The organism is Trujillonella endophytica, assembly GCF_900110555.1.
Taxonomy (GTDB): domain Bacteria; phylum Actinomycetota; class Actinomycetes; order Mycobacteriales; family Geodermatophilaceae; genus Trujillonella; species Trujillonella endophytica.
Map to the genome: position 1 here is coordinate 1 of NZ_FOEE01000004.1, position 57066 is coordinate 57066.

Annotated in this window: 52 protein-coding genes and 1 other RNA gene (1 of these 53 only partly in view); 14 read left to right on the forward strand and 39 right to left on the reverse strand. The window is 73.8% G+C overall.

Translation table 11 applies throughout. From position 1 onward, the window contains the following. Window positions 1-254, forward strand: a 254-nt coding sequence (locus tag BMY88_RS07370) for a hypothetical protein (RefSeq protein ID WP_428978310.1), incomplete at its 5' end; no start/stop codon positions are given. 86 nt (window positions 255-340) lie between these two features. Here BMY88_RS07370 and BMY88_RS07375 read toward each other — a convergent pair. Continuing rightward, complete coding sequence (locus tag BMY88_RS07375) at window positions 341-1192, reverse strand: patatin-like phospholipase family protein (protein ID WP_091941757.1); 852 nt, start codon at window positions 1190-1192, stop codon at window positions 341-343. An 83-nt stretch (window positions 1193-1275) separates the two neighbouring features. On the opposite strand from BMY88_RS07375, the gene BMY88_RS07380 reads away from it, so the two are divergent. Both BMY88_RS07380 and BMY88_RS07385 read left to right on the forward strand, forming a co-directional pair. Then, a complete protein-coding gene (locus BMY88_RS07380; protein WP_091941759.1) occupies window positions 1276-3003 on the forward strand; it encodes a class I adenylate-forming enzyme family protein in 1728 nt (575 codons plus the stop codon). An 89-nt stretch (window positions 3004-3092) separates the two neighbouring features. Further along, the gene (locus BMY88_RS07385; protein WP_091941761.1) at window positions 3093-4124 is read left to right on the forward strand and encodes a potassium channel family protein; all 1032 of its coding nucleotides are present in this window, start codon (window positions 3093-3095) and stop codon (window positions 4122-4124) included. Here the strand turns inward: BMY88_RS07385 and BMY88_RS07390 are convergent. The 3 genes from BMY88_RS07390 to BMY88_RS07395 form a co-directional block, all read right to left on the reverse strand. Continuing rightward, on the reverse strand, window positions 4121-5635 hold the full coding sequence (locus BMY88_RS07390; protein ID WP_211435543.1) for an adenylate/guanylate cyclase domain-containing protein: 1515 nt from the start codon (window positions 5633-5635) through the stop codon (window positions 4121-4123). The genes BMY88_RS07385 and BMY88_RS07390 overlap by 4 nt on opposite strands. Window positions 5636-5747: 112 nt before the next feature. Next, window positions 5748-5921 (reverse strand): hypothetical protein, encoded by a 174-nt coding sequence (locus BMY88_RS23765; protein WP_170861003.1) that lies wholly within the window; start codon window positions 5919-5921, stop codon window positions 5748-5750. A 319-nt stretch (window positions 5922-6240) separates the two neighbouring features. Further along, window positions 6241-6918, reverse strand: coding sequence for a winged helix-turn-helix transcriptional regulator (locus BMY88_RS07395; protein ID WP_091941763.1), 678 nt, complete (start codon window positions 6916-6918; stop codon window positions 6241-6243). A 71-nt stretch (window positions 6919-6989) separates the two neighbouring features. Here BMY88_RS07395 and BMY88_RS07400 point away from each other — a divergent pair, with 71 nt between their 5' ends. Next, a complete protein-coding gene (locus tag BMY88_RS07400) occupies window positions 6990-8132 on the forward strand; it encodes an acyl-CoA dehydrogenase family protein (RefSeq protein WP_091941764.1) in 1143 nt (380 codons plus the stop codon). Window positions 8133-8233: 101 nt separating this feature from the next. Here the strand turns inward: BMY88_RS07400 and BMY88_RS07405 are convergent, their stop codons facing one another. The 5 genes from BMY88_RS07405 to BMY88_RS07425 form a co-directional block, all read right to left on the reverse strand. Beyond that, entirely contained in the window at window positions 8234-8929 is a 696-nt protein-coding gene (locus BMY88_RS07405; protein ID WP_091942336.1) for a dienelactone hydrolase family protein, read from the reverse strand. Between the two features lie 56 nt (window positions 8930-8985). Next, window positions 8986-10221, reverse strand: coding sequence for a CoA transferase (locus BMY88_RS07410; RefSeq protein ID WP_091941765.1), 1236 nt, complete (start codon window positions 10219-10221; stop codon window positions 8986-8988). Window positions 10222-10287: 66 nt separating this feature from the next. Beyond that, on the reverse strand, window positions 10288-11277 hold the full coding sequence (locus BMY88_RS07415) for a MaoC family dehydratase (protein WP_211435544.1): 990 nt from the start codon (window positions 11275-11277) through the stop codon (window positions 10288-10290). Continuing rightward, the gene (locus tag BMY88_RS07420) at window positions 11274-12170 is read right to left on the reverse strand and encodes an HpcH/HpaI aldolase/citrate lyase family protein (RefSeq protein WP_211435545.1); all 897 of its coding nucleotides are present in this window, start codon (window positions 12168-12170) and stop codon (window positions 11274-11276) included. Before BMY88_RS07420 ends, BMY88_RS07415 begins: the two co-directional genes overlap by 4 nt. Before the next feature lie 114 nt (window positions 12171-12284). Continuing rightward, window positions 12285-12965 carry a DUF4386 domain-containing protein gene (locus BMY88_RS07425; RefSeq protein ID WP_091941766.1) on the reverse strand — a complete coding sequence of 227 codons (681 nt, stop codon included), beginning with the start codon at window positions 12963-12965 and terminating at the stop codon, window positions 12285-12287. A gap of 97 nt (window positions 12966-13062) precedes the next feature. Between BMY88_RS07425 and BMY88_RS07430 the strand changes: the two genes are divergently transcribed. Then, entirely contained in the window at window positions 13063-13791 is a 729-nt protein-coding gene (locus BMY88_RS07430) for a TetR/AcrR family transcriptional regulator (protein ID WP_091941767.1), read from the forward strand. Window positions 13792-13880: 89 nt separating this feature from the next. Then, window positions 13881-14648: an alpha/beta hydrolase gene (locus BMY88_RS07435; protein WP_091941769.1), complete on the forward strand. Its 768-nt coding sequence runs from the start codon at window positions 13881-13883 to the stop codon at window positions 14646-14648. On the opposite strand, the gene BMY88_RS07440 is transcribed toward BMY88_RS07435, so the two are convergent. The 4 genes from BMY88_RS07440 to BMY88_RS24610 form a co-directional block, all read right to left on the reverse strand. Further along, window positions 14645-15649 (reverse strand): alpha/beta hydrolase, encoded by a 1005-nt coding sequence (locus BMY88_RS07440; protein WP_091941771.1) that lies wholly within the window; start codon window positions 15647-15649, stop codon window positions 14645-14647. The two genes, BMY88_RS07435 and BMY88_RS07440, sit on opposite strands and share 4 nt — an antisense overlap. Window positions 15650-15708: 59 nt before the next feature. Continuing rightward, the gene (locus tag BMY88_RS07445) at window positions 15709-16572 is read right to left on the reverse strand and encodes an alpha/beta fold hydrolase (protein WP_091941773.1); all 864 of its coding nucleotides are present in this window, start codon (window positions 16570-16572) and stop codon (window positions 15709-15711) included. A gap of 63 nt (window positions 16573-16635) precedes the next feature. Further along, window positions 16636-18201: an FAD-dependent oxidoreductase gene (locus BMY88_RS07450; RefSeq protein WP_091941775.1), complete on the reverse strand. Its 1566-nt coding sequence runs from the start codon at window positions 18199-18201 to the stop codon at window positions 16636-16638. 92 nt (window positions 18202-18293) lie between these two features. Then, window positions 18294-21065 carry an ATP-binding protein gene (locus BMY88_RS24610; RefSeq protein ID WP_091941777.1) on the reverse strand — a complete coding sequence of 924 codons (2772 nt, stop codon included), beginning with the start codon at window positions 21063-21065 and terminating at the stop codon, window positions 18294-18296. A gap of 118 nt (window positions 21066-21183) precedes the next feature. On the opposite strand from BMY88_RS24610, the gene BMY88_RS07460 reads away from it, so the two are divergent. Continuing rightward, window positions 21184-21768: a hypothetical protein gene (locus BMY88_RS07460; protein WP_139220423.1), complete on the forward strand. Its 585-nt coding sequence runs from the start codon at window positions 21184-21186 to the stop codon at window positions 21766-21768. A 98-nt stretch (window positions 21769-21866) separates the two neighbouring features. Here the strand turns inward: BMY88_RS07460 and ssrA are convergent. The 15 genes from ssrA to BMY88_RS07535 all read right to left on the reverse strand — a co-directional run bounded on the left by ssrA (window position 21867) and on the right by BMY88_RS07535 (window position 35965). Beyond that, window positions 21867-22242, reverse strand: a transfer-messenger RNA (tmRNA) gene (ssrA, locus tag BMY88_RS07465). Window positions 22243-22397: 155 nt separating this feature from the next. After that, the gene (gene corA / locus BMY88_RS07470; protein ID WP_091941781.1) at window positions 22398-23540 is read right to left on the reverse strand and encodes a magnesium/cobalt transporter CorA; all 1143 of its coding nucleotides are present in this window, start codon (window positions 23538-23540) and stop codon (window positions 22398-22400) included. A 257-nt stretch (window positions 23541-23797) separates the two neighbouring features. Continuing rightward, complete coding sequence (locus BMY88_RS07475; protein WP_170861004.1) at window positions 23798-25408, reverse strand: SLC13 family permease; 1611 nt, start codon at window positions 25406-25408, stop codon at window positions 23798-23800. Window positions 25409-25466: 58 nt separating this feature from the next. Further along, window positions 25467-26363 (reverse strand): SCO6745 family protein, encoded by an 897-nt coding sequence (locus tag BMY88_RS07480; protein ID WP_170861005.1) that lies wholly within the window; start codon window positions 26361-26363, stop codon window positions 25467-25469. A gap of 54 nt (window positions 26364-26417) precedes the next feature. Continuing rightward, complete coding sequence (locus tag BMY88_RS07485) at window positions 26418-26798, reverse strand: VOC family protein (protein ID WP_091941783.1); 381 nt, start codon at window positions 26796-26798, stop codon at window positions 26418-26420. Next, complete coding sequence (locus tag BMY88_RS07490; RefSeq protein WP_091941785.1) at window positions 26795-27688, reverse strand: amidohydrolase family protein; 894 nt, start codon at window positions 27686-27688, stop codon at window positions 26795-26797. Before BMY88_RS07490 ends, BMY88_RS07485 begins: the two co-directional genes overlap by 4 nt. Further along, window positions 27685-28608 (reverse strand): NADP-dependent oxidoreductase, encoded by a 924-nt coding sequence (locus tag BMY88_RS07495; protein WP_091942341.1) that lies wholly within the window; start codon window positions 28606-28608, stop codon window positions 27685-27687. The genes BMY88_RS07490 and BMY88_RS07495 overlap by 4 nt, the downstream gene beginning before the upstream one ends. Window positions 28609-28730: 122 nt before the next feature. Next, entirely contained in the window at window positions 28731-29207 is a 477-nt protein-coding gene (gene smpB, locus BMY88_RS07500) for an SsrA-binding protein SmpB (RefSeq protein WP_091941787.1), read from the reverse strand. A gap of 9 nt (window positions 29208-29216) precedes the next feature. Next, on the reverse strand, window positions 29217-30206 hold the full coding sequence (locus BMY88_RS07505) for a hypothetical protein (protein ID WP_091941789.1): 990 nt from the start codon (window positions 30204-30206) through the stop codon (window positions 29217-29219). Between the two features lie 32 nt (window positions 30207-30238). Next, window positions 30239-31132: a permease-like cell division protein FtsX gene (gene ftsX / locus BMY88_RS07510; RefSeq protein WP_091941791.1), complete on the reverse strand. Its 894-nt coding sequence runs from the start codon at window positions 31130-31132 to the stop codon at window positions 30239-30241. A 41-nt stretch (window positions 31133-31173) separates the two neighbouring features. Continuing rightward, window positions 31174-31863, reverse strand: a complete 690-nt coding sequence (ftsE, locus tag BMY88_RS07515; RefSeq protein ID WP_091941793.1) for a cell division ATP-binding protein FtsE — start codon at window positions 31861-31863, stop codon at window positions 31174-31176. Between the two features lie 175 nt (window positions 31864-32038). Continuing rightward, the gene (prfB, locus tag BMY88_RS07520; protein WP_091941795.1) at window positions 32039-33151 is read right to left on the reverse strand and encodes a peptide chain release factor 2; all 1113 of its coding nucleotides are present in this window, start codon (window positions 33149-33151) and stop codon (window positions 32039-32041) included. Between the two features lie 90 nt (window positions 33152-33241). Continuing rightward, complete coding sequence (locus BMY88_RS07525) at window positions 33242-34975, reverse strand: putative bifunctional diguanylate cyclase/phosphodiesterase (RefSeq protein ID WP_244524521.1); 1734 nt, start codon at window positions 34973-34975, stop codon at window positions 33242-33244. Window positions 34976-35048: 73 nt separating this feature from the next. Then, window positions 35049-35405 carry a divalent-cation tolerance protein CutA gene (cutA, locus tag BMY88_RS07530; RefSeq protein WP_091941799.1) on the reverse strand — a complete coding sequence of 119 codons (357 nt, stop codon included), beginning with the start codon at window positions 35403-35405 and terminating at the stop codon, window positions 35049-35051. Between the two features lie 134 nt (window positions 35406-35539). Beyond that, complete coding sequence (locus BMY88_RS07535; RefSeq protein WP_091941801.1) at window positions 35540-35965, reverse strand: hypothetical protein; 426 nt, start codon at window positions 35963-35965, stop codon at window positions 35540-35542. A gap of 83 nt (window positions 35966-36048) precedes the next feature. Between BMY88_RS07535 and BMY88_RS07540 the strand changes: the two genes are divergently transcribed. The 3 genes from BMY88_RS07540 (at window position 36049) to BMY88_RS07550 (ending at window position 40196) form a co-directional block, all read left to right on the forward strand. After that, window positions 36049-37308, forward strand: a complete 1260-nt coding sequence (locus BMY88_RS07540; protein WP_091941803.1) for a hypothetical protein — start codon at window positions 36049-36051, stop codon at window positions 37306-37308. A 72-nt stretch (window positions 37309-37380) separates the two neighbouring features. Further along, complete coding sequence (locus BMY88_RS24125) at window positions 37381-39114, forward strand: serine/threonine-protein kinase (RefSeq protein ID WP_211435547.1); 1734 nt, start codon at window positions 37381-37383, stop codon at window positions 39112-39114. Window positions 39115-39275: 161 nt separating this feature from the next. Beyond that, window positions 39276-40196 (forward strand): hypothetical protein, encoded by a 921-nt coding sequence (locus BMY88_RS07550; RefSeq protein WP_091941805.1) that lies wholly within the window; start codon window positions 39276-39278, stop codon window positions 40194-40196. A gap of 30 nt (window positions 40197-40226) precedes the next feature. Here the strand turns inward: BMY88_RS07550 and BMY88_RS23310 are convergent, their stop codons facing one another. Then, the gene (locus BMY88_RS23310) at window positions 40227-40406 is read right to left on the reverse strand and encodes a hypothetical protein (protein ID WP_139220424.1); all 180 of its coding nucleotides are present in this window, start codon (window positions 40404-40406) and stop codon (window positions 40227-40229) included. 373 nt (window positions 40407-40779) lie between these two features. Between BMY88_RS23310 and BMY88_RS07555 the strand changes: the two genes are divergently transcribed. Both BMY88_RS07555 and BMY88_RS07560 read left to right on the forward strand, forming a co-directional pair. After that, window positions 40780-41427: a DUF4230 domain-containing protein gene (locus tag BMY88_RS07555; protein WP_244524522.1), complete on the forward strand. Its 648-nt coding sequence runs from the start codon at window positions 40780-40782 to the stop codon at window positions 41425-41427. A gap of 172 nt (window positions 41428-41599) precedes the next feature. After that, a complete protein-coding gene (locus BMY88_RS07560; protein ID WP_211435548.1) occupies window positions 41600-42826 on the forward strand; it encodes a YncE family protein in 1227 nt (408 codons plus the stop codon). A gap of 10 nt (window positions 42827-42836) precedes the next feature. Here the strand turns inward: BMY88_RS07560 and BMY88_RS07565 are convergent, their stop codons facing one another. Next, window positions 42837-43973 (reverse strand): glycoside hydrolase family protein, encoded by a 1137-nt coding sequence (locus BMY88_RS07565; RefSeq protein ID WP_091941809.1) that lies wholly within the window; start codon window positions 43971-43973, stop codon window positions 42837-42839. A gap of 332 nt (window positions 43974-44305) precedes the next feature. On the opposite strand from BMY88_RS07565, the gene BMY88_RS07570 reads away from it, so the two are divergent. Beyond that, window positions 44306-45097, forward strand: coding sequence for a class I SAM-dependent methyltransferase (locus tag BMY88_RS07570; protein ID WP_091941811.1), 792 nt, complete (start codon window positions 44306-44308; stop codon window positions 45095-45097). A gap of 233 nt (window positions 45098-45330) precedes the next feature. After that, window positions 45331-45942: a DUF4352 domain-containing protein gene (locus BMY88_RS07575; protein ID WP_091941813.1), complete on the forward strand. Its 612-nt coding sequence runs from the start codon at window positions 45331-45333 to the stop codon at window positions 45940-45942. 121 nt (window positions 45943-46063) lie between these two features. Here BMY88_RS07575 and BMY88_RS07580 read toward each other — a convergent pair whose 3' ends face one another. The 9 genes from BMY88_RS07580 to BMY88_RS07620 form a co-directional block, all read right to left on the reverse strand. Continuing rightward, complete coding sequence (locus BMY88_RS07580; protein WP_170861006.1) at window positions 46064-46534, reverse strand: hypothetical protein; 471 nt, start codon at window positions 46532-46534, stop codon at window positions 46064-46066. Beyond that, on the reverse strand, window positions 46531-46989 hold the full coding sequence (locus BMY88_RS07585; protein ID WP_091941815.1) for a TadE/TadG family type IV pilus assembly protein: 459 nt from the start codon (window positions 46987-46989) through the stop codon (window positions 46531-46533). The genes BMY88_RS07580 and BMY88_RS07585 overlap by 4 nt, the downstream gene beginning before the upstream one ends. Next, window positions 46982-47188 carry a hypothetical protein gene (locus BMY88_RS07590; protein WP_091941817.1) on the reverse strand — a complete coding sequence of 69 codons (207 nt, stop codon included), beginning with the start codon at window positions 47186-47188 and terminating at the stop codon, window positions 46982-46984. Before BMY88_RS07590 ends, BMY88_RS07585 begins: the two co-directional genes overlap by 8 nt. 28 nt (window positions 47189-47216) lie before the next feature. After that, the gene (locus tag BMY88_RS07595) at window positions 47217-48137 is read right to left on the reverse strand and encodes a type II secretion system F family protein (protein WP_091942344.1); all 921 of its coding nucleotides are present in this window, start codon (window positions 48135-48137) and stop codon (window positions 47217-47219) included. 8 nt (window positions 48138-48145) lie between these two features. Further along, window positions 48146-49003, reverse strand: a complete 858-nt coding sequence (locus BMY88_RS07600; RefSeq protein ID WP_091942345.1) for a type II secretion system F family protein — start codon at window positions 49001-49003, stop codon at window positions 48146-48148. Then, the gene (locus tag BMY88_RS07605; RefSeq protein WP_244524523.1) at window positions 49000-49773 is read right to left on the reverse strand and encodes a TadA family conjugal transfer-associated ATPase; all 774 of its coding nucleotides are present in this window, start codon (window positions 49771-49773) and stop codon (window positions 49000-49002) included. The genes BMY88_RS07600 and BMY88_RS07605 overlap by 4 nt, the downstream gene beginning before the upstream one ends. 51 nt (window positions 49774-49824) lie before the next feature. Next, the gene (locus BMY88_RS07610; RefSeq protein ID WP_091941819.1) at window positions 49825-50934 is read right to left on the reverse strand and encodes a tyrosine-type recombinase/integrase; all 1110 of its coding nucleotides are present in this window, start codon (window positions 50932-50934) and stop codon (window positions 49825-49827) included. A gap of 604 nt (window positions 50935-51538) precedes the next feature. Beyond that, window positions 51539-54340, reverse strand: a complete 2802-nt coding sequence (locus BMY88_RS07615; protein WP_091941821.1) for a class I SAM-dependent DNA methyltransferase — start codon at window positions 54338-54340, stop codon at window positions 51539-51541. Next, window positions 54337-57066, reverse strand: partial view of a helicase-related protein gene (locus tag BMY88_RS07620; protein WP_091941823.1) — the 3' portion only. It continues 591 nt past the right edge of the window; 2730 of the gene's 3321 nt are visible here — the last part of the coding sequence; its start codon lies beyond the right edge, outside the window; its stop codon occupies window positions 54337-54339. The genes BMY88_RS07615 and BMY88_RS07620 overlap by 4 nt, the downstream gene beginning before the upstream one ends.

Genomic DNA, 57066 nt, shown 5'->3' on the forward strand with positions numbered 1-57066 from the left:
GCGCGCCGGCGCACGGTGGGCCGGCGCAGCTACCGCTGCAGACCGACGCCACCGTGCACCGACTCACCGTCATCCCGCACGGCACCGTGACCCTCGGCCGGCACCTGATCCGCCTGGGCGCCGCCTACGGCGGCGCCCAGGTCACCGCCCTGGTCAACGGCCCCCAGGTCAGCTTCCACGCCCTCAGCGGCGACCTGATCGGCCAACTGACCCTGAACCCGGCCAAGCGTTACGCCACACTCTGCGCGGCCTAACCGAAGTGCGACACATGTCCTCAGACATCACTGCGACAGAGGTCCGGAGACACGACATGCAGGAAACCTGCACCGTGGCACTCCACCTAGCCGTGCCAGGCCTCGCGGACCCGGTCGACGACGGCCGCGGCCTGGGCCCGGCCGGCCTCCGCGGACGGACGGCGGGCCGCGGGGTCCAGCACGTTCCGCCCGATCGCCCGGCGGCCGGCCTCGTCCGGGCTCACCACGGCGACCCGCGCGACCAGGCCGGTCACCTGCGCGTCGACGCTGGCCAGCGGGCCGATGCCGCGGGCGATGGGCGCCAGGACGACGACCCGCTCGTACCCCTCCGCCAGGTCCGCGTTGGCCGCCGACCGCATGCCGCCGTCGACGTACCGCCGGCCGTCGATCGTGACCGGCGGGTACACCCCCGGCACGGCGCAACTGGCCGCGACCGCCGGCACCAGCGGCACGCCGGAGTCGCGGTCCAGCCGGGAGAACTCCCCCGACCGCGCGTCGACCGCGGTGACGACGAACCGCCGGTCGGGCCACTCGCTGCTCACCAGCCGCGAGCCGATCACCGCCAGCCGCTCCTCCTCGGTCGGCGTCAGGCCCGCGTCCGCGGCGGCCATGGCCAGCGCGCCGACCCGGCGGCGGAACTCCTCGTCGCGGCCCCGGCTGCGCAGCATCGCCCACGCGTAGCGGGCCAGCCCGGCCCGGCTCATCCGCGCGACCCGCTCCGACGACGGCGGCTCCAGTTGCCGCGCGTACAGCTCGTCGAGGCCGGCCCCGCTGGTCACCTGCGCGCCCACCACCGACCCGGCGGACGTGCCCACCACGAGGTCCGCCCCGGTGAGGTCGACCCCGGCCTCGGCCAGCCCGGCGAGCACGCCGATCTCCCAGGCGATCCCCGTGATGCCCCCACCGCCGAGCACCAGGGCCCGCTCCGTTCCGCTCATCCGCAGATGGTGACCGGAGGAACCCGTCTCGACACCGCATGTGACCTGCGCCACGCTGAAGACCTCCCCGAGGAAGGACCCGCATGGCCGCACCGACGTCCACCGCCGCCGCCTGGCCCCCCGGCCTGCCCCGCTCGCTGGACTACCCCGCGGTCCCGGTCGGCTCCGTGCTGCGGGCGGCCGTGCGCCGGTGGGGCGAGCGGACGGCGTTCCTCCAGGACGACGTCCCGCAGACCTTCGCCGAGCTGGGGCGCCGGGCGCACGCCGTGGCGAACTGGCTGGCCGGACAGGGGATCGGTCGCGGCGACGTCGTGGCCGTCCACGCACCCAACTGCCGGCAGTACCCGGCGGTCTACTACGGGATCCTGCTGGCCGGCGCCACCTTCTCGCCGGCCAACCCGCTGCTGCCCGCACACGAGCTGGCCGCGCAGCTCACCGACTCCGGCGCCCGGGTCCTGGTCACCTGGGACCAGGTGCTGCCCCTGGTCCGCGGCGCCCTGGCCGGGACCCCGGTGGAGACCGTCGTCGTGACCGGCCCCGCGCACGTCGCGGACCTCGCCGCCCGGGCCGTCACCGAGCCCGGCGACGTCGACCTCGCCGACGTCCTCGCCGCCGACCCGGCCGACCGGCACCACGACGCGGGCGTCGACCCGGCGGCCGATCTGGCCCACCTGGCCTACACCGGGGGCACCACCGGGGTGAGCAAGGGCGTGGAGGTGACCCACCGGAGCGTGGTGACCAACGTGCTGCAGTCGACGTGCTGGGTGACCGGGTCGGTGCCCGCCCTCGACGACGCCGGGGACGTGACGGTGCGCCGGGTGCTCGGCGCCGAGGAGTACCCGGTCCGGCTGGGCGAGGGCCGGATCATCGCCCTCGCGCCGTGGTTCCACGCGATGGGCGTCATCGGCTACCTCAACGGCCTGGTCCTCGCCGGCACCACCGCGGTCGTGCACATGCGCTTCGACCCGGCGCGCTACCTGGCCGACGCCGTCAGGCATCGCGTGACCTCCCTCGGCGGCGCCCCGCCGGTGTTCGCCGCGCTGCTGCAGGTGCCCGGCATCGAGACCGCCGACCTGTCCGCCGTCCGCGGCGTCTCCAGCGGCGCCGCGCCGCTGCCGGTGTCGCTCATCGAGCGGCTGCGGACCCTGCTCCCCGGCGCGATCATCGGCGAGGGCTACGGGCTGACCGAGGTGACGATGATCGCGACGGCCAACCCGGCGTTCCGGTCGGGCACCCGCAGGGCCGGCACCGTCGGCGTGCCGGTGTTCGACACCGAGATCAGCATCCGGCCACTCGGCGGCGGCGACCCGGTGCCGGCCGGGGAACGCGGCGAGGTGTGCATCCGCGGGCCGCAGGTGATGCGCGGCTACTGGCGCCGCCCGCAGGCCACTGCCGAGGCGATCGACGCCGACGGCTGGTTCCACACCGGCGACGTGGGGGTGCTCGACGCCGACGGCTACCTGTCGATCGTCGACCGCACCAAGGACATGCTGCTCTACAAGGGCTACAACGTGTTCCCCCGCGAGCTGGAGGAGCACCTGTTCGCGGTGCCCGGGGTGGCCGGGGCCGCCGTGGTCGGCCGGCCCGATCCCGACGCCGGCGAGCTGCCCGTCGCCTACGTCGTCCGCCGGGACGACGACGACGGTGCCGCGCTCACCCGCGACTCGGTGATGGCCGCGGTCAACGAGCACGTGACGCCGTACAAGCGGCTGCGCGACGTCGTGTTCATCGACGCAATCCCGGTGTCGGCGGCCGGCAAGGTCCTCAAGCGCGAGCTCGCCGCGCGGGAGCGCGCGCCCGCCCCGGCCTGACCGCGGCCGCTCGTCCGGGGGGTGACTCCTCTCCCCCGGACGGGTGCGGCGCGGCGCCGGCGAGCTCGCCGCTCACTATCGTCCGCGGGGTGAGAGGCCACGCAGGAGACGCCGACGACCCGCACACCGGGGTCGTGCTGGCGCACGTCGAGGAGCCACCGCTGCGCCAGGTGTGGCGACGGGTGCTCCTCGCCCTCGCCGTTCTGGTCGTCGTCGTCCTCATCGTCTGGCTGGACGGGGACTCCTACCGGGACGGCGACGAGCGTGGCCTCACGCTGCTCGACTCCTTCTACTACGCCACCGTCACCCTCTCGACCACCGGCTACGGCGACATCACGCCGGTGACCGAGGCCGCGCGCCTGGTCAACATCATCGTGATCACGCCCCTGCGGATCATGTTCCTGATCGTTCTCATCGGAACCACGCTCGAAGCGCTCACCGCGCGCTCGCGCGAGGAGTTCCGCATTCGCCGGTGGAGGTCCTCGGTGCGCCAGCACGTCATCGTCTGCGGTTACGGCACCAAGGGCCGCAGCGCCATCCGCGCGCTGCGCGCCAACGGCACGCCGGCCGAGCAGATCGTCGTCGTCGACACCGACGAGCGGCTGGTGGAGGAGGCGACGACGACCGGCCTCACCGGCATCGTCGGCGACGCGGGCCGCCGCGAGGTGCTCAAGCGCGCGGCGGTGGAGAAGGCCCGTGCCGTCATCGTCGCGGCCAACCGGGACGACGCCGCCGTGCTCATCACGCTCACCGTGCGCCAGCTCAACCCGACCGTGCCGCTGACCACCAGCGTGCGCGAGGAGGAGAACGCCAACCTGCTGCGCCAGTCCGGCGCCACGACGGTCATCACGACCTCGGCGACCTCGGGTCGGCTGCTCGGCCTGTCGACCGACCACCCGCGCGTGGTCAACGTCGTCGAGGACCTGGTCACCGGCGGCCAGGGCCTGGACCTGCACCAGCGCAACGTGAAGTCCGGCGAGGTGGGGCTGGGCCCGCGCCAGCTGACCGACATCGTGCTGTCGGTGACCCGCGGCGGGCGCACCCTGCGCTTCGACGACCCGCTGATCGGCACGCTGCAGCCCGAGGACGAGCTCGTGGTCGTCCGCGCCCATCTGACCTAGGAGCGCACCCAGGTCCGGGTCGGCTCGCCGCGGCCGCGGAGCTCCACCTCGACGTCGGGCCGCCAGTGCGCGCGCTCGTCGCCGGCCGCCCGCACCGTCGCCTCGCTGGCCACCGCCCGGCCGGCGTGCTCCTTGGCCAGCTCGGTGAGCCGGGCGGCCTCGTTCACCGGATCGCCGATCACCGTGTACTCCAGCCGGCTCGCCGCGCCCACCTGGCCGGCCCAGACCGGCCCGCAGGCCACCCCGACCCCGACGTCGACCTCGCCCGCCGCGGCGACGGCGTCGCAGATCCGCCGGGCCGCCCGCAGCGCCGCGCCGGCCGGGTCGGGGTGCTCGGTGGGGGCTCCGAAGACGCACAGCGCGGCGTCGCCGGCGAACTTGTCCACCAGCCCGCCCTCGGCCTCGATGGCGTCGACGACGACGGCGAAGAACCGGTTGAGCAGGCCGACCATCTCCTCGGGGCCGGTGCGGCGCACCAGCGAGGTGGAGCCGGCGATGTCGACGAACAGCGCCGCGACCGTGCGCAGCTCCCCGCCGAGCGAGACGCCCTCGGCCAGGGCCCGCTGGGCGACCGTCGGCCCGACGTGCCGGCCGAACAGGTCCCGCAGCCGCTCCCGCTCGGCCAGGCCCGCGGCCATCGAGTTGATGCCCTCCTGCAGCAGGCCGATCTCGCCGGCGTCGTCCACCCCGACGCGCACGTCGTGGTCCCCCTCGCCGACGCGCTGCACGGCCCGGCGCAGCTCGCGCAGCGGAGCGCCGACCGCGCGGGCGGTGAGCAGGGTGGCCAGCGCGCCGACCAGCAGCGCGACGACGACGAGGAAGACGACGGCGCCGGCGCCGGGGCCGTCGGGGTTGGTCGGGTCGAGGAACAGCAGCACCACGCCCACGAGGGGCACGCCGCTGGTGACCCCCCAGGTCAGCAGCAGCCGCGGCCCGACACCGAGGGCCAGCCGGCCGGTCGGCGGGTACGCGGCCAGCGCCCGGGCCGTGACCGCCCGCGCGGCACGGGCGACGAGCAGGTAGGTGACACCGGCGGTCACCACCCCGCCGAGCAGGGTGGCGATGGCGACGCGGACGCCGATCCGGGCGTCGGGATAGGCGAGCGCCGCGACCGTGCCGAGCAGCGCGGCGCCGATCACCCACACGGTGACGGCGACGAGGGCGGCGTCGACGGGGAGGCGGAGGGCCCGGGCGGCCTCGTCCCGGGTCGGATCACCCCCGGCGAGCAGCCAGGTGGTGGTGCCGCGCTGGTGGCGCAGCCCGGCCCAGGTGCCGGCCGGGAAGGCGACGACGAGGTAGCCGAGCGCGGCCAGCAGGACGGGGGTGCGGCCGGACGCGACGTCCTCGCCGACGCCCAGCAGGAGCAGGGCCACGGTGCCGACCCCGACCAGGTTGGCGAGGTTCACCAGCCCGACGATCAGCGGAACGGCGCTGCGGCCGCTCGGCGCCCACGCCAGCACGGCGTCGGCCCGCTGCACGGCACCGGCGGCCGGCCCGCCCTCGCTCGGCACGGCGCGCGTCAGCGCGCGGGCGCGGAGGCGGGCGGCAGTGTCACCCCGTCATGATCGCGGAGCGCGGAGCTCGGCGCGCCCCCGGTGCCCCGTCCGGGTCGGGTCGGGGTGCTCACGCGGCGAGCTCGGCCTCCCAGTCGGCCAGCAGCCCCGCGGTGAGCGCGCAGTCGGTCGCGGTGGTCAGCCAGCCGGCGACCAGCAGCAGCGGCCACGGCTGCTCGGAGTCCAGCGACGCCGTCGCCGCCATGGTGCCCGCCTGTGCCACTGCCCTGCATGCCGTGTCCATGACCGGCTCCCCTCGGTTGGTACCCAGGGGATCGGCAGGCAAGGGCCCGCCCTCCAGCCGCGACACACGACCCACCCCTTTCGAGGGGCCCGCGGGACGCGACGACGTCCGCCGTTCACACCGGTCGTCCCGCGCGCTCGTTGCGGGTGTCGTTCGTGCCTTGTGGGTCCTGCAGCACCGCCACGGCGCGAGGAACACCCGCAGTGCGCCGCCCGGAGCCACTGCCCGCCGAGCCACTGCCCGACCAGCGACCAGCACCAGCGCCCGGCCGGCGGCCGGTGCAGCCGGTGAACCACCTCGCGCGGCGGCCGCCGCGGGCTCAGGCGGAGGCGGCGACCGCCTGCCGCACGTAGGGCGCGACCGGGCTCAGCCGCAGCGACCGCGGCAGCGCGCGGACCAGCGCCGTGTCGCCGCTGACGACCACGCGGCGGTCGCGCACCGCGGCGCCGTACTCCATCCGCCCGTCCCACACCTGGTAGAGGGCGTCGAGGTCGGCGTCGATCGTCACGTCGACGTCGAACCCCGGGTCCACGAAGCACAGCGACACGTCGGCGGTCTGCACGACCAGCCAGAACCGGCGCCGCGTGCCGGACCGGAAGCGCACGTGCAGCACGGTCCGCTCGCGCTGCCCGAACGCCGAGGCGTCGACGCCGCCGCGCATCCACCACAGGAGCACCGTGGCGTCGAGCTCGTCGGCGCGCGGCTCGCCGAACGCCCAGCGGGCGCCCCACTCGGCGAGCCCGAAGACGATGGGCCGGAGGTCCTGGCACGCCTGGGTGGGCAGGTAGCGGTCGTCGACGTGGTCGACCAGGCCCGCGCGTTCCAGGTGGTCCAGCCGCTTGGAGAGCAGCCCGCGGGAGAGCCGGGGCAGGCCGCGGGCCAGCTCGTTGAACCGCTCCGCGCCGACGAGCAGGTCCCGCACGATGAGCAGGGTCCAGCGATCGCCGAGCAGCTCCAGGGACCGGGTGATCGGGCAGTACTGCCCATAGCGCGCCATGCCCCGGGATGGTCGCAGCGGTTCAGAACCAGCACTAGTGCCGTCGGTCCGCCGCCGCGACGGTCGTCGGCATGACGACCACTCTCACCCCCCTGCCCACCGACGAGTCCCTGACCGCGCTGGCCGCCGAGATCGGCCGCACCGCCACGGCCACCGAGGCCGAGCACGACCGCGACGCCACCTTCGTCACCGAGGCCTACGCCGCGATGGCGAGCACGGGCTACCTCGCCATGGCCGTGCCGCCCGAGCTCGGCGGCGCCGGCGCCACCCTCCGCCAGGTCGTGCTCGCCCAGCACGAGCTGGCCCGCTGGTCCGGCGCTGCCGCGCTGTCGTCGGCCATGCACCTCTACCTGACCCTGCTGCAGCGCTGGCGGTACGGCCGCGGCTTCGCCGACGCCGAGGCCGCGCTGCGCAAGGTCGCCGCCGACGGCATCGTGCTGGCCACCAGCGGCGGCAACGACTGGGTCTCCCCCACCACGACCGCGGTGCCCGCCGACGGCGGCTTCCGGTTCACCGGCCGCAAGTCCTTCGTCTCCCAGGCACCGGCCGCGACGGTGATGTCGACGTCGGCCACCCTCGGCGAGCCCGGTCCCGACGCCGAGGTGCTGCACGCGAGCGTGCCGATGAGCAGCCCCGGCGTGACGATCGTCGAGACCTGGAACACCCTGGGCATGCGCGGCACCGCCAGCCACGACGTCGTGTTCGACGATGTGTTCGTGCCCGCCGAGAAGGTCACCGGCCGACGGCCCTACGGCGTGCTGGCCGGCCCGCTGCTGCTCGCCGCCCAGTACTTCGCGCCGGTGGTCTCCGCCGTCTACCTGGGTGTCGCGCAGGGTGCCTGCGACGAGGCGGCGCGGTCGCTGGCGTCCAAGGCCGAGCCGGCGCCGTCCGCCGTCCGCCTGCTGGGGGAGATGACCGCCCGGCTGCGGGTCGCCCGGTGGGCCGTGCTCGCCGCGGTCGAGGAGACCGGCGGTGACTTCGGGCCGGACCCGGCCGTGCTCGAGGCGCTGATGACCGCCAAGCGGCACGCGGTGCTCGAGGCGGTGGCGGTCACGGACCTGGCGCTGCAGGTGGCCGGCGGGCCCGCCTTCTCCCGGGGATCGAAGCTGGAGCGGGCCTACCGCGACGTGCGCGGCGGACCGTTCCACCCGCTCACCCCGGAGGCGACCCTCGAGACGGTCGGCGCGGCGGCCCTCGCGGCCCGCCGCGGCTGACCGCCCGCCCCGGAGCAACTCCGCGCTTCCGCCCCGGGGCAATTCCGCGCTTCTGCCCCGGAGCAATTCCGCGCTTCTGCACGGATGGGCGGGCGGTCGGGTCAGCGCAGGTGCTCGCCGAAGAAGGCGAGGATGCGCTGCCAGGCGTCCTCGGCCTCCGGCCGCGAGTAGGCCAGCCCCGCCGTCCGCTCCACGAACCGCAGCGGGGCCGGCGTCCCCCAGTCGTTCATGAACGAGTGGCCGACCCCCGGGTACTCCTTGACGTCGGAGGCCACGCCGCCGGAGGCCAGCCGCTCCTCGAGCTCGGCCGCCGCCCCCTTCAGCATCCGGTCCTTCGCGCCGTAGCTGGCGACCGTCGGGCAGGCGCGGGAGAGCTCCTCCTTGTTCGGCGGCCAGATGCCGTAGTTCGGGGCCGCCGCGTCGAAGGTGCCGCTCGGCGCGGTCAGCAGGGCGAAGCCGCCGCCCATGCAGAACCCGACCGAGCCGACCTTTCCGGTGCAGCGCGCGTCGGCGCGCAGGTGCGCGGCGGCGGCGAGGACGTCGTCCACCGCTGGGCCGCGCCCGTCCTGCAGCGACTTGAGCGTGGAGACCACGCACCGGAGCCGGTTGCCCCGGCGGAACAGCGCCGGAGCGATGGCGAGGTACCCGTTGGCGGCGAAGCGGTCGGTGATCCGCCGGACGTCGGCGCCGAGGCCGAAGGCGTCGTGCACGATCACGACCCCCGGCCACGGGCCCGGGCCCTCCGGCTCGGCGGAGTACCCGGGCAGCGGTCCGGCGGGCGCGTCGAACGTCGTCATCGGCACACCGGCATCCTGGCCGACCCGCAGGTCGGCCGCGCGGCGGGCCGGGTCGCTCAGGCGGCCGGGACGGGCAGCCGGACGGTGCCCTCCCCCGCGAGCCGGCCGATCTCGGCGGCCGAGAGGCCCAGCACCTCGGCCAGCGCCCACTCGGTGTCCGCGCCGAAGTCCGGCGCGGGCGCCGGCGGCACGTAGCGGGAGTCCCAGCGCAGCGGGGAGGTGCCGGTCAGCATCGGGCCGATGCCCTGCTGGTCGACCTCGATGAGCACGTCGGTCTCCTCGCCGCGCCGGAAGGCGGCCACGACCTCCGACGGCGAGCGGAACTCCCCCACCATCACGCGGGTCTCGGCCGCGGCGGCGAGCACCTGCTCGCCGGTGTGCCGGGCGAACCACGGCGCGAGCACCGCCTCGATGAGCGCCCGGTTCTCGAAGCGGACCCCCTCGACGTCGAAGTCCGCGCCGTGCACGCCCGACAGCGCCTCGAAGACCGCGGCCGTGCCGGTCATGCCCACCAGGTCTCGCCACTGCTGGCGGGTGATGGCGACGGCGATGACCCGGCGGCCGTCGGCGCAGGCGAAGTCCACGCCGAACGCGCCGTACATGTGGTTGCCCAGGCGCGGGCGGTCCTGACCGCGCTCGGTGACCTCGGCCAGCCAGCCCAGGCTCGCCACGTGCGCGGCGGCGACGTCGGCCAGCGCCAGGTCGATCCGCGAGCCGCGGCCGTCGACCCGCCGCCGGTGCAGCCCGGCGAGGAGGCCGGAGACGGCGAGCAGTCCGGTGGCGATGTCCCACGCCGGGAGCACGTGGTTGACGGGGCGGTCGACGTCGGCCGGGCGGGTGAGCATGGGGACGCCGTAGCGCGGGTTGACCGCGTAGTCCATGGCGGGGCGGCCGTCGGCGTAGCCCTGGATGTGCACGTGCACCAGGTCGGGGCGGCGGGCGCTCAGCGCGTCGTAGGAGAAGAACCGGCGGCCGATCGTGTTGTCCACGAACAACCCGGCGCCCTCGCCCGGGGCGGTGATCAGCGCGGCGGCGAGCTCCTGGCCGGCCGGGGAGCGGAAGTCCACGGCCACCGACCGCACGCCCTTGTTCAGCCCGGCCCAGAACAGGCTGCGGCCGTTGCGGGCCAGCGGCCAGCGGCCCATGTCGGCGGGCCCGCCGGCCGGGTCCAGCCGGATCACGTCCGCGCCCATCTGGGCCAGGGTCAGCCCGGCGAGCGGCCCCGCGACGAAGCTGGTCGACGTCACGACGCGCAGCCCCTGCAGGGGGCCCGCGCCCGTCTCCTCGGTCATGTCGATCTCCTCCGTGGCCCCGCCGCGCGGGCGGTCGCCGTTCCCGGCCCCCGTGCGGGGGCCGGCTCACATCAGGACGCTGAGCCGCCAGTCCAGGACCGGCCGCGGCTCGCCGGCCGGGTCGTCGGCGTCGGCGTCGGCGGTGACGACCGACCGCAGCCCGACGACGGACGGGCCGCCGTCCAGCGGGCGGACGTCCTCGACGGTCACCACGCTGCGCAGGGTGTCGCCCTCGTGCACCGGGCCTGTGTGGTCGCAGCCCGCCCAGCCCAGGAACAGGGCGACCCCGGGCAGCGCCCGCGTCAGCTGCGCGGCGGCGAGGCCGATCGTGTGGCCGCCGTAGACCAGGCGGCGCCCGCCCGCGGCGCGCGCGTCGTGGTGCACCTGCGCGACGTTGAGCGTCAGCCGGGCCAGCTCCGGGGCGCTGGACACGACGTCGCCGCCGACGACGTCGACCTGCGTCCCCACCTCGGGCACCGGGGGCCGCGGCGCCAGCGGCCGCAGGTCCAGCCCGGCCAGCGCCGCGGTGACGTCGACCGGGTCGGCGCCGATCGCGGCGAGGTCGTCGGCGTGCCCGGTGTCGGCACCCTCGGGCGACAGCGGGAGCATCGCGCAGCGGTGGAAGTCGAGGACCGCGTCACCGCGCTGGTCGCGGGTGGTGATGTGCAGGGCGGCCAGCCCCGTCCGCGGGCGACCCTCACGGGTGGCGTTCTGCTTGAGCCCCACCACCTCGGTGCGGGTGTACAGGGTGTCGCCGAGGGCGGGGAACCGCCGGAAGACCAGGCCCCGGTAGAAGAGGTTGGCCCGGACGAAGTGGGTGACCACGGTCGACTGCCCGATCGCGACGTCCCAGACGTGGGCCGGGTGGGCCAGCGCCCCGCGGCCGGTGACCGCCGAGGCGAGCTCGGCGTCCGTGGCCAGCGGCAGCCGGTCGCCGAGCACCGCCTGGTGGACGGCGGCGGCGCCGGCGGTCAGCGTGACGCCGGGCGCGGTGTCGAACACCTGGCCGTGGCGCAACTCGTCGAAGTAGGGCCCGCGGGCCTCCACCCGGCTCACAGCGCCGCGCCCCTGCCGGCGCGGGCGAGGACCGACCGCGCCCGGACGGCGAGCGCCTCGTCGAGCATCTGCCCGTCGAGGGACACCGCGCCCGCGCCCGCGGCCGTCGCCTCGTCCATGGCGGCGAGGACCCGGCGGGCCCACTCCAGCTGCTCGGCCGAGGGGGTGAAGATGCGCGTGGCGTCGGCGACCTGGGCGGGGTGGATGACCCAGGTGCCGTCGAAGCCGTGCCGGCGCGCGCGGTCGCGGTCGGCGAGGAACGTCTCGTCGGCGGCGACCGACAGCCAGGGCCCGTCGATCAGCTGCCGCCGGCCGGCCCGCGCGGCGGCCACGACCGCGCTGCGGACCGGGTCCCAGGCGGCCGGGTCGCCGTCGGGGTCGCGGCCGAGGTCGGCGGCCAGGTCGGCATAGCCGACGACCAGCGCGCGGAGCAGGTCGCTGGCCGCGACGACGGCGTCCAGGGAACGCAGCGCGGCCGCCGACTCGACGAGCGCATCCAGCCGGATCACCGGCGCCGGGGAGCCGGCAGCTGCCCGCTCGGCCCGCGCGCCCCGGACCAGCCGGTCGACGACGTGCAGTTCGACCGCCGAGTCGACCTTCGGCACGACCAGGGTCACCGGTGCCTGCGCCGCCGCGACCACGTCGAGCACGTCGCGGTGGCACCAGGCCGAGCCGACCTGGTTCACCCGGACCGCGAGCGATCCGGCCCGGCCCGCGGCCGCGACGACCTCGCGGACCCGGGCGCGAGCGGCGCCCTTCGCCGCGGGGGCGACGGCGTCCTCGAGGTCGAGGACCACCTCGTCGACGTCCGCGGCGAGGGCCTTGTCGACCTTGCGCTGGTCCGAGGCCGGCACCACGAGGCAGACCCGGGGTGCCGGGGGCGCGGCGGTCATCGGGGCCCTGCCGTCTCGGGGAACCGCATCCGCCCACTCCTCGCGCTCGCCGGGCCCGCCGCGCGGCGGGTGACCCGATCCTCCCCGACCGGCGGGGAGCGTTCGCGCGACGGGTCAGACCGTCGCGGGTACCGGGGCCGCCGGCGCCGTCACCGGCCGCCGTGCCGGGCGGATCCCGCGGGTGATCAGGTGGACGGCCAGGCACACCTCCCAGGCGAGGATCGGGACGACGAGCAGCCCGCCCACGCCCGAGATCCCGTCGGAGAGACCGAGCAGCTCCCCCGCGTTGGCCGCGGCCACCAGCGGCCCGCCGACCAGGCCCAGCACGGGGATGAACCGCGGCACCTGCCCCGAGCGGTACAGCAGCCAGGCGAGCACGAGCGTGTTGCCGCCGGCGCAGACGAGGCCGGGCCCCACCAGGAACGTCGCGTCGTGCACCGCGAGCAGGCCGTCGCGCACCCCGCCCGGGCCGGGGGTCGCCGTCGCGGCGAGGACGGCGACCACGCCCACCAGGACCACCCCGGCCTCCAGCGTGCGCAGCGCGACGTAGCCGAGCGCGAGCCCCTCGTGCTCCCCGCGCACGAGCGGGTACAGCACCACGGCCGTGCCGACGACGCCGAGCGCCAGGACCACCTCCAGCAGCGCGGCCACGAGCACGGCGCTCTCGCCCCCGGCGCCCGGGACCGCTCCGGGCTCGAGCACCGACGCGTAGACCAGCGCGGCCGGGATCGAGGTCGCGTGCGTGACCAGGAACAGCACACCGGCCGTGCGGGCCGCTCGCCTCGTGGGGTCCATGGGGCCTCCTCATTCGGAGGTGTACGGCGTACACCAATGGGGGAGGACGCTAGGTGTACGGTGTACGCCTGTCAACCGGCACCACGAGAGGACGCCGATGCCCCCCGCCGCGCCCCCGCGCCGCGAGCGCCTGGACCGCGACCGCGTCCTGCGCGCGGCCGTCGCCCTCGCCGACGAGGCCGGCCTCGCCGCGGTGAGCATGCGTGGCCTGGCGCAGCACCTGGGCGTCGTCCCGATGGCGCTGTACAAGCACGTGGCCGACAAGGACGAGCTGATCGGCGGGATGGTCGACGTCGTCCTCGGCGGGATCGAGCCGCCGGACCCGGCGCTGGGCTGGAAGGACGCCGTCCGCGAGCGGGTCCTCGCGGCCCGGCGGGCCGTACTGCGGCACCCCTGGGCGCGGCGGGCCATCGAGGCGAGCACGCGCCGGACGCCGGTCGTGCTCGGCCACATGGACGCCGTCGCGGGCGGGCTACGGGCCGGCGGCCTCTCCCCCGACCTGACCCACCACGTGATGCACGCGCTCGGCAACCGCATCTGGGGGTTCAGCCCGGAGCTGTTCGAGGAGCCGGCGCCCGCGCACCCGCCGACGCCGGAGGAGCAGGAGGCGATGGCACGGGAGTTCGCGCAGCGCTTTCCGCACGTGCTGGAGATCGCCGTGGCCGCGACCGAGGGCGATCTCGGCCGGGTCGGCGGCGGCTGCGACGAGCAGTTCGAGTTCGAGTTCGCCCTCGACCTGCTCCTGGACGGCGCCGAGCGGCTGCACCGGGCGGGCTGGACCTCCGCGGCCCGCCGGCCCGTTGCCCGGTCGTCGCAGCGGCCCTAGGCCGCGAGCCGCCGCCGGCCGGGTCCCGGCCGAGGGTCTCCCGGCGCTGCGGCACGGCAGCGACCGGATGCCCGCGGGATGCTGTCCGGATGGCCGCCACCCGTACCACCCCGTCGCGCGGCTGGCTCGTCACCGAGCCGGCCCGGGCGGGGCTGGACGCCTCCGCACTGCTGGCCACGTTCCCGCTGCTGGCCGCGGCCCCGCGGGGCGACGGCCACCCCGTGCTGGTGCTGCCCGGCCTGCTGACCGGTGATCCCGCCACGCTGGTGATGCGGGGTGTCCTGCGTTCGCTCGGCCACTCCGTGTCCGGGTGGAGCCTCGGCACCAACCGGGGACCCACGCACCACGTCGTCGGCCGGCTGCGCGACCAGCTCGACCGGCTGCACCGCGAGTCCGGCCGGCGGGTGAGCCTGGTCGGATGGAGCCTCGGCGGTCTGTACGCGCAGGAGCTGGCGCGCGCCGCCCCCGGCAAGGTCCGCGGGATCGTCACGCTCGGGACGCCCGTGGCGCGGAGGGCACCGTGGGTCCGTCGCGTGTCGAGGCTCGCCGACGCCGCGCCCCTGCCGGCCCCGGCGGGAGCGCTCCCCCGCGCCTGGGCCGAGCGGGGACCCCTCCGCGTCCCGGCGACGTCGGTGTACACGCGCGCCGACGGGATCGTGCACTGGTCGGCGTGCCGGCACGTGCTGCGCGCCCGGCGGGAGAACGTGGAGGTGCGGGGCAGCCACCTGGGCCTCGGCGTCAACCCGGCGGTGCTCTGGCTGGTCGCCGACCGGCTCGGCACGCCCGAGGACGCCTGGCACCCGTTCCGGCCGCCGCTGGCGCTGCGCCCGTTCTTCCCGGCCCCCCGCGGCACCTAGCCGGCGAGCACCTCGCCGCGGCGGGTCGGGTGGCCGTCGTCGGCCCGGGCGGTGGGCTCCAGCGCGGCGTGCAGCTCGGCGCAGAGCTCGCCGAGCGCCTGCGGGGCGCTGCGGCACAGCTTCGGGAACGCGAGGAAGCCGTGCGGCATGCCGACGTAGGTCGTCGTCCGCACCGGGACGCCGGCCGCCTCCAGCACCGCGGCGTAGCGGAGGCCGTCGTCGCGGATGGGGTCGTGCTCGGCGACCTGGACCAGCGCCGGGGGCAGGCCGGCGTGATCGGCCGCCAGCAGCGGGGAGACGTAGGGGTCGCGCGGGTCCTGGCTGCCCAGGTAGTGGTCGCGGAAGGCCAGGATCTCGGCCTCGTCGAGGATCGGCGCGTGCGCGTTCTCCCGGATCGACGGGCTGCCCAGGGTGAGGTCGGTGGCGGGGTAGATCAGCGCCTGCAGCGCGATGCGGGGGCCGGAGCGGTCGCGGGCCATGAGCGCGACGACGGCCGACAGGTTGCCGCCGGCGCTGTCGCCCATGACGGCCAGCCGCTCGCCGTCTGCCCCGAACTCCGCGGCGCGGGCCGCGAGGTCGACCAGGGCCCGGTAGCAGTCCTCCGGAGCGGCCGGCCAGCGATGGGTGGGGGCGAGCCGGTAGTCGACCGACACGACGACGGCGCCGACGGACCGCGCGACGTTGCTGCACAGCCAGTCGGCGGTGTCGAGGGCGCCGAGCACCCAGCCGCCGCCGTGGAAGTTCACGACCAGCGGCAGCGGTCCCTCCGCCGCCTCCGGCCGGTAGACGCGGACGGGCAGCGGGCCGGTCTCCCCCGCCGCCGTTGCGTCGGTGAGCCGGACACCGCCCGCGACGGCACCGAGCATCAGGTCCAGCACCGGGTTGTGGCCGACGACCGTCTGCTGGGCCTTCCGGATCTTCTCGTCGTCCATCGTGGCGATCGAGTTGGCCGACCGGAGCAGCCGCCCCAGGATCCGCACCCGCAGGTCCAGCCGTGCCATGTCCGGTTCCTCTCGTCGACGACGCGTGGCCGCACCGTAGCGACTCCCGCGCGTTCCGGTCAGGCCGCGTCGACCGCGTCGACGTGCTCGCCGATCGCCCGGACGAGCGACGGCAGCACCGCCGCGCTCAGTGCATGGCCCATGCCCGGCACCGGGACCAGGCGGGCGCCGCCGATCACCGCGGCGAGGTGCCGGGCGTGCGGCGGCGGGTTGACCGGGTCCTCGGGCGCCTCGACCACGAGCGTCGGCACGGTCACCCGCGCCAGCTCCGCGCCCCGCGCGAGCCCCGACTGCTCGGCCAGCGCGTGCGCCGTCGAGGACACCGCCGTCCCGCTGTGCGCGATCACCCGCTCCTCCAGCGCGCGGAACTCCGCGGCGTCGAACGGCACCCCGTCGCCGTTGAGGATGCGCCAGTGCTCGACCCGCCAGTCCAGCTCGGCGGCCTCGTCGCGCGGCTCGCCCATCGTCTGCCACAGCGCGAGCAACCGGGGGTCGGGGCCGGGCAGGTCGGCGTCGCCCGTGCCGTCGGCGTCGGCGAGCCCCGCGCCCAGGGCCGAGGTCGCGAACACCGTGGCGCTGAGCAGCCGGTCGGGGTGGTCGAGCAGCAGCAGCTGCACGAGGGTGCCGCCCATCGACATGCCGACGACGTGCGCCCGCGCGATGCCCAGCCCGTCGAGCAGCCGGACGGCGTCGGTGGCCAGGTCGCGGAGCGCGTAGGGGCGGACGTCGAAGGCGCGGGTCGACCGCCCGGTGTCGCGGTGGTCGTAGCGGATCACCCGGTGCCGCTCGCCCAGGGCGTCGACGAGCTCGTCGGGCCAGGTGATCCCGCTGGCGTTGGCGCCCATGACCAAGAGCACCGGCGTCCCGTCGGGAGCGCCGCGCTCCTCGACCCAGAGCTCGGTGCCGGCGTCGACGCGGACCATGCGCTGCACCGGCCCACCCTGGCACCGGCGCCCCCGCCGCGTCGACGCGGTATGCCGGCCGGGTCAGGCCGGCACGGCGGCGAGCTCTCCGGCGGGCAGCCGTCCCGTCGCCAGGTCCACCGCGGCGCGGAGCGCGGCCGCGGGATCCTCGACGTCGGCGGGCGCCTGCCACGCCACGAACCCGTCCGGGCGGACGAGCACCGCCCCGTCCGCGCCCACGGCGTACCGGCGGGCCAGCGAGCCGTCGGGGTCGGGCACGTCCGGGCCGAACCGGAGCACCGCCAGGGGCGGACCGCCGGCCGACCGCTCGGCCGCCGCGCGCCAGGCGCCGCCCTCCGGCCCGGTGAGCAGCGTCAGACGCCCGTCGAACAGGTCCAGCGTGGAGACCCTCCGGCCGGTCACGTCGAGCCAGGCGTGCGGGGCCAGGCGGCCGGGCGCCGCGTGCCCGCCGACCGTCGCCGGGGGCTCCACGTGCTCGGTGGGCGCGATCGCGGACGACACGTACGTGGTGCCGAAGTCCTCGAGCCCCGACGCCTCGTGGGGGTCCTCGCGCGGCTGGAGAGAGCGCAGCGCGTTCGCCCGGCCCACCGGCAGGCGCTCCTGCTCGTAGGTGTCCAGCAGCGCCTCATCGGCCCAGCCGCGCAGCACCCAGGCCAGCTTCCAGGCCAGGTTGTGCGCCGCCGCGATGCCGGTGTTCATGCCGGTGGCCCTCCGGGGGGTCGTCCGGGTGGCCGCATCGCCGACGAGGAACGCCGGGCCGCTGCGGAACCGGGTCGCGAGCTCGGCGCCGAAGGTCCACGCGAACGTGCCCTGCACCTGGACCGGCAGCTCCGGGAGGCCGGCCGAGGCGCGGAAGCGGGCGACCAGCTGCTCGCGGGTGAGCTCCTCCGGTTCGCCGTCGCCGGGCTCCCAGCCGTAGCCCCACCGGTGCCGGCCCGAGGCGACGACGAGCCCCTCGGCCCCGGGTGCCGTCACCCACTGCAGGGCGAACGGCGGGTTCGGCAGGACCGCGTCCAGGTCGGCGGCGAACAGCGCCGTCAGCTGCCGGCCCTCCGAGCCCAGGGGCTCCAGGCCGATGCCGAGGGCGCTGCGCACGGTGCTGCGGGGCCCGTCGGCGCCGACCAGGTACCGCGCCCGGACCTCGTACTCCCGGCCCCCGGCCGGGTGCAGCCTCGCCCGCACCCCGTCGCCGTCGACCACCACGCCGGCGAGCGCGGTGCGGAAGCGCACCTGGCCGCCGCTGTGGACCAGGTGGTCCAGCAGGATCGGCTCGAGGTGGTCCTGCGGGACGAAGGCGAACGCCTCCGGGCTCATGGTCGCCACGTACTGCGCCGCGGGCGCGCCCAGCGACTCGACCGCGACGACGGGGGCGCTCAGCGTCCGTGAGATGCCGAGCTCCAGGCGGACGTGCTGGCCGGCCGCGGCCACCCGGTCCGCCAGCCCCCACGACCGCAGGATCTCCTGGGTGCGCGGCCGGACACCGGCGGCGCGGGGAAAGATCGACAGGCCGGGGTGCCGCTCGACGAGCAGCACCCGGACGCCGGCCCGGGCCAGCCCGATGGCGGTGGTGAGTCCTGCCGGTCCTGCGCCCACGACCAGCACGTCGTGGGTCTCGCGGTGGATGCGCATCAGAGGTGCTCCTCGTCGGATCGGTGTGCTCCCACGGTCGCGGCCCCGGCCGCCCGGCGGATCCGTAGCGACCACCCGGTTGACGGCGCGGGCTACCGAGTCAGCGCCGCGACCCGTTCCCGGAGCCGCCCGCGGTCGGGGACGCCGAGCTTGGCCAGCAGGTTCGCCACGTGCGTCTCCACCGTGCGCGGGGACAGGTGCAGCCGCGCGGCGACCTGCGCGTTGGTCGCACCGGTGGAGACCAGCGCCAGGACGTCCATCTCCCGGCTGGTGACGCCGGCGGCGCGGAGGGCGCCCGGCACCGGGCTGTCCCCGCGCCCGCGGCGGGTGGGGGCCCCGGCGCGGGCGAGCAGGGCGCGGCACGTGCGGGCGGGCTGCTGATCCCCGGCGCGCTCGTGCTCCGCGAGGTCGGCGCGCAGCAGCGGCACCGGGTCTCCCCACCCGTCGGTGACCGCCGCGTCGAGCACCACGAGGTGGAGCAGCCGGTGCAGCCAGGACAGGCCGGCGAGGTCGGCGTCGCCCCGGGCGAGCAGGTCGGCGGCCTCCCCGGCCCGGCCCTGCCGGCCGGCGGCGATGGCGTCGGCGTAGTGCAGCGCCCCGCGGTTGGCCGGGCGCAGCGCCGCCGGCAGCCCGCGCAGGACCTCGCGCGCCGCCTCCCCCCGGTCGTCGACCGCCGTCCGCAGCAGCGCCCACAGGCCGAACTGGTGCAGCGGCGCGGCGGCCCGGTGCCCGACCACGACGGTCAGCCCGGCGTCGAGCGTCGCGTTCGCGGCGGCGAGGTCGTGCGCCAGCAGCGGCGGCAGGGCCCGGACGGCGGCCTCCAGCGGGCCCGCGTCCGGCCACGCCGCCGACCGCGGCAGCTGCGCCAGGGCGGCCTCCGTCCCGGCCGGGTCGCCGGCCGCGGCCCGGGCGAGCGCGACGCCGAACGCGCTCGCGGCGTGCACCTCCGGCAGGTTGAGACGTGCGGCGCGGGCGAGGAGGGCGCGGGCGCGCTCCTCCACCGCCCGGGGGCCCCGGGTCACCGCGACGGCGTCGAAGAGGATCACCTCGGCAGCGCCGGCCTGGCCGAGCAGCCCCGCGGCCAGCGCCAGCTCCCGCGCCCGGGGCAGGGCCTCGGAGGTCTCGTCCACCAGGAGCTCCGCCGTCCCCAGCCCGATCAGCCCCGTGACCTGCTGGGGCACCAGCCGGTGCTCGGCGGCGACCTGCACGGCCCGGGAGAAGGCGGCCCGCGCCTGCCCCGGGTCCGACAGCCGCGCCACCCGGCCGACGACGTCGAGTGCCTCGCAGAGCACCGCCGGGCCGCCGGAGCGCTCCGCGCGGGCCAGGGCGGTGGCGGCCAGCGCGCCGGCGCGGTCGACGTCGCCGGCACCGAAGGCGGCGTCGGCCACCAGCACCGCGGAGCGCGCGTCGTCCGGTCGCCCGGAGCGCTCGACGTACGCCTCGGCCTCCTGCCACCGGCGGGCGGTCACCGCGGCACGGGCCAGCTGCAGGCACAGCTCCGCGTGCAGGTCCCCGGCCGCGGAGGGCAGGGCGGCGACCCCGGCCTCCAGCGCCTCGCCGACGCGGCCGGCCGCCGTGAGCAGGGGCACCCGCTCGACCGCGACCGCCGCCGGGTCGGCGCCCACCCCGGTCGCCCGGTCGAGCAGTTGGCCCGCGTGCCGCAGCGCGCCCGTCGTCCGGTCGCGGCGGGCGAGCCGGAGGAAGAGCCCGGCGGCCCGCTCCCGCTCACCGCCCGCGGCGAGCAGGCCGGCGGCGCGGGCGGCGTCCTCCTCCCGGCCCCGGGCCAGCAGCGCCTCGCCCGCCCGCCGGGCCAGGGCTGCCCGCTCCGGGGGGACCAGGTCCGCCACCACCGCCTCGCGCAGCAGCGCGTGCCGCCAGCGCAGCCGCCCGGCGTCCTCGCGCAGCAGCGACGCCCCTACGGCGGCCCGGGCGGCGGCCAGCACCACGGCCTCCGGCTGCCCGACCGCGGCCGGCAGCACCGCCCAGTCCGGCTCGGTCCCCGCGACGGCGGCGACGCGCAGGCACTGCTGCGCGACCGGCTCCAGGAGGGCGAGCCGCCGGCGGGCCAGCGCGGCGACGGTCCGCGGCACCGGCGGCGGCGCCCCGGCGGCGGGGGGCGACCGCAGCACCTCGACCAGGAGTTCCTCGGCCAGCAGCGGCAGCCCGTCGGCCCGGGCGACCAGAGCCGCCAGCACGTCGTCGTCCAGGGGCTCGCGGGTCCGCGCGCGGACGAGCGTCGCGAGCTCGGCCGGGGCCAGGCGGGTCAGGGGCGTCGCCCGCACGCCCGGACCGGCCGCCAGGCGGTCCAGCGCGTCGGCGTTCGGCTCGTCGTCGCGGGCAGCCGCGGCCACGAGCACGCGCGAGTCGCCCAGCCGGCCGGCCAGGTAGCCGAGCAGCGCCAGCGTGTCCGCATCGGCCCAGTGCAGGTCGTCCAGCACCAGCAGGCACGGCCCGTCGACGAGGGCGCGCAGCAGGTGGACGACGGCCTCGCCCAGGACCAGCGCGGGGTCGACGCCGGGCTCCGGGGCCTCGCCTCCCCCCGTCGTCCACCCGGGCAGCAGCCGCCCCAGCGCGGCCCGGTACGGGGGGCGGACGGCGGCCCGATCGAGGTCCTCCGCGCCGCCGCGCAGCAGCGCCTCGGCCAGCGGCCGGTAGGCCCCTCCCGACTCCGCGGCGCGGCCCTCCAGGACGCGCATCCCGCGCTCCTGCGCCAGCCGGGCTACCTCGCCGAGCAGCCGGGACTTCCCCACCCCGGCCTCGCCGAGGAACAGCAGCAGCCCGCCGCTGCCCGCCACGGCCCGGGCAACCGTGGCGTGCACGACGGCCAGGGCCTCGGTCCGCCCGATCAGGGTCGTCGTCTGCACGCCGCCGTCCTACCGCCGCACCGGCGCCGTGTCACCGCCTGCCGGCCCGCCTCGCCGGCCGCGACCCTGTCCTGCCGTCGAGATGCAGGCCCTGGGCAGCGGCTTTACCCTCCGGCGAATGACCTCCACCCCCTTACCGGCCGGCGACGGAGTCGCCGGGCCCCGGCCGCTCGCCAGGCGGGCGACGCTCGTCGTGATCCTGGCGATGGGCCTGTCCCTGGCCCTCACCCCGCTCGCCCAGTCCGCCCGGGCCGACGCCGTCCCCGCTCCCGTCGCCGCGGCCGCCCCTGCGGCGGCAGCAGCCCCGGCCCCGGCGGCCGCTCCGGCCCCGGCGGCCGCCCCCGTCGCGCCGGAAGCGCTCGCCGCCACCGCCGTCCCGACGGCGCAGGCGCTCGTGCCCGTCGTCGGTCCGCTGCTGAACGGTCTGGCGCCGCTGATCCGCGCGCTGGCACCGCTGGTCAACCCGCTCGTGCTGAGCCTGGCGCCGTTGACGTACTACCTCGCGCCGTACCTGGCCCAGACCTTCGCCGCGCTCGCCCCGCTGGTCCGGGCGGCGGCCCCGCTGCTCGCCGTGCTCGCCCCGCTCGCCGCGGCGGGCTCGCCCCTGCTGCCGCCGCTGCTCGTCACGCTCTCGCCGCTGCTGCCGGCCCTGTTCGTCACGGCCCTGCCGGTCCTGATCGCGTCCTACTTCCTGTTCGCCTGATCGTCCCGTCCCAGGACGGCGAAGAGCCCCGGCACCAACGGTGCCGGGGCTCTTCCACAGGGGTGAGCCGGCGTGCCTCGGGCACGGCGGTTCTGTGGTGGTGGAGGTGGCGGGAATCGAACCCGCGTCCTACGACGCATCACCAGGGCTTCTCCGAGCGCAGTCTGCGTTGCCTCTGCTCGGCCCCGTCGATCATGCAGACGAGTCGACGTGACGGGCCCAGTCGCTGTTTGTTGTCCCACACGCACCCGCGACCGGTGCGTGCGGTGAGTCATCTAGCTGATGCCAGGATCCGGGCCGATGACGGACCCGGGCTGACAGACTCGCCTAGCTGCCGTCAGGCAGCGAGAGCGAAGTCGCGCTGATTGGAATCGGCGCTTGTGTGTTGTGCAACGCGTGGTTAACGAGCTCATCGTTGCCTTCCTCGGCTCGCTTCCCCTGGTCACCCGACCGCAGTCGAGACCATTCACCCCCTGTGTAGTTGTGCTCTCAGGGTAACGGCCGCGTCCAGCCGGGTGTTCCCTCGGGCTCCCCCCCACGGTGATCATCGGCAGGTGGCTGCCCGCCACGCCGGAGGGGGCAGCCAACCGCCGATGATCAACGGGGGAAGCGGTGGGCAGCCGGCCCCCTCAGATCCAGCCTCGCCGCGTGAAGATCGCGTACAGCGTGACGCTGACCCCCAGCATCAGCACCAGCGCGAACGGATACCCGAAGCTCCAGTGCAGCTCCGGGATGTCGTCGAAGTTCATCCCGTACACGGTGCCGACCAGCGTCGGGGCGAACAGGATGGCCGCCCACGCCGAGATCTTCTTGACCTCCTCGCCCTGGGCGATCGAGGCCTCGGTGAGCTCCCGGATCTCCTCGTTCTGCCGCTGGGCGACCAGGGTCGCGTTGACGGTGAGGATGTCGCGCAGCTGCAGCCGGAAGCCCTCCACCCGCTCGATCACCTGCGTCACGTGGTCGGCCACGTCCCGCAGGTAGCTGCGCAGCTCCTCGTCGACTCCGTACTTGTCGAACCCCGCGGTGATCGCGGCGAGGATGTCGGTCAGCGGGGCCGCGGCGCGCTGGAACTCCAGGACCTCCTGCGACAGCTCGTAGATGCGCCGGGAGACGCCGGGGTCGCCGCGGAAGACCTCGGTCTCGATCTCGTCGATGTCGTTGGCCAGGCCCGCGACGACCGGGGAGTACCCGTCGACGACGGCGTCCAGGATCGCGTACAGCACCGCCTCGGGCCCCTTGGCCAGCAGCGCCGGCTCGCTCTCCAGCCGCCGGCGCACCCGGGAGAGGTCGGGTGACTCGCTGTGCCGGACGGTGATCGCGAAGCCGCTGCCCAGGAACAGGTGCAGCTCGCCGAACTCCACCTCCTCGGCCGCGTCCAGGTAGCGGGCGGCCTTGAGGACGACGAACAGCGTGTCGCCGTAGCGCTCGAACTTGGGCCGCTGGTGGGCCTTGATGGCGTCCTCGACGGCGAGCTCGGGCAGGCCGTACTGCTCGGCGAGCTCCCCCAGCTCGGCGGCCTCGGGCCGGTAGAGGCCCAGCCACACCATCCGGTCGTCGTAGCCCTCGGTCAGCCACTCGTGGCTGTCGGCCGCGGTGTCCGGGGTCGCCACCCGCCGGCCGCTCGCGTAGACGGCGTTGTCCACCATCGGCGAGGGCCGGTCGCCGGCGAGCTGCTCGGGCTCGGCGGGGACGGCGGGGCGGCGCACTCCGTCCGGGCGGGGACGGCGCAGGGTGGTGAGGGCGGTGAGGGGCGCGAGACGGCGCTCGACCATGGCGGAACTCCCGGGACGCGGGGCTGGGGGACGCAGCAGCGGTCCTCCCGCGCGGCCGCGGGAAAGCGCGGCGTCAGCAGGCCGGGAGGACCTCGGGACTGGGACTCGGCGGCTCGCTGCGCATGCGTCCTCCTCCCGGGTCGGTGGCCGGCGTCGTGCGGGCCGTCGTCCATCGTGACACGCGACCCGCCCGCCGGGCCCGCTCCGGGACGGAGATCACCCGTCGTTCCCCCGGTGTTCCCCTGCCGGAGGGCCGGTCAGCGCAGCACGAGCGAGATCAGCCCCGGCAGCAGGATCACGATCAGCAGGGCGCCGAGCACGTCGAAGCTGATGCCCGACCGGATCATCTTGGTGATCGGCACGACGCCGGAGCCGTAGACGATCGCGTTCTGCGGCGTCGACACCGGCAGCATGAACCCGAACGAGGCGGCGAACGTCGCGGCGAGCGCCGGCACGAACGGGTCGATGCCGGCGGCCACCGCGACCGGGATGATGATCGGCACCACCACGGCCGCCGAGGCGGTGTTGCTCGTCGTCTCCGAGATGATGATCGCCAGGATCACGGCGAAGATCGTGATCGCGAACGTGCTGGTCAGGCCCAGCCAGTCGGCCGAGCTGGTGCCGATGGTCTCGGCCAGGCCGGTGTCGGCCAGCAGCGAGCCGAAGATGATGCCGGTGCCGAAGAGCAGGATCGTGCCCCAGTCGATCTTCGCGACGTCGGACCAGTTGAGCGTGAATTCCCGCGACCCCCAGTCCGTAGGGAGCAGGAACAGCAGCGAGGCGCCGAGGACGGCGACGACGCCCTCGTCGAGCCGGTCGCTGATGGTCGTGTAGATCTCGGACTCGGTGCCGGCGACCAGCGCGACGACGCCCGGGAAGATCCACAGCAGCACCGTGATGGTGAAGGCGATCACGGTGTTGCGCTCGGCCCGGGAGAACGGGCCGATCTGCGCGCGCTCGGCCTCGATGTACTCGGCGACGCCCTCGATCCGCCGGATCTCCGGCTTGTTGAGCAGCAGCAGCACGATCGTCAGCGCGACGAACATCAGCGCGCAGATCGGCAGCGCCATGAGCATCCACTCGAGGAAGCCGATCTTCTCCCCGGTCGCCTCCTCGATGAGCCCGCGCCCGATCAGGTTGGGGGGCGTGCCGACCGGCGTGATCAGACCGCCGACGCTCGCGCCGTAGGCGAGCATGAGCATCAGGGCGGTGCCGACCCGCAGCCGCAGCGGGTCGAAGTCGGGCTTCACCAGCTCCTTGTCCTGCAGGAGCTTGGCGATCACGGTGAGGATGCCGAGCGCGGTCGGCAGCAGCATCGCGACGGTGGCGGTGTTGGAGACGAACGCCGAGAGCAGGCAGGTGATCAGCCCGAACGCGATGACCACCCGGGCGGTCGAGGTGCCGACCCACCTCAGCGACAGGATGAACATCGCGAACCGGCGGGCGACGCCGTGCTTGAGCATGGCCGCGGCGAGGATGAACGCGCCGATGAAGGTGAACACCGTGGTCGAGCCGAACGGCGACAGGGCGTCGTCGGCCGGCACCACGCCGAGGACGACGATGGCCGCGACGCCGATCAGGCCGCCGATCGGGATCGGCACCGGCTCGGTGACCCACAGGACGATGACCCCGAGCAGCACGGCCCCCAGCAGTTGCTGGTCGTTCGGGATGTCCAGGGGCAGCAGGGCGAACACCACGCTGACGACCGGGGCGAGGAACAGGCCGACGGTGCGCCGGCCCTTCTCGAACCGCTCCTCGGCCGGGCTGAGCTGCTGCTCGCCGAGGCTGCGGTAGGTCGCGCTCCCCCGGAAGGCTGCGTCGACGTCGGTTCGCTGCACGCTGCCGGGCCTGTTCTCGGTCGCCGTCACGGTCCCCACCTCCGCGGCGAGTGTGACCCAGAACGCGCGGGTTCTCAGCTCGAGACGATCACCGGCGGGACGCGAAGACGCCGTCCGGATAGGCGCCCCCGCCGGCGAGGCGGGCCGACAGCGGCTTCCCCAGCTCGACGACCCGCGCCGTCCCCTCGGGGCCCAGGTGCGTCCACGGCTCCAGCGCCAGGACGACGGTCTCGGCCTCGAGCTCCGCCCGCAGCGCCAGCCCGGCGTCGGTGAGCTCGCCGTCGACGACCAGCCCGCGCTCGGCCAGGCGCTCCGCCCCGGCCGCCCACTCCTCGTCGGTCCAGCCGCGCAGCGCCTGCGCGAAGGCCGGGGTGAAGGCGCGACCGGTGGCCACGTGGCTCTGCAGCGCCTCCAGACCCGACAGCCCGTGCCGGACGAGGACGGCGACGTGCCCGTCCCCGCGGTGCTCGCGCAGCAGGGTGGCGCCGTGCCAGACCTGGAGCAGGGGCTCCTCGGGCCAGGGCTGGTCGGCGTGCCCGGCGTAGAGCGGGCGGCCCTCGGGTGTCAGCGCGCTGCACGCCTCGCGCAGCAGGCCGGCGAGCTCCTCGATCTCCGGGCCGGTCGCGGCCTCGCCGAGCAGCCGGGTGAGCGAGGCGCGGGCGGCGGCGAGCCGGGCGCCCACGACCTGCTCGGGGGCGGCCAGCGTCCAGGCGCGCGGGATGTGCCGGGCGACGATCGCCGGCGAGAAGTTGGAGAAGGTCGCCGTCACCACGCCGGGGCCGACGGCCCCCATCGGCGCCGACCGCGCCGCGAAGTAGCACATCCGGCCGGGTCGGATGCCGACCGCGGTGAGGTGCTCCTCCTGCTCCGGGGCGAAGTACAGGTGGTTGTGCAGCGGCTCGACGGCCCCGTGCGCCCGGTTGGCCAGCCTCGGGTCGACGGCGGGGACGGCGAGCTCGGGGGCGGGGCGATCAGCGGCGACCATGCGCGCGACCCTACTGACGGCGACACCGCGGAGCCCGTCGCGCGCGGCAGGCCCTCAGCCGAACGAGACGAACAGGCAGAACGGGTGGCCGGCGGGGTCGGCGTAGACCGCGACCGCCTCGTCCGCGTCGCTGTGCCCGCCCAGCCGCCGCGCGCCGATCGACTCCGCGTGCTCGCAGGCGGCGGTCAGGTCGTCGACCTCGAAGTCCAGGTGCAGCTGCATCTGCTGCGCCCCGGGCTCCTGCGGCCAGACCGGGGGCACGTGGTCGCGCTCGAGCTGGAAGGACAGCCCCGCGCTGCCCTCGGGCCGCAGCGTCGCCCACTCGTCGGTGTCGTCGCGGATCGGCCAGCCCAGCAGCCGCTGGCAGAAGCGGGCCAGGCCGCGCGGGTCGGGGGTGCCGAGCACGGCGGCGGTGAGGCGGACGGTCGGGGTCACGCCCCGATCGTGAACAAGCGGGCGCCGTTGTGCCACAGGACGGCGCGAAGCCACTCCTCCCCCAGGCCCAGCCGGTGCAGCGCCGCCAGCTGGTGGGAGTAGGGGTAGGGGATGGCCGGGAAGTCGCTGCCCAGCAGCACCTTGTCGCGCAGCGCCGCCAGCCGCGGCAGCTCGGCCGGGTCGAAGGGCATGAGCCGCTCGGTGAAGTCGGTGGCGAACATCGTGGTGTCCAGGTGCACCCGCTCGAAGCGCTCGGCCAGGTCGAGGAACTCCCGGTACTCGGGCATGCCGAGGTGGGCGATGACCAGCTGCAGCCGTGGGTGCCGGTCCAACAGCCCCGCCATCGGCTGCGGCCCGGTGTGCGCCCCGGCCAGCGGGCCCGAGCCGCAGTGGATGACCACCGGCGTCCCGGTCTCGGCCAGCCGGCCCCACACCGGCTCGAGCAGCGGGTCGCGCGGGTCGAACCCGCCGACCTGCACGTGCACCTTGAACACCTGCACGCCGCGGTCGAGCGCCTCGGCGACGTAGGCCGGCGCCTCCGGCTCGGGGAAGAAGGTGGCCGAGCGCAGCACCTGCGGGCGGGCGTCGGCGAACTCGGCCGACCAGTCGTTGAGCCAGGCCGCCATGCCCGGCTTGTGCGGGTAGGGCAGCGTGGAGAAGGCGCGGACGCCGAGCCGGTCCAGCACCGCGAGCCGCTCGTCCACCGACCCGGCGTAGGTGATCGGCCACGGCGCGCCGTAGTACGCCTCGGCCCGACCGAAGTAGGCCCAGACCTTGGCCTGCACGCGCTCGGGCAGGAAGTGCACGTGCACGTCGACCAGCCCGGGCAGCCCGAGCTCTCGCCAGTACCGCGGGACGTCGGCGTCGTCCGCCGGGGGCTGCACGGTCACCGCACCGTGACGACGACCTTGCCGCGCACGTGGCCCTCGGCGACGAGCCGCTGGGCCTCGGCGGCCTGGTCCAGACCGAACGCCTTCGCGATCGGCACCCGGAGCTGACCGTCGTCGACCAGGCGGCCCAGCTCCTCCAGGTCGTGCCGCTCGGGCCGGACGAACACGTACCGCCCACCCAGGTCGCGCACCCCGGGGTCGACGACGCTCGCCAGCCGCCCGCCCTCGCGGAGCTGGCGCGGGGCGTCGGCCAGCGCGTCGCCGCCGATGAGGTCCAGGACGGCGTCGACCGGTGCGGACAGCTGCCCGCTGATCGGGCCGGCCGAGTAGTCGAGGCACTCGGCCACGCCGGCCTCGCGGAGGAAGCCGTGGTTGCGCGGGCTCGCGGTGCCGATCACGTGCGCGCCCAGCGCGACGGCGATCTGGACGGCGCTGAAGCCGACCCCGCCCGCGGCGCGGTGCACCAGCACGCGGTCACCCTCGCCGACCTCGAGCGCCTCGGTGAGGGCCTGGTAGGCGGTCAGCCCCGCCAGCGGCAGCGCCCCGGCCTCGGCGAACGACAGCGACGCCGGCTTGTGCGCCAGGCAGCGCTGCGGCGCGGGCACGAACTCCGCGTAGGTGCCCCACTGGACGTCGTCGCGGCGGACGTAGCCGAACACCTCGTCGCCCGGCGCGAAGTCGACCACCGCGGGCCCGGCCGCCTCGACGACGCCGGCGACGTCCCAGCCCGGGATGATCGGGAAGCGGTGCGGGAAGAACGTCCGCAGCCCGCCGGCCCGGATGCCCATGTCGACCGGGTTGACGCCGGCGGCGTGCACCCGGACCAGCACGGTGTCCGGGCCCACCGGCGGATCGGGCAGGTCGTCGCGCAGCTGCAGGACGTCGAGGTCCCCGAACCGGTCGTACGCCACTCCACGCATGGTGATCACCGTAGGCGGGCCGGCTGCCACCGGCTCGGGAGGCCGTGGCCCGCCCGGCCGCCGCGGTGCGGTCGCCGGTGCCTCGTTGCGCCGCGGCACCGGCGACCACTACGCGGACGCGGTCAGCGGCGGCCCTTCACGTAGCGGCCGAACGCCTTCTGGATCTCCCGGCGGGAGTCCCGCTCCGCGAGGTCGTGGCGCTTGTCGTAGCTCTTCTTGCCCTTGGCGAGCGCGAGGGTGGCCTTGACCTTGCCGTCCTTGAAGTACAGGTCGAGCGGGACGAGCGTGAGCCCGCCCTCCTTGGTCTTGCCGATCAGCTTGTCGATCTCCGAGCGGTGCATGAGCACCTTGCGCTTGCGGCGCGGGGCGTGGTTGGTCCAGGTGCCCTGGGTGTACTCGGGGATGTGCACGTGCTGCAGCCAGATCTCGCCGTCGTCGATGCTGGCGAAGCCGTCGACGAGCGACGCCCGGCCGGCGCGCAGGCTCTTCACCTCGGTGCCGGTCAGCACCAGCCCGACCTCGAACGTGTCGAGGATCGAGTAGTCGTGCCGCGCCTTCTTGTTCTGGGCGATGTACTTCTGGCCCTTCTCCCGCGGCATCCCACCAGGTTACCGGCGCAGCTGGACGGCGGTGGGGGCCTGCACCGGGAGGAACGCCGCCTCGCGCACGCGGCGGGCGGTGCCGCTGCCCGTGCGGTAGCCGCCGCCCCCAGCGAGGACGACCTCCAGCCGGACGGCGTCCCCGGCGACCTGCACCGCCGCGAGGCGCCCGGCGGCCGGTCCCGCGGGGGCCACCACCCCGCCGCCCGCCCGGCCGGCGGTGGCCCGGGCGACCTCGTCGCGGCGGCCGGCGAGGGCGGCGTGGTCGACGTCCAGGCCGGTGCCGGGCAGGTGGGCCGCGGCGGAGTCCAGCGCGGCATCGGCGACGCCGAGCGCGAGCGCGGTCTGCAGGAGCAGCATCGGCGGGCCGCACCGCGCCAGGAAGCCGGCGAGGTCGTCGGAGAGCACCAGCCCGGCAGGGACGGCGACCCCGTCGAGCACCAGCCCGCCGGTGCCGGTGCCGTTGAGGCCGAGCAGCGCGTAGGGCGGCGTCGCCGTCACCCCGGCGTCGGTCCGGCGGAAGGCGACGACGACGCGGCCGCCGGCCACGGTGCGGGCGGGAGCCACGACGAGCGCGTCGTCGAACAGGTTCGAGGCCCAGCCGACGGTGCCGGTCAGCCGCCACCCGCCGCCCTCGGGCTCCGCCAGCAGCGGCAGCGGCGGACCACCGGCCAGGTCGGCGATCGCCGGCGCGAGGGCGGTGGCACCGGTCGTATCCCCGGCCCGGAGCGCGGCGACCGCTCCGGCCGCGCCCGGGGCCGGGCAGCAGCCGAGGTACTCGAGCACCATCCGCTGCGACCACAGCGCGAACCCGGCGGCCAGCGACCGGGCCGCCACCGCCCGGACCAGCGCCACCGCGTCGCCGAGCGGCTCGCCCGCCGGGCCCAGCAGCCCGGCGGCGCCGAGCTCGCGGAGCACGGGCCGCACGTCGGCCGCCCCGGTGTCCAGGTCCTCGGCGAGGTCCCGGACGAGGGCCAGGGGCGCCGCCGTCGTCGTCACGCCCTGGATCCTCCCGGCAGGGCGGGGCCCCGCTACAGGCGGACGTACAGGCGCAGCGTCACGTAGGCCGCGGTCGCGGCCAGGCCCACCCCGGCGGCCGCGATGATCGGGCTGATGAAGGCGATCTCCGCCCAGTCGACCGGCGGGATGATCCCGGCCTTGATGGGCCCGGCCAGCGCCTTGTCGACGAACAGCAGCTTGGTGAGCACGAGGCCACCGATGGCGAGCAGCGCACCGATCAGCCCGGCCAGCGCGGCCTCGAGGATGAACGGCAGCTGGGTGTACCAGCGGGAGGCGCCGACCAGCCGCATGATGTTGGTCTCGTTGCGCCGGTTGAACGCGGCCAGCTGGATCGTGTTGGAGATCAGCAGCAGGGCGGCCAGCGCCTGGACCACGGCGACGGCGATGGTCGCGTTCCGGGCGCCGTTGAGCAGGCTGAACAGCCGGTCGAGGAAGTCGCCCTCGTCGCGCACCTGGTCGACGCCGTCCACCCCGTCGGGGAACTCGGCGGCGATGACGTCGTAGCGCTCGGGGTTGACCAGCTCGACGCGGAAGCTCTCCGGCAGCGCGTCCGGCGGGGTGTTCTGCACGAGGTCGGGCTGCTGGCTGAACTGCTCCTGGAAGCGCTCGTACGCCTGCTCCTTGGACTCGTACAGGAAGGCCTTCACCTCGCCCTCGTCCTGCAACTGCACGAGCTGGCCCTCGACCGAGGCGCGCTGCTCCTCGGTCACGCCGTCGGCGAGGAAGATGGAGACCTGGACCTTGTCGTAGTAGATCTCCTTCATGTCGGAGATCATTCCGGCGATCAGCAGGCCGGTGCCCATGAGGCCGAGCGAGATGGCCGTGGTCAGGATCATCGCGACCGTCATGGTGACGTTGCGACGGAGCCCGGTGGCGACCTCGGAGAGCACGAAGTTGACGCGCATGGAATTCCTGTCGTGAGATCAGACGGCGGACGGCGGACGGCTCAGCGGCCGACCCCGTAGACACCGCGCGACTGGTCGCGGGTGATGACGCCTCCGTTGAGTTCGATCACGCGCCGGCGCATCGAGTCGACGATGTGGTAGTCGTGCGTCGCCATGATCACCGTGGTGCCGGTGCGGTTGATCCGCTCCAGCAGCAGCATGATCCCCTCGCTGGTCTCCGGGTCCAGGTTGCCGGTCGGCTCGTCGGCGAGGAGCACCAGGGGGCGGTTGACGAACGCGCGGGCGATCGCGACCCGCTGCTGCTCGCCACCGGAGAGCTCGCCGGGCAGCCGGCCGGCCTTGCCCTCGAGCCCGACCATCTCGAGCACCTCGGGGACCACGCGCTTGATCGTGCGCTGCGGCTTGTTGATCACCTCGAGCGCGAAGGCGACGTTCTGCTCCACGGTGCGGTTGCGCAGCAGGCGGAAGTCCTGGAAGACGCAGCCCATCGTGCGGCGCAGCTTCGGGACGGCCCACTTGCTCATCGTGTGGAGCGTCTTGCCGTTGACGACGACGGTGCCCGTGGTCGGGTCGTCCTCCTTGAGCAGCAGCCGCAGGAAGGTCGACTTGCCCGAGCCGGACGAACCGATGAGGAAGACGAACTCTCCCTTGTCGATCTCCGTGGACACGTCATCGAGGGCCGGCCGGGCGCTCGCCGGGTACAGCTTGGTGACGTGTTGCAATTCGATCACGAGGGGCCACGGTACCGGTCCGGACCCCGCGCACCGGCCGTTCGGGCGGCAACGCTCCGAGCGTTCTCGCGGACCGTGACGGGTGCGGCGAGGACTCCCAGGACGCCGGTCACGCACCGTCGCCGTCCTCGCGCCTTTGTGAGGCTCACGACACGGGGCATCGTGACCGGCTGCCCTACTGGGCGGCGACGGTCTCCTGCTGCTTGCGCCACCGGATGCCGGCGTCGATGAAGGTGTCGATGTCGCCGTCGAGCACGTTGCCGGGGTTGCCGCTCTCCACCTCGGTCCGGAGGTCCTTGACCATCTGGTACGGGTGCAGCACGTAGGAGCGCATCTGGTTGCCCCAGCTGCTCCCCTCCCCCTTGAGCGCGTCCATCTCCGCCCGCTGCTCCTGCTGGCGGACGACGAGCAGCCGGGCCTGGAGCACCCGCAGCGCGGCGGCGCGGTTCTGGATCTGGGACTTCTCGTTCTGGCAGGACACCACGATGCCGGTCGGGATGTGCGTCATCCGGACGGCGGAGTCGGTGGTGTTGACGCTCTGCCCGCCCGGCCCGGAGGAGCGGAAGACGTCGACCCGGATCTCGTTCTCGGGGATGTCGACGTGGTCGGTCTGCTCGACGACGGGCAGCACCTCGACCCCCGCGAAGGAGGTCTGCCGGCGGCCCTGGTTGTCGAACGGCGAGATGCGCACCAGGCGGTGGGTGCCCTGCTCGACCGACAGGGTGCCGTAGGCGTAGGGGTGCTTGACGGCGAAGGTGGCCGACTTGATGCCGGCCTCCTCCGCGTAGGAGACGTCGTAGACCTCGGTCGGGTACTTGTGCCGCTCGGCCCAGCGCAGGTACATCCGCATCAGCATCTCGGCGAAGTCGGCCGCGTCCACGCCACCGGCCTCCGAGCGGATGGTCACCAGTGCCTCGCGGGCGTCGTACTCCCCCGACAGCAGCGTGCGGACCTCGAGCTCCGCGATCGCCGTCCGGATGCTGACCAGCTCGCGCTCGGTCTCGGCGATGGTGCCCTCGTCGCCCTCCTCCGCGGCCATCTCGCGCATGAGGCCGACGTCGTCGAGCCGGCCGCGCAGCTCCTCGACCCGGCGCAGGTCGCCCTGGAGGTAGGACAGCTTCGAGGTGAGCGCCTGGGCGGCCTCGACGTCGTTCCACAGGTCCGGAGCGGCCGCCTGCTGCTCGAGCTCGGCGATCTCGCGCCGCAGCTTGTCGACGTCGAGCACGGCCTCGATCGACTTCAGGGTCGTGTCGAGCTCGTCCAGGACGACGGAGAAGTCAGCAGCCACGTCTGTCGAGGGTAGTGCGCGCCCGCCAGTCGGCACCGGTCGTGCCGCAGCGACGGCCGGACGCCCCGGCTCGGCCGCCGGGACCGGTGGTCAGGCGCCGACGCCGGCAGCGACGGCGGATCGGTGCTCGGGCCGGGCCGCCATCCACGCGAACAGCTCGTCGGCGGGCATCGGGCGGGCGAGGTGGTAGCCCTGCGCGAAGGTGCAGCCGAGCTCGACGGCGAGGTCGAACTGCTCGGCCGTCTCCACGCCCTCGGCCAGCGTGCGCATGCCGCAGGCGGCGCCCATCGCGACGACGGCGGCGATGGCGGCGGCGGACCGGCGGCGGCGCCCCGGCGCGAAGCCGACCAGCCCCCGGTCGATCTTGATGATGCCCGCGGGCATGGAGACGATCTGGCTGAGCGAGGAGAACCCGCTGCCGAAGTCGTCGAGGGAGACCTCCACCCCGGCGCGGCGCAGTTCCCGGAACTGGGCCGCGGCCGCCTCGGAGTCCTCGGCGACGGCGGTCTCGGTCAGCTCGATCACCAGCTGCGAGGGCGGCAGCCCCGCGTCGGCCAGCGCGCCGAGGACGTCGGTGACCAGCGTTCCGGTGGCGAAGTGGCCGGCGTGCACGTTGACGCCGGTGACCAGCGACAGGCCGCGCCGCTGCCATTCGACGGTCTGCTCGGCGGCGGCGCGCAGCACCCAGCGCGTCAGCGGCAGCATCAGGTCGTGCTGCTCGGCGGTGGGGAGGAACTCCCCCGGCCCGAGCAGCCCGCGGGTCGGGTGCTGCCAGCGCACGAGCGTCTCGACGCCGGTGCACGCCCGGGTGGGCACGTACATGATCGGCTGGTAGTGCAGCACGAGCTGCCCCGCGGGGATGGCCTCGCGCAGTTCCGCGGCCAGGCCGGCGCGCTGGGCGGCGGCGGCGAGCAGGTCGGGGGTGAAGCGGCGGAGGCGGTCGTGGCCGCCGGTCTTGGCGGCGTGCAGGGCGAGGCCGGCGTCGCGGACGAGGTCCGCCGACCCGGCACCCGTGGCGCCGCCGGTGGTGACGAGGCCGATGCACGCGCTCAGCCGCACGGTCCGCCCGCACGGGGTGAACGGCCGGGCGAGCTCCGTCCGGCAGCGCTCCGCGAGCGCCTCGAGGCCGTCGGCGCCGGTGTCCGGGCAGAGCAGGACGAACTCGTCGCCGCCGAGCCGCGCGACGCTGTCGCCTCCCCGGGCCAGCGCGCGCAGGCGCCCGGCGACCTCCCGCAGCAGGGCGTCGCCGGCCTCTTGGCCGAGGGTGTCGTTGACCTCGGCGAAGCCGTCGAGGTCCAGCACGAGCAGCGAGACCGGCCCGCGGTTCGTCCGGCGCAGCTCGCCGTCCAGCAGGTCGTGCAGGTAGGCGCGGTTCGGCAGCTCGGTCAGCCGGTCGTGGCGGGACAGCCAGTCGGTCTCGCGGCTGGCCTGCACCTCGGCGGTGACGTCGACGTGGGTGACGATGATCCGGTCGGCGACGTCGAGCCGGGTCGCCGTCAGCCGGTACCAGCGGCAGCAGCCGGGCGAGGAGATCGTGTAGTCGTAGCGGACCTCGTCGAGGTCGCCGCGGAGGAGGGCGTCGAGGCGGTCGGCGAAGGCGAGGGCCTCCGGCGTCCGGGCCAGCCGGCGCGTCAGCCCCACGTAGTCGGTGGTCCGGTGGACCTCGGCCAGCCGGTCGTCGGCCAGCGCCGCCACCTTGGCGTGCCAGCCGCCGTTGGCGTGCCGGATCCGGCCGTCGGTGCCGAGCAGGAGGGCCGGCGAGGAGAGCGCGTCGAGGACGGCGGAGACCGCCGCGTCCTGCGGGGCGCTGTCGGACTCCGGCACGTGCACCTCCCTGGCCGCCGGGGCCTCTGGTCGGCCCGGTCCTCCCCCTTTTCGGCACAGGTTCGTCCGACCTTCAGCCCGTCCCACCCGGAGGAGTGGCCTCCGTCTCATACCGGATCCACGCCAGGTACCCCGGATGCCCGCCGCGCAGCGGCAGCGCGATCACGCACGGGACGTCGTAGGGGTGCACCGCGGTGACGTGCTCGACGATCGCCGGCACCAGCGCCCGGCGGGTGTGCAGCCCGACGCGAGCCTCCGGTTCGTCGTGCACCTCGCCGTCCCAGCGGTAGATCGAGCGGACGGCGGGCAGCAGGTGCCCGCAGGCCGCCACCCGCTGCTCCACCAGGTCACGGGTGAGGCCGGCGAGCCACTCCGGATCAGGGGCGGTGACCACCACCTCGCAGCACTCCTCGTCCACGTGTTCCTCCATGGCGTCATCGTGGCGGGCCGGGGACGCGGCACTGCAGACCGCGCTGCGCGGCATCGTCCAGGCCGAGGTGACGCGCGGGGGCTGACTCGCGCCCCGGCCGCCGGGAGCGGGCGACCGGCCGGACGGCCACACGGTCAGCCGAGCCGCTCGGCCATCCAGGCGGGGATCGCGGACGGCGGCCGGGGGAAGCGGCGGAGCTCCTCCGCGATCGCCTCCCGGGGCAGCGGCTCCCCACCCGGCTCGTGCGTGCGGTTGAACCGCGGCTCGAGCTGCCCGCTGGCCCGGTCCAGCACCACGTCGAGCTCCAGCCAGGTGCCGAGCTGCGGGTTCCACAGCAGCTGCTTGAGCTCCTCGACACCGTCGCGGGCCGCCCCCGGCACCGGCACGTTGACGGCGTTGCCGGCAGCGGTCTCGGCGTGGAAGCCGTCGCGGCGCACCGCGCCGACGGCGGTGGCGCGGTAGCGGATCCGGGCGGTCCCCGGAGGCGCCGCGGCGACCAGGGCGGCACCGATGTCGCGCAGCACGTCGCCGGGGTCGCGGCCGCTGCTCCCGCCCGTCACCTCGCCAGCCTCCCGCGGGGGCCGCCGGCACCACTACCCTCCGGCACCGTCCGCCGCCCGGGACCCGCGCCGAGGAGCCCACGATGACCGCTCCGATCCCGCCCGTCGCCGCGCGCATGGCCGGCCGCGCCTCCTTCGTGCCCGCGGACCGCCAGGACGCCCGGCGTGGCGCCCCGGCCGTCGACCTGACCGGGTACGCGGCGTCCCGGGGGCTGCAGTACCTGGGCAGCCAGAACCCCAGCGGCTACTTCGCCGCGCTGCCGCTGGAGCCGGAGCTGCAGTTCAACGTCGTCCGCGGCGACGTCGGCGATCGCGACGTCTGCCTGTGGCACTGGCGCTACGCCTGGCCGCTGGACTCCGACGACGAGCCGGCCGGCGACCACACCTTCTGGTTCGTGACGGTGGCCCCGCCGATGCGCCGGCTGTGGAGCGCGCCGCGCCGGTTCCTCTCCTCGACCGAGGCCGACCACCTGTTCATCGGGGTGCCGTGCACGGGCGCGGCCGCGCTGGTGCCCGAGGCCGCGCTCCTCCCCCGGTTCCGGATCACCAACCGTTCGCCCGGCCTCTGGCCGTCGTCCGCGGAGATCCCGCTGGCCCCCGTCGGGCTGCCGGGGCTGACGCTGATCGCCGAGTCGGAGCTGCCCGAGGGCCTGGTCGAGCGGCTGGTCGCCGGGCCGATGGCCGCCGTCCTGCGGGCCGGCGCGGACCTGCCCTTCTTCGAGCTGGGGTACCGCTTCGGCACGGTGCGGCTGGTCCGCAACAGCTACCTCGGCGACGCGACGGAGCTGGACCGGCTGCTGCACGCGACCCGGGACGCCGCCGACGCGCTGGCCGCCGCGTGCCGGCCCCTGCACCGCCCGCAGGCGTTCGGCGAGCCGCTGCCGGCGCCGCCGCCCGCCGGCCCCGGGTCGCCGCGGATCCCGCCTGCGCTGCTCGCGGCGGTACAGGCGGAGGCCGCCGGCCGCGGGCTGGCGGCGGAGGACCCGCGCGCCTACGCCGCGGCGTTCCCGACCAATCCGGTGCCGGGCACGGCGTGGGCCGTGCTGCGCGGCGCCCTGCCGGGCCTCCCGCCGACGGCGCGGCTGGCGCTGCACACCGAGGCGCGGGTCGTCGAGCGCAACAGCGGGCGGACGGCGCTGCTGCTGCCCGCGGGGAATGCCGCACCGACGCCGCGGGGCGGGATCCCGGTCGACTCGCCGTCGGATCCGATGCGCTACGCCGTGCGGGACGGCGTGTTCGCCGTGTGGATCCTGCGCTGGCGGCCGCTGGACCTCGGGGACGTGCCCACCCTGCTGTGGCGCGGCGGCGCCCTGGCCCGCGAGGTCGGCGCGCTGCGCTCCTGACGGCCCCTCCGTCCCGACCGCTGTGGGACCCTCGGGCCACGGCGGCGAGACCCGGGGGGCGGGGTGCAGGGAGTGACCTTCGGTCCCTACCGGCTCCTCGGGCCGCTGGGCCGCGGCGGCATGGGCGAGGTGCACCGGGCCTGGGACACCGAGCACCAGCGGGTGGTCGCGCTCAAGCTGCTCGCCCCGCACCTGGCCGCCGACTCCGCGTACCGCGCCCGGTTCCAGCGCGAGGCGCGGCTGACCGCCCGGCTCCGCGGACCGCACGTCGTCCCCATCCACCGCTACGGCGAGATCGACGGCCGGCTGTTCCTGGACATGCGGCTGGTCGAGGGCGAGGACCTGGCGAGCCGGCTGCACCGCTGGGGCCCGCTGCCCGTGCCGACGGCGCTGTCGATCATCGGGCAGCTGGCCGAGGCCCTGGACGCCGCGCACGCCGACGGCCTGGTGCACCGCGACGTGAAGCCCTCCAACGTGCTGCTCACCGGCCGGCCCGACGACCCGTTCGTCTACCTCGTCGACTTCGGCATCGCGCGGTCGTCGACCGACGGCGCCGCGATCACCCAGACCGGCACGGCGATCGGCTCCTACGAGTACATGGCGCCGGAGCGGTTCGTGACCGGGCACGACGTCGACCCGCGGGTGGACGTGTACGCGCTGGCCTGCGTGCTCTACGAGTGCCTGACCGGGATGCGCGCGTACCCGAGCACCGGCCTGCCCGCCGCCTACCACGCACACCTGCACACCGAGCCTCCGCCGCTGTGGGCCCGCCGGTCGGACGTGCCGGCCGCGCTCGACGGCGTGCTGCGGCGGGCCCTGGCCACGGACCCGGCCCGGCGCACCCCGACGGCGGGCCAGCTGGCGGCCGAGGCGCGGCGCGCGGTCGCCGCTCCCGCCGCGCCGGTGGCCCGGCCGGCGACGCAGCGACCGGCTCCCGTTCCGCCCCCCGGTGCCCGCGCCGCTGCGCCGTCGCCGGTTCCGCCGTCCCTCCCGCCGTCCCTCCCGCCGTCCCTCCCGCCGTCCCTCCCGCCGTCCCTCCCGTCGCCCGCCGCCCCACCGCCCCGCTCGCCCACGCCGCTGCTGCAACCGGCGCCGCGGATGCCGGCGCAGCCGGCGCCCGTACCGCACCGGCCGGCGCCGTACGCCCCGGCCGCCGCGGCCGGGCCGGCGTACGGCGGCCCGGCCGCGCACCGCGGGCCGCACGGCCCGATGCCGCCCCGCCCCGCCCCGCACCATCCGGCGCCCTACGGCCCCGCACCCGCCCCCCACCGGCCGCCGCCCGCGCCCGCGCCCGCGCGGCGGCGCCCGGTGCTCGCCCTCCTGCTGGCCGCGGCGTTCGTCGCGCTGGTCGCGGTCATGGACCGCGCGGACGCCGAGTACCCGGTAGGCATCGCGGTGGGCTTCGGGCTGTCCGCGCTCGCGAGCGAGGTGCTGCTCGGGCTGACGCTCGGTGTGCGGGACGCCCTCGACCGCACCGGCGGGCTGCCGTGGGTGGCCGCCGCGGTGACGGTCGGCACGCTGGTGCTGGCCGAGCAGGCGCCGGGCGGGATGCTGGCCGCCCCGGCGGCGTTCGCGGGCGCGCAGGTCGCCGACCTCGTCGTCTGGCGGCTGGTGCGGCCCGGTCTGGGCTGGCGGGCCGCGCTGGTGGCCTCGAACCTCGTCGGCGCCGTCGCCTTCACGACCGTGCAGGTCGCCGCCGGCGCGACCGGGGAGATGGGCGGTCTCTTCCTGGCGACCGCCGCCACCACGGCGCTGACCTGGCTGGCCGTCGAGGTGCTGCGGCCGCTGGTCCCCCGCCGCCGGTAACGGCCTCCGCGCTGGTCACGCCCGGCGTGTCGCGATCGGGGCGGCGCAGATCTGCCTACTGGACGTCGTCACATCCGTCACATCCACCACTCAAGCCACACCCGTTGCGCGCCGATGTTCGGAGTGCGGGCACGTGCCCGCCCGACTTCCGGAGCAGCCCGATGCCCACCCGCCGCGCCCTGCGCGTTCCCGTGCTCCTCCTGGCCGGCGGCGCGGCGCTGGGCGCGTGCGCGACCGGCGGCTCCGGTTCCCCCGCGGCATCGGACCTGTCGCCGGACTGGAAGGCACTGGCCTACGACGCGGCCGGCTGCCCCTCGCGCGCCGCCTGGGTGGCCGACGGGCTGCCCCCCGCGAGCTGGGACGACGCGACCGTGAGCACCACGCAGGCCGACGTCACCGGTGACGGGGTCGCCGAGGTGCTCGTCGTGGCCGGCTGCGCCAGCGCCGCCTCGGAGCCCGGCGAGAGCGTCGTCGTCTTCGGCCTCGCGCAGGGCCGGCCGACCGCCCTCGGGGTGCTCGGCGAGGGCATCCCCTTCCAGGGCGCGACCGTGGCCGCCGACGGCGGCTCGCTCACCGTCTCCGGCCCGACGCCCGCGGACGAGGACCCCACCTGCTGCCCCACGCACTGGTCGTCGGTCGGCTACGAGTGGACCGGTGCCGGGTTCTCCGTCACCGGGCAGGTCACCGTGCGCGGCTCCGGGCCCGCCGGCAGCGACCTCCCCGACGGCGAGCACGTCGGCGTCCTGCGCGCCGCGAGCGACGACGTCGTCCACGTCGACCTCGTCGAGTGGTTCGAGGGCGCCGACGCGGCCGCCGCCTGCGTCGCCGACGGCGTGACCGACAACGGCTGGGAGCAGTGCGGCACCTACTACGTGCGCGACGCCGACGACCGGGTCACCGTGCTGCCCGTCCGGCCCGGCGCGCCGGCGTCCTACGTCGACGCCTGGACGGCGGAGGAGGTCGAGGTGTCCTCGGTCGGCGCGCTGGCCGGCACCTCCGCCGTCGTCGACGGCTCCACCTACGTGCGGCTCACCGTCGTCGGAGGCTCGGTCACCGAGGTCGCCGGGGTGTACGTCCCCTGATCGGCGTCGCCGCCGCGGAGGCCTGACCGGCTACTCGTCCGGCGCCGGCGGAGGATCACCCGCGGCGGGATCGACCGCGTGCCGCCGTCGCCACCACGAGCCGAGCTCGGCGCTCGCGGCGGCGCCCACCGCGACGACGACGAGGCGGAAGTCGCCGAAGACCGACCAGGAGACGGCCGCCGCGAACAGCGCGACCACGGCCACGGGCACGACCGAACCCCGCGACCACCCGCTCCGCTCTCGCTGCACGAGCCCCTCGTCCTCTCGGTCGCCCGGACGGCGGCCCACCTCAGCGTGGCAGCCCGCGGCCCACCGGCGCACCCGTCCCGACGGCGAGGATCCGGACCACCGGCACGGTGCGCCGGGCAGATGCCACCGGCACCGGCCGGCCGGCGCAAGCCGGCACGCCCGGAGCCGGGACCGGTGGGTCGACCGGGAGCGGTGGTGCGCGCGCGGCCGGGAGCCGTCCGGGAAAATCGCCGGCCGGGTGGGAATGGGACGTCCGGCCGGATCGCTGTACGGGGTACCCCCGCGTGGCCGACGGCCCGGGGGATCCCCCCTGCGACGCGAGGAGTCCTTGCGCATGCCCAAGCTGCCCTCAACCGTGGTCAGGACCGGCGTCGGCGTGGGCGTCGTCGCCCTCGGGTTCGTCGTCGTCGGTCAGCTCGCCGACTGGGGCAACCCCTTCGACTCCGAGCGGGTCGACCGCACGACGACGCCGCTGCTGGTCTCCCTCGCCGACCTCGACGAGTACCACGCCGCGACCGGCAGCTTCCAGGTCGTCGTCGACATCGAGAGCGACACCCCGTGGGTGCCCTCGGTGATCAGCGGCGAGCGGGTGCAGTTCCTCGCCACCGGCTCGGTCGACGCCTACGTGGACTTCTCGGGCCTCGACGCGCAGGCCGTGGAGCTCTCCGCGGACGGCGACGCGGCGACCATCACGCTGCCCGCCCCACAGCTGGGCGAGGCGAGCATCGACCCCGACGAGAGCCGGGTGCTCGACCGCGACCGGGGCCTCGTCGACCGCGTCGGCGACGCCCTGGGCGACGGCGGGGACGGCGAGAGCGAGCTGTACTCCCTGGCCGAGGAGGAGCTGGAGTCCGCCGCCGACGACAGCGACCTGCTCGAGCGCGCCGAGGACGGCACCCGCGACATGCTCACCGCGCTGGCGGAGTCGCTCGGCGTCGAGGACGTCACCGTCGAGTTCGTGGACCCCGCCGCCGGCAGCTGACCCCGCTCCGCCCCTCCTCCCGGCACGCGCACTGTGCGCCGGGGGACCGTTCCGCGCCCGGAGCGGTCCCCCGGCGCACATCGCTTGCTGCCCGACCCCGTTCCGCCGGCCCCGCCGACGTGTGAGGGTGTCCGGCGGCGGCCCACCGGGGTGCCCGGCGAGCGGAGGTCACGTGCGGATCCGGAACACGACGACGGCGACGCTGGCCGCCCTGCTGATCGCGGTCGGCGGCTGCTCGGCGGACGACGGGGGCGGCGGGGACGCCGACCACACCGGCCATGCCTCCGGGACGTCGGAGACGCCGTCGTCCGCCTCCGAGCCGGCCCCGTCGACGACCGCGGAGCCCACCCCCGCGATCCCCGACCAGCTCCCCGGGATGCCGCCGGTGCTGGACGCGGCCAACGTGTACTCCGAGACCGGCGCCGACGATCTGAGCCCCGCGGCCGCCGCGGCCCGGCCGATGGTCTACGTGCCGCACAACAGCGGCGAGGTGTGGGAGATCGACCCCGCCACCCTCCAGGTGGTGCACCGCTTCCCGGCCGGCACGGAAGTGCAGCACGTCGTCCCCTCGTGGGACATGCGGACGCTGTACGCGACCGACGACATCGGCAACACCATCACCCCGATCGACCCGGTGACCGGCGCGAACGGGCCGCGGATCCCGGTCGACGACCCGTACAACATGTACTTCACGCCCGACGGCGCGTACGCCATCTCCGTCGCCGAGGCGCTGCGGTCGCTGGTGTTCTACGACCCGCACACCTGGGCCGAGGTGGGCCGGCTGCGGATCCCCGAGTGCGCCGGCATCGACCACGCCGACTTCACAGCGGACGGGCGGACGGCGGTGTTCAGCTGCGAGTTCGCCGGCCGGGTGGTCGTGCTCGACGTCCCCTCGCGCACCGTCGTCCGGATCATCGACATGCCGGTGCGCAACACCGACATGGGCCCGCAGGACGTGAAGCTCTCCCCCGACGGCAGCCGCTTCTACGTGGCCGACTCCGACCAGGGCTCGCTGTGGGTGCTCGACGGCGCGGCCACGCAGGTGATCGGCGAGATCCCGACCGCGCACGGCACCCACGGCATCTACCTCAGCCGCGACGCCACGCAGATGTACGTGACCAACCGGCACAGCGGCACGATCTCGGTGCTCGAACCCGACACCGGCGCCCTGATCACCACCTGGACCATCCCCGGCTCGGCCAGCCCGGACATGGGCGGCGTCACCGCCGACGGCAGCCAGCTGTGGCTGTCGGGCCGGTACGACGACGAGGTCTACGTGCTCTCCACCGCCGACGGGTCGCTCCTCGCGCGGATCCCGGTGGCCGACAGCCCGCACGGCCTCTGCGTCTGGCCGCAGCCGGGCCGCTACTCGCTGGGGCACACCGGCGTCACCCGCTGACCCGGACGCCTCAGCCGCCGGCGGCCGCGAAGGCGCCCCGCAGGGCCCCGTAGGACGGCTTCAGCGACCCGTCCCAGCGCACGACGCCGAAGCGGCACTGGGTGACGTAGGCCGAGGAGCACTCGTCGCGCAGGCCGTACCAGTAGAGATTGCCGGCCCACGGGAGCGCGTTCCACGTGGCCACCTCCAGGGCGGCGAGGTCCGCCTGCTCGGCCTCCGACACGCCGAACAGATGGGTGGGGGCGCCCACCTCGGTGGCCCAGATCTTCTTGCCGCCGTCGCCGTTGGCGACCATCACCGACCGCAACGAGGTCCTGGTCTCGCCCATCTGCGACCAGCCGGAGTCGGGGTGGACGGCGAGGATCTGCTCGGCGGTGGCGGACCGCCAGAAGCGGTACGGGTGGTGGGAGAACGCGTCGAAGCTCCCCCCGGCCCCGGCGGAGTACATCTGCTGCAGGAACTCGACCGGGTTGATCATCCGGCCGGCGGCCGTCGTCCCCGAGGCGGTCGCGCCGGCGATCACGGTCAGCGTGGGGTCGACGCGCTCGACGGCCCGGTGCGCGGCGGTGACCAGTGCGGCGTAGCGGCGGCCGTCGGGGTTCTTCCAGTACGTCGCGAGGTTCGGCTCGTTCCAGATCTCGACGCCCGCGAGCGGCACGTAGCGCAGGGACGGGTTCTCCGCCCAGAACCGGCCGCCCTGCCCGTAGCGCTCGGCCAGGACGGAGACGAACCGCGCGTACTCGGCGACGTCCGCCGGGCCGCACTTGGAGAAGCGGAGGTCGTAGGGGCAACTCGACGCCCATCGGGGCGAGTAGGCGACCGTCATCAGCATGCTGATCCCCCGGCCGGCGGTGAGCCGCATGCGCTCGTCGGTGAACGCCCAGAGGTAGCGCCCCTCGACGCCCTCCACGTCGGCCCAGCCCACGGTCTCGCGCACCGTGCCCGCGCCGGCATCGGCCGCCTGCTGGACGTACGCGGCCCGGCGGCCCGCGGACTGCCCGGCGCTGTGCAGGTTGAAGCCCATCGTGGTGTGCAACCCCGCGGCGGCGGTGGCGACGCGGGCCTCGTCGCCGGGCCGCCCGTCCACCTCCGGCGCACCCGCCGCGGACAGCCCGTGCGCGACGAGGACGCACGCGGCCAGGGCCACCCAGAGGGCGGCCGACCACCGGGCTCCTCGCCGGATCTCTCGCGAGCCCGGACGACGACGGGTTGTGGAGCGCAGGTGCACGTTCTTCCTCACCAGGGGGATCAGGACGCCGGACGCGGACGTTCGACGGCGTCGACGGGGTCGGACTCGGACCACGACCCCCGTGGCTCACCACTCTACGGCGCCGCGCCACTACTTTCAGCAACTTTTCGGGTGGATCAGCCCCAGGCGTCACTCCGGGCACAGCGGCCGCACGCGCTCGGCGGCGGTCGCGGGCCCCCTCAGGCCGCTAGCCTCGTCCGACACTCCGCGGGACGAGGAGGTGCCGCAGGATGCCGAGCGTCGAGGACAACCGCGACCGTTGGGCGAACTACGACTGGTCCGACAAGGGCGACGAGTGGTCGGGCGGCTTCGGCAGCACTGAGGCGCTGTGGTCCTGGCTCCTGCAACCGCGGGTGAGCCCGTTCCTGCCGTCCGCGCACACGCTGGAGATCGCGCCGGGCTTCGGCCGGGCGACCCAGTTCCTCGTGCCCGCCAGCGAGAAGCTCACCGTGGTCGACCTCGTGCCGGCGTGCATCGCCGCCTGCCAGGAGCGGTTCGCCGAGCACGACCACATCGACTACCACGTCAACGACGGCAGGTCCCTCGACATGATCGAGGACGGCTCGATCGACTTCGTGTTCAGCTGGGACTCCCTGATCCACGCCGAGGACGACGTCGTCGAGTCCTACGTGACCCAGCTCGGGCGCAAGCTCCGGCCCGGCGGCGCCGGCGTGCTGCACCACTCCAACGTCGACGAGTACCGCGACCCGGAGAGCGGCGAGCTCACCATCGGCAACGAGCACTGGCGCGCGCCCACCATGTCGGCGGCCAAGTTCCGCCGGTACGCGAGGGCGGCCGGGCTGCGCTGCGTGGTGCAGGAACTGATTCCGTGGGGCGGCCCGGACTTCTCCGACTGCCTGTCGGTGTTCCGCCGCGAGGTGCGCCGCCCGCTGCGCCGGCGCATCGAGCGCCGGCTGCGGGACGACACCACGGTCGTGCGCAACAGCAGGTTCTTCGAGCAGGTCCAGCAGCGACGGGCCACCGAGATCCGCGAGCTGACCGAGATCTACCGGCGCTGCTGACGCGGCCCACCGGTGTACCCGGGTGGCCCGTTCCCGGCTCGGGAACGGGCCGCGGGGGTACGACGGTCGGCCCGCTCAGGCCCGCAGCGGACACCCCCGCGGACGCGGACCGTGACCACGGCAGCGGTCTTGCGCCCATCGCGCCACGGCCGTGACAGGCACCCTGCGTCGAGCGTGGTTCGCGACACCGACCCCGGTAGCTTCCGGCGACCGATCTTCACGGGGAGCTGACGATGAGACACGCACTGACCGGCGCCGGGTGTGCCGCGGTGATGCTGCTGACCGCCTGTGGCGGGGGCGACGGCGACTCCGCCGCCTTCTCCACGTCGCAGAACAACAGTTCGGAGGAGTGCATCGGCTACGGGTGCAGCCCCGAGCAGGACGCCGAGTTGAACGAGGCAGATGCTGCGGCCAACGACGAGGAGGCCGCCACCCCTACGCCACAGACGGCAGCCGTGGGCGAGGTAGTGGCCTTCGACGGCGGCATCACGGTCGGCACGATCACGGTCAACGGCTTGCGGCGCGTCAGCGAGCCCGAGACCTCCTACTCATCTGCAGTGCCGACTCATGGGTCCTGGCTCGTCGTCGACGTCACCGTCCAGGTGGCGTCGCGCACGGAGCCGGGGGCCGCTCTCATCTCGGCCTACGACTTCACCGTGCAGGACGACGGCGGAGTCATCTACGACTCGGACACGAGCGTGCTGGAGTCGACGCTCTCCGCGGAGCTGGTCCCGGGCCGCCAGGTGCGCGGCGAGGTCGCCTTCGATGCCCCCGCGGGCGCGCTCCTGCTCGACTGGTCCCCGGGATTCGACGGACCGCTGGTCACCTTCTCGATCAACGGCTGACGGATCTCGGCAGCCCGACCCGGCCCAGCACGTCGCGGACGACGGACTCCGGTGTACCCGGGTGGCCCGTTCCCGGCTCGGGAACGGGCCACGGGGGTACGACGGTCGGCGCGCTCAGGCCTCAGGCGTCGACGTAGCGGTCACGCTCGACGACGAACCGGCCGGTGGCGGTGTTGGCTTCGATGAACTCCGGCAGCAGCGGGATCCGCACGGTCACCGTCACGCAGACGGTGAACTCCTCCCCCGGCGCCAGCGTCGGCGTGTAACTGCCGGCCGCGTCGCACCCCGCCCCCGCCGGGGCGTACGCCAGCCGGACGTCGGTGGCGTCCACCGACTGGTCGGCCACCGCCAGCTCCACCGCCCGCTCCGCCCGCGCCTGCCCGGTGGCGAGGTCCGGGGCGGTGCCCAGCGCCCGCCCGGCCTCCCGCGCCGCCGCCGTCGCCGCGAACACCCCGCGCTGCACCGAGGAGAACCCGGCCACCAGGTAGACCAGCGGCACGAACACCACCAGCGCGATGAACACGAACTCCACCAGCGCCGCCCCGCGCTCCCGGTCCCCCGCGGAGCCGAGCCGGGAACGCAGCCACCTCACGGCCCCTCCCGCACCGCGCGGCCGGTGACGTCGACCGGCAGCAGGTCTCCCAGCCCGGCCAGCAACGCCGGCACCGCGCCGCTGCAGCGCACCACCACCAGCGTGAGACCGGTCCCGTCGACCTCCTCCACCGCGCTGCAGCTCAGCCCGGCCGCCGTCCGCTCCGACGTCGCCGCCGCCACGATCTCCGCCGTCCGCGGGCCGCCGGCCGAGGCCGGGACGCCCGCGTTCGCCGCGTACCGCGCCCCCTGCTGCGCGCTCGCGGTGACCACGTTGCGCACGTGCACGTAGACCGCGACCTGCAGCACCGCCAGCAGCAGCACCACGATCAGCACCGAGACCAGCACGAACTCCACGACGGCGCTGCCCCGCTCGCCGTCGCCGTTCTCCGGCCCCTCTGCAGGGTCCAGCCGCGAGCTCGCGAGGGCCGGGGTACGACGGGGTCCCTCACCCACCGGTGGTGACGGAGTCCAGCGCGTTCTGCACCGCGGTCACGATCGCCTCGCGGAACGGGATGAGGATCGCCAGCACCAGCGCCGCCGTCATCACGGTGATCATCACCCAGCCGGGGACGTCACCCCGTTCGGGGTCGTCCCCGCGCAGTCGCACGGACAGTGCCGCCCAGGCGGCCAGGAACAGGGTCACGAGACGCACGCGCGTCCTCCTCGGTCGGTCGCGACGCTCATGACGCCAGCGAGACGATGCTGATCAGGCCCGGGAACAGGGCGAACAGGACGGTGACCGGCAGCACCAGGAAGACGACCGGAACCATCATGGCGATCTCCTTGCGGCCGCCGGCCTCCAGCAGCCGGCGCTTGCCCGCCTCGCGGACGTCGGCCGCCTGCGCGCGGAGCACCTCGGCCAGCGGGGTGCCGCGCTCGATCGCGACCAGCAAGCCGTCGACGAACCGCGCCAGCGGGTCCAGCGACGTGCGGTCGGCGACCTCCTGCAGCGCCTCGGTCAGCGGCGTCCCGGACCGCGCGCGGCCCAGCGCACCGCCGAGCTCGCGGGCCAGCTCGCCGCCGGACAGCCGGGTCACGCGGTCGATCGCCGCGGCCGGGCCCTCCCCCGCCGTCACCGCGAGCGCGAGCAGCTCGGCGACCACCGGGAACTCGGCCAGCAGCAGCTCCTCGCGCCGGCGGACCTGCTGGGTCAGCCACCAGTCCCGGCCGAGCAGCCCCCCGACGAGCCCGGCGACACACAGCAGCAGCGCCGAGAGGACGTTCAGCTCGCCGGCGGCCAGCGTCCCGACCGACGCGACGCCCGCGGCGCCGAGCAGGCCCAGCCCGCCCCACACGACCTGCTCGACGCGGAAGTCCTCGACGGTCGCGTCCGACGCCAGCGCGTCGAGCCGGCGGCGGACCGCGGCCCGCCCGCCCACGACCCGGTCCAGCAGCCGGGCGCCGTCGGTGATCGTCGGTCCGGCCAACCGGCGGGCCGCCCCGAAGAGTCCCGGCTCGGTGGCCGTCCCCAGCAGGCGCGACGGCGGGGGCGCGTCGTGCAGGTAGGGCGCGAGCCGGTCGACCAGCCGCACCGACCGGAACGGCGGGGCGTAGGTGACGGCCAGCAGGACCCCGGTCGCCGCGGTCAGGCCCAGGAGCATCCCGAGGATCACTGGAGCACCCGCACGTCCTGCGGCAGCCGCCCGATCCGCAGCATAAGCCGGTAGGCCAGCAGGCACACGCCGCCGCCGCCGAGCAGCAGCGCCGTCCCGGCCGCGGAGTCGTACGCGGCCAGCGTGGTCGACTGGGTCGCCAGCAGCAGGAGCACCACCCACGGCGCGGCCACCGCCAGCCGCGCGGCCTGCACCACCCAGCCCTGCCGGGTCTCCAGCTCCGCCCGCGCGCGGGCGTCCTCGCGCAGGAAGGTGGCCAGCGTCCGCAGCACCCGGCCGAGGTCGCTGCCGCCCACCTCCCGGGCCACCCGCAGCGTCTCCACGATGCGGTCGCCGACCGGATCGGCGAGGTCGTCCTTGAGCCGGTCCAGGCACTCCCCGAACCGGCCGCTGCTGCGGTACTCGGCGCCGAACCGGGCGAACGGCGGGCGCACCACCTCCGGACCGCGGACGGCGAGCGCGGCCAGCGCCTCCGGCAGCGACAGCCCGGCCCGGACGGCGGAGGCGAGGTTGTCGACCACCTCCGGCCAGACCTCCCGCAGGTCGGCCCGGCGGCGCAGGGCGAGCCGGCGCACCTGCACCGCCGGCAGCGCGAACCCGAAGACGGCGAAGGCGAGGCTGACCGTGACCGTGCCGGTGGTCAGCAGGACGACGACGAGCGTCAGCAGGCCGAGCCCCAGCTGCAGGGCCAGCAGCTGGGCGGAGTTGATGCCGGACAGCCCCGCCGCGGCCAGCTGCTCCTGCCGCCGCCCGGTGCGGCGCGGGCCCGGCGCCCGCCGCGGTGCCCGCGGGCCGCTGCGCCAGACGAGCAGCAGCCCGACGCCGAGCAGCAGCCCGGGCAGAGCGCCCGTCACCGGTCCCACCGGCCGGAGTCGTCGAGCAGCGCGGGGAGGTCGATGCCCAGCGCGGCGAAGCGCTCGGCGTGCGGCGGGTGGCCGCCGGCCCGCACCAGCCGCCCGTCCCGGGAGGTGAAGACGTCGGCCAGCTCGACGACGCCGTCCTCCACCCGGCCCGGCACAGCCACGATTTCGCGCACCCGCCGCTGGCCCGACGCGTCCGTGCCCACGTGCACGACCAGGTCGACGCTCGTGGCCACCGTGGGGACGACGAACGCGTGCCCGATGTTCTCGCCGGCCAGCAGCGGCAGCGTGCACATCTTCGCGATGGCCTCGCGCGCCCCGTTGGCGTGCAGGGTGCACATGCCGGGAAGACCGCTGTTCAGCGCGATCAGCAGGTCCAGGCACTCCTCCTGCCGGACCTCGCCGACGACGATCCGCGAAGGACGCATCCGCAGCGCCTCCTTGACCAGCCGGCGCAGCGGGATCTCGCCGGCGCCCTCGAGGTTGGGCTGGCGGGTCTGCATCGAGACGACGTCGGGCAGCGGGACGCGGAGCTCGAACACCTCTTCCGCCGTGATCACCCGCTCCCGGGCGGGGATCGCCGCGCAGAGGCAGTTCAGCAGCGTCGTCTTGCCGGCCTGGGTGCCGCCGGAGACCAGCACGTTCAGCCCCGCCGCGACCGCCGCCTCCAGGAAGCGGGCCGCGTGCGCGGTCAGCGTGCCGAGCGCGACCAGCTCGTCCAGGGAGTGCGCCTGCAGCACGAACTTGCGGATGTTCACGGCCATGTGCCGCCGGGTGATGTCGGGGATGACACGCTCCAGGCGCGTTTGTCCAGCTCAAGGGCGGTGTGCAAGCCCCTCAGTCCGCACGGAGTCCGCAGGACGGGCAAACGCAACCTCGATCGCGGCCCGCGTCCGCGTCTCGGCGTCCGGCCACAGGTGGCTATAGGTGCGCAGCGTCTCGGTTTCATCGGCGTGGCCGAGGACGTGGGCCACCGTCTTGACCGACTCGCCATAGCGGATGAGCGCCGACGCGGTGAAATGCCGCAGGTCGTGGAAGCGTGCGGCGGGCAGGCCGGCGCGCCGGCGCAGTGGTTGCCACACCGCGCCGTTGAACGTGTTGGGCCAGACCGGCCCACCGGTCCGCGACCGGAACACCAGGTCGTTGGGGCCGGCGGGGAACGCCGCGAGGTGCTCGGCCAACGCCGTTGAAACCACGTCGGCCAACGGAACCGTGCGGATGCTCCGGCGGGTCTTGGGTGGGCCTAGCTTCGGCGGCGCACCGGGAACGAGCGTCAGCTGCTCTACGACGTCGAGTTCCCGCTCGAGGAACCGCACCCGGCCGACCTTCAAACCAAGTGCCTCACCGAGCCGCAGCCCGCAGCCGGCTCCCAGCACGACGAGGGCCCGGTAGCGATCCGGTGCCGCGGCCACGAGGGCCTCGACTTGCTCGACGGTCAGCGGGACGACCCGCTCCCGATGCGGCCGCGGCGGCAGCGTCTCGCGGCACGGTGACTTAACGAGGAAACCGTCCTCCACCGCGTCGGTGAATACGCTCGCCAGCAGCGCCATTACCTGACGGCTGGTCGTCGGCGACAGCTTGTCCTCAATGCCCCGGCGAAAGCCGAGCACCTGCGTACGGGTGACCGCCGAGAGGCCCCTGTCCCCGAACGCCGGCAGCAGGTGGTTGCGCAGGTAGGAGTCGTACGTGCGGCGAGACGTGTCGCGAAGCGGTTGCGCAGGCAGCCAGGTGCTGACGTAGACCCGGAAAGTGCAGCGGCCTCGCATCGGATCGACCCAGTCGCCACGCACCAGCGCTGCGGTCTGCTCGTCGAGCCAGCGTTGGGCGTCCACCTTCCGTTTGAAGTGACGGGCGTGCTCCTTGCCGGACGCGTCGCGGAAGCGCGGCCTGTACGTGCCGTCGGGTCGACGGGCGATGCTGGCCATTCGGCTCACCTCGAGAGGACGGAGGAGGCCGGAAGTGGCGCTGCCTCGGTCCTGCGGGAGTAGCACCTCTAGACCGCTTATGCGCCCGACCGTTGTGATCCGTGGACAACGAAGGGCCTGTGGACAACGGGCGCCCCAGGTGTTCCTCCAGTACTCCCGCCTAGGTCCTGGAGAAGTACTGGCGAACTGGTGGCCGGTGCCCGCCTTCGCTGATCGGAACAGAAGAACCCGGTTACACGCTGTGGTTGAGCGCGGATCCCGCGCTGTCTGCCCGACCGTCGGCCGCGTCGAGCGATCCGCACCCGATTCCAGCCAACTTGGCTCTACATCTCCTAATGACCTGGCCAACTGCCGCTCGCCGGTCCTGGGACCGGCCGAACGCGACGCAACCGGTCCTTGCCGCCGTCAGCTCCCTGCGGCAACGGCGACGGCTCAAGGCCGGACGAGGGTGGAGAAGGCGGCTTCTAATCAGTCGCGCGGGCCCATCCTCTGGCGCGCCGGCGCCGAGCCTCACGGGCCAGGCCACGCCAGGCCAGACAGCACCGCTTCGCGCGAGCGACCACGCGGAACCCCCCCATCAAGGCTCCCACGCCCCGACGCTAAGTCAGGATCCGCCCGCCTGAAGGCTGACAGTCGTCTTCTCATACTGCTCAAAGAGGAGTCGCTGACGGTCTCGCTCAGCCTCGAGGTGCCCATTCGCCCCGAAGGCCGCACACACCAAAGCGTCGAGCTTCTGATGGGCCTCAGTCAGCTCAAGCCTCATCCTCAACGGGTCGTACTGCATGCCAAGGGGTGTGGTCGGGTTCTCCTCCCGAACCCTAAGAACCTCTTGCCCAGCCAAGACGATTTCGGCACGAAGATCGGATTCCATGGTGGGAACCGGCAACGTATTCCAAACGATCGTGTTCGTGAAGCTTGGGTCAGACTTCATGCGCCCCCCGACCGTCTTCTGCCAGGTCATGAACATGGACGACGAGATCATCGCGAAGAGGAAGCCATCTGGATCTGGTGACGTGAACAGCTTGATCGAGGCGATCACATCTGATGACAGTCGCGCCACCGTTGCGTGAGTTCGGCCCTCCGCGAATGTCTGCGGGATGCCCAGATAGTCTGTGCTCGGTTGACGGCGCTCCTCGAAAAGGTGCGGAGTAGCAACCCCCCTCCTCGTCATCAACTTCGGGCTAGCGGCTCGGCGTTGCCGAATCTCGTTGAGACGTCCCCGAATCAGTGCGCTTCTTTCCAACTCGGCGAGGTCGGCACCGACGAACCATAGGCACCATCGTTGCAGCCCATTAATCAACTCGTCGCCGCCTCGGTAGCGCCGAAGGTAACGAACTGCGATGGAATCGTCGGCAACTTCGTCATACTGATCTGGCTCGACCGTTAAGAATCCCCAGTCAACCGCCTTCGATCCAGCCTGGACCTCCGGCAACTGTGGAGCACTGGGGCGCATCCTCTTTCGCACGAGGACATTCGGACCGTCAACAAGGTACGCATTTATGCGGTCCACCCGCCGACCTAATGGATCAACCAGTGCGCCACCGATATAGTCAAAGAGTAGCGCCGCAGTCCCGCGCTCTCGATCAAATCCTACGATTACACAATGGACAGCTGCGCCGCCGGAGGATTCCGACGTCCATGGAAAAGTGCGATGAGCGAACCGCACACGCCAACCGTTCGCAAGGATTGCTCCCCACAGCGTTGGTACGGCCTGACCTTGCGCGATCGAGTTGGTGGACACGAACGCCCACCTCGACCTCGCTTCGCCGTAGTAGTCGATCGCCTTCGCGTACCAGCCGGATACATAGTCGAGAAATCCGTCGTACTGCACACCCCAAACAAGCCGGAGATCGTCCGTCTGTCCAGCGCTTCGTTCCTTCGGCCCCAAGAATGGAGGATTTCCGGCCATAATCACATCTGGCCCCGCAGGGACAACCTCTGACCAATCCATGCGCAGTGCATTTCCAACAACGATTTTCGCGGATCGCTGAATCGGCAGCCGCTCGGGCGCAACGCCAAAACGCTCCCTCATCTTCAGGTCGCACTGCCGGTCCATGAGGAACATCGCTGTCTCCGCGATGCGGGCAGGCCACTCGTCGAGCTCGATGCCAGAGAAGTGATCAAGCGTCACCTTAAGCAGATGGGTCCAATCCGCGCCAAGAGCGGTCGCACCCTCGCCCTGCTGGAGATTAGCAAGGCCGTCCATGACGCGAAGTTCCAGCTCCCGTAGTTCCCGGTAGGCGACGATGATGAAGTTGCCGCACCCGCAAGCCGGATCCAGGTACCGAATCTCGCCAAGCCTTTTCCACAGCGCATTGAGGGCGTTGATCCGCTTCTGGGGGGTCTCTCGTGTAAGCGCAGCATCGGCCTCTGCGCGAAGTTCGTCTAGAAAGAGAGGGTTGAGCGTCTTGAGGATGTTCACCTCCGACGTGTAGTGCTCCCCCAGCTCTCGCCGGGTCTGTGCATCACGCACGGACTGAAACATCGAGCCAAAGATGGCCGGGCTGATCGTTGACCAGTCGACGGCGGATGCAGCCAGCACCGCCTCACGGAAGTCGCTGCCCAGACTCGGGAGCCTAATCGGCTCCTCGAAGATCCCACCGTTCACGTAAGGGAGCGCTAGAAGTTCCGCAGCGAGTCCATTGCGGTCGACTGGCGCGGTGTCCAGAACCCGAAAGAGCTCGTTGAGGCGTTCGCCGATGTCTGAACCGTCACGCGCTGTGTGATCCTTAACGAAATCTTGGAACAGGCCAGGCAATGGCTCGCCGTCTGGCGCCTTCCACATCTCCGTATCGTCACCAAACAGTAGGAAGAGGACACGCGCAAGGGTCACGGAGATCTCGTGGTCACGCTTCTTGGTGTCGAAATCAGCTGCATAGCTCCGTTCGACCGCAGAATACATCTGCGCCATCAACCGCGACGCGCGCTTGCTCTCGCTCTTGGTCTCTACGTCGAACGCAGCTCGTACCCGTGACAGGACTTCATTTACATCGATGACGACATCGCTCGGCAGTCGGATCGCATTGAGCTTTGCCACGAATTGCGGATCGGCTTGCCCGACTAGGTGGACGTGCCTAGCAGGACGTGAGATGACGCCGTTTCCCTTACTCGTACGCGACGGCCAGCGCCAGACCTGTTTGCCAGTGCCATGGAAGATCACGAGTCGGTTAGTGGACACCTTAGCAATTGCCTGGTCGATCTTTGCCTCGCCGACCGCCCCCGGAAGAGCAGCAACTTCCCAAACGCGAACCCCCTTGTAAGAGGACACGTTGGTCGCGCTGACGTGATACCCGTCCTCAAGCTCAACCTGGATCGGCGCGTGGTCAGGGCTGTGCCAAAACAAGTCGAGTCGGAAGAGGTCGCCGAACCTTCCGCCATCCGCCTTCGTGAGCAGTGGCTCGGTCATCGCGCGGTCACACCGATCGAGCAAACAATTTTAATCTCTTCTTTCTCGGCCGACCCGATTACGAGGCGTTCCTCCCCGTGAACTTGCTTCACAAGATCCGCGAGGTCCTGGTCGGAGTACTTGCTTCGTCGGGCTTGACGAAGACGAACGTTGGCGTACTCGGTCAGCGGCCTGTCCATCATGGCGCTTACTGCGTCGCTTGCGTCGGCGCCATAGATCGTTCCCCCGAGACGTTCCACAGCCCACTTGCGCACCCCGCGAAGCGCGCCGGCGGCGACCATCTCGTTGCCAAGCTTCCCCTTCACCAGGAGCGCCTCCCGGTCGAAGTGATCCCGCCGCAGCGGCGCCGTTGGGGTCGTTTCGTCGGCGCGGAAGACGTGGAGGGCTTCAAGTGGCGTCAGGAGGCGCTCGACAGAGCTGCTGCCATCTGCACTGTCGAACGACGCGGCGAATGCGTCGATGCCGGTTGACGTTCGGGCGTAGGTAGTCACGCCCGTCTTGACCTCGTTGCCGTATGGGCCTCGGCTGCTATGCATAAGGTCCTGCATTTTCATGACCTTGGCTGCGAGATGCGGATTTTGGTCCTTAATGTTCGACCATACGAGCCAAGCTTCGCTCACTGCGTCAGCTTCACCCTCGTCCTGGACAAGCTCGTCCTCTGACGGGATAGCGCCCTTATATAGATCGTCGAGCAGATTTACTTCCTTCTCGTCACCGAAGAACCGCTCGTCGGAGCCGAAGGCAGCAGCGTTGTCACCGAGCCTCTGCCTGATCCGCTGCCGAAGGAGGATGGCCTGCTCAACCTTCTCGTGCGTGATCATGTATATGAAAACTCTGTCGGACTTCTGGCCCACCCGGTCGACGCGGCCCGCGCGTTGGATGATGCGGATAATCGCCCAGGGCAGGTCATAGTTGACCACGATGTGAGAGTCCTGAAGGTTCTGACCTTCCGAGAGGACGTCGGTCGCCACTAAGACGTCGATGGGATCCATTACCGGCATCTCTTCGGTCTCTTCGCCGGGTAGCCGGTTGCTTTCCGGAGAGAATCGGCGGGCGATAGCCGCCGGGTCATCCGAGTCCCCGTAAGCCAAGCCGACATGCTGTACGCCGGCATCCTTCAAAGCCTTCGCAACGTACTCAGCGGTGTCGGCGTACTCAGTAAAAACGAGCACCTTCTCGCCGGGGTGGTCGTCTCGGAGCATATCTACGAGGGCATTCGCCTTGGTGTCCTTGACCGGATCCCAAGCTCCGAAGCGGTCGAGAAGTTGAGTGATGATTGCGTTGTCGCGCAGCAGATCCTTGCGCAAGCTAGATTTGAAGATGCCAGTCTGCAACCACTTTGTGGAGGCGGGTAGTCGACGATGTAGTTCGCGATAGCGCGACGCCAGACTGCCACCCATTTCCTCGTGCTCTTCGAGGTCCGAGTCCGAGACTGTGAACTGATGGTCGCTGAAACTTCCGAGCGGAACGGCCAGAGCGTTGTCGATGGCGTAAACAAAGAGCTCGTTTCGGGCTCGTTGGCGTTGAAGGCTCAGTATGAAGGAGTGTCCCGACGAGGAGAGACGCTTGAACAAACCGATGCGCACAAAGCCGCTAACGTTGCCTCGCCCGGACCGGATATCGGCGATGATTTTGGCGTCCTCGATGGTGTGCGGAGCCTTCGGGTTGTCATACTCGGCAAGCCGATAGCGCGGGAGAACGAGGTCCCTGATCGCGTCGAGCGTGTCGTCGCTCTCCATAAACTGCGCTGGGTCGTCGTCGGCGAAGTCGAGGCTTAGCGGCTTGGGGACACGAATGGGAAAATGAAACCTTTGACCGTTCGCGAACTCCAGGTACTCGCGTACTTCAACCCCGCCGCCAGGCAGGGAGACCATCTCCTTCTTGGCTGTCCTTTTGATGAACGAGCGCGTGCGGCGAACGAGGTGATCGCTCATTAGGCGCTTCCAGTCCTCGGCCTCTTCCGAGCGACGGAAGGCAGCGAGCGTGGTGATCTTTCCGTCGACCTTATCTACCAGGGCCTTATCCTTCGTCATGGCTGCAGTCGGCTGGATGCCGAGATCCTCGTCGTCGTCAATGTAGAGTCCGACTTGATTCGCAACGTCGGCGAACGCGAGGTTATACGGAGTCGCCGTCAGAAGCAGGACCTTCGAACCGTTGCGGCGAATGTAGTCCTGGATCGCCTCATAGGCCCTCGTTGAACTATTGCGCAGATTGTGCGACTCGTCGCAAATGACCAAATGGAACCGCTTCAGCTCGGGCAATCTTCTGTCCGCCACTGAATACGGGATGACTCTGGAACCGCGGAGGTCATACCTTTCCAGGTGCTCGTTCCACATACGCTCGAGGTTCTTCGGACACAACACGAGGGTCGTGTAGTCTTCCGCCGCCTCCAGCATCAGTGCAGTCGCGATTGCCGTAAGGGTCTTGCCCAGTCCAACGACGTCGCCGAGCATCGTCCCGCCTCGTCGGACGATGCGGCGCGCGAGCGTGCGGACGGCAGTCTCCTGATAGTCGAGAAGCAGGTTCTCGATTGAAGGTGGCAGAACGTAGCCGAGACCTTCTCGCGCATCCTCGGACATTGCGTGGCAAACCTTAAGGTAGACCTCGTACGGCGTCGGCTGCGTTTCGGACGCCCACGACTCCGCTATAAGGTCGATGATTTCTGACGAGATCCGAAGTGAAAAGGGATCGTCCCACCGATCAGTGAACCAGGCGGCAAGTTTACC

Bases quoted from the DNA above. Each gene is read 5' to 3' on its own strand.
- BMY88_RS07480 (WP_170861005.1), bottom strand. From the start codon at position 26,363: ATGGTCGCCGCTGATCGCCCCGCCCCCGAGCTCGCCGTCCCCGCCGTC.
- BMY88_RS07540 (WP_091941803.1), top strand. From the start codon at position 36,049: ATGACCGCTCCGATCCCGCCCGTCGCCGCGCGCATGGCCGGCCGCGCC.
- BMY88_RS07420 (WP_211435545.1), bottom strand. From the start codon at position 12,170: ATGACCGCCGCGCCCCCGGCACCCCGGGTCTGCCTCGTGGTGCCGGCC.
- BMY88_RS07575 (WP_091941813.1), top strand. From the start codon at position 45,331: ATGAGACACGCACTGACCGGCGCCGGGTGTGCCGCGGTGATGCTGCTG.
- BMY88_RS07435 (WP_091941769.1), top strand. From the start codon at position 13,881: ATGGCCGCCACCCGTACCACCCCGTCGCGCGGCTGGCTCGTCACCGAG.
- BMY88_RS07605 (WP_244524523.1), bottom strand. From the start codon at position 49,773: ATGGCCGTGAACATCCGCAAGTTCGTGCTGCAGGCGCACTCCCTGGAC.
- BMY88_RS07445 (WP_091941773.1), bottom strand. From the start codon at position 16,572: ATGGTCCGCGTCGACGCCGGCACCGAGCTCTGGGTCGAGGAGCGCGGC.
- BMY88_RS07610 (WP_091941819.1), bottom strand. From the start codon at position 50,934: ATGGCCAGCATCGCCCGTCGACCCGACGGCACGTACAGGCCGCGCTTC.
- BMY88_RS07440 (WP_091941771.1), bottom strand. From the start codon at position 15,649: ATGGCACGGCTGGACCTGCGGGTGCGGATCCTGGGGCGGCTGCTCCGG.
- BMY88_RS07460 (WP_139220423.1), top strand. From the start codon at position 21,184: ATGACCTCCACCCCCTTACCGGCCGGCGACGGAGTCGCCGGGCCCCGG.
- BMY88_RS07410 (WP_091941765.1), bottom strand. From the start codon at position 10,221: ATGACCGAGGAGACGGGCGCGGGCCCCCTGCAGGGGCTGCGCGTCGTG.
- BMY88_RS07555 (WP_244524522.1), top strand. From the start codon at position 40,780: ATGCCCAAGCTGCCCTCAACCGTGGTCAGGACCGGCGTCGGCGTGGGC.
- BMY88_RS07495 (WP_091942341.1), bottom strand. From the start codon at position 28,608: ATGCGTGGAGTGGCGTACGACCGGTTCGGGGACCTCGACGTCCTGCAG.
- BMY88_RS07550 (WP_091941805.1), top strand. From the start codon at position 39,276: ATGCCCACCCGCCGCGCCCTGCGCGTTCCCGTGCTCCTCCTGGCCGGC.
- BMY88_RS07450 (WP_091941775.1), bottom strand. From the start codon at position 18,201: ATGCGCATCCACCGCGAGACCCACGACGTGCTGGTCGTGGGCGCAGGA.
- BMY88_RS07615 (WP_091941821.1), bottom strand. From the start codon at position 54,340: ATGACCGAGCCACTGCTCACGAAGGCGGATGGCGGAAGGTTCGGCGAC.
- BMY88_RS07400 (WP_091941764.1), top strand. From the start codon at position 6,990: ATGACGACCACTCTCACCCCCCTGCCCACCGACGAGTCCCTGACCGCG.
- BMY88_RS07375 (WP_091941757.1), bottom strand. From the start codon at position 1,192: ATGAGCGGAACGGAGCGGGCCCTGGTGCTCGGCGGTGGGGGCATCACG.
- corA (WP_091941781.1), bottom strand. From the start codon at position 23,540: ATGGTCGAGCGCCGTCTCGCGCCCCTCACCGCCCTCACCACCCTGCGC.
- BMY88_RS07570 (WP_091941811.1), top strand. From the start codon at position 44,306: ATGCCGAGCGTCGAGGACAACCGCGACCGTTGGGCGAACTACGACTGG.
- cutA (WP_091941799.1), bottom strand. From the start codon at position 35,405: ATGGAGGAACACGTGGACGAGGAGTGCTGCGAGGTGGTGGTCACCGCC.
- BMY88_RS23765 (WP_170861003.1), bottom strand. From the start codon at position 5,921: ATGGACACGGCATGCAGGGCAGTGGCACAGGCGGGCACCATGGCGGCG.
- BMY88_RS07595 (WP_091942344.1), bottom strand. From the start codon at position 48,137: ATGCTCCTGGGCCTGACCGCGGCGACCGGGGTCCTGCTGGCCGTCACC.
- ftsX (WP_091941791.1), bottom strand. From the start codon at position 31,132: ATGCGCGTCAACTTCGTGCTCTCCGAGGTCGCCACCGGGCTCCGTCGC.
- BMY88_RS07430 (WP_091941767.1), top strand. From the start codon at position 13,063: ATGCCCCCCGCCGCGCCCCCGCGCCGCGAGCGCCTGGACCGCGACCGC.
- BMY88_RS07380 (WP_091941759.1), top strand. From the start codon at position 1,276: ATGGCCGCACCGACGTCCACCGCCGCCGCCTGGCCCCCCGGCCTGCCC.
- BMY88_RS07395 (WP_091941763.1), bottom strand. From the start codon at position 6,918: ATGGCGCGCTATGGGCAGTACTGCCCGATCACCCGGTCCCTGGAGCTG.
- BMY88_RS07425 (WP_091941766.1), bottom strand. From the start codon at position 12,965: ATGGACCCCACGAGGCGAGCGGCCCGCACGGCCGGTGTGCTGTTCCTG.
- smpB (WP_091941787.1), bottom strand. From the start codon at position 29,207: ATGCCGCGGGAGAAGGGCCAGAAGTACATCGCCCAGAACAAGAAGGCG.
- BMY88_RS07405 (WP_091942336.1), bottom strand. From the start codon at position 8,929: ATGACGACGTTCGACGCGCCCGCCGGACCGCTGCCCGGGTACTCCGCC.